General features: G+C 64.1%; 41 protein-coding genes, 1 other RNA gene and 5 pseudogenes (1 of these 47 cut by a window edge). 22 read left to right on the top strand and 25 right to left on the bottom strand.

Annotated features, from left to right (window positions below; genetic code table 11):
* The 3 genes and pseudogenes from BJD12_RS15565 to BJD12_RS15550 form a co-directional block, all read left to right on the top strand.
* Positions 1-282: the 3' portion of a hypothetical protein gene (locus tag BJD12_RS15565; protein ID WP_228995474.1), read on the top strand. The gene continues 51 nt to the left of window position 1, outside the view; only the last 282 of its 333 coding nucleotides appear in the window; the start codon falls outside the window, past its left edge; it ends in the stop codon at positions 280-282.
* Between the two features lie 3 nt (positions 283-285).
* A complete protein-coding gene (locus BJD12_RS23860) occupies positions 286-1,473 on the top strand; it encodes an XVIPCD domain-containing protein (protein ID WP_005997375.1) in 1,188 nt (395 codons plus the stop codon).
* A gap of 185 nt (positions 1,474-1,658) precedes the next feature.
* Positions 1,659-2,766: pseudogene (locus BJD12_RS15550) on the top strand (IS3 family transposase).
* Positions 2,767-2,783: 17 nt separating this feature from the next.
* Here BJD12_RS15550 and BJD12_RS24985 read toward each other — a convergent pair.
* The 8 genes and pseudogenes from BJD12_RS24985 to BJD12_RS15510 form a co-directional block, all read right to left on the bottom strand.
* Positions 2,784-2,936 (bottom strand): annotated as a pseudogene (locus BJD12_RS24985) (transposase); the annotation flags it as partial.
* A 139-nt stretch (positions 2,937-3,075) separates the two neighbouring features.
* Positions 3,076-4,056: an HNH endonuclease gene (locus tag BJD12_RS15540; RefSeq protein WP_080553133.1), complete on the bottom strand. Its 981-nt coding sequence runs from the start codon at positions 4,054-4,056 to the stop codon at positions 3,076-3,078.
* A 1-nt stretch (position 4,057) separates the two neighbouring features.
* Complete coding sequence (locus BJD12_RS15535) at positions 4,058-5,098, bottom strand: DNA cytosine methyltransferase (RefSeq protein ID WP_228860907.1); 1,041 nt, start codon at positions 5,096-5,098, stop codon at positions 4,058-4,060.
* Positions 5,099-5,154: 56 nt separating this feature from the next.
* Positions 5,155-6,264 (bottom strand): DNA cytosine methyltransferase, encoded by a 1,110-nt coding sequence (locus BJD12_RS15530; protein WP_042828671.1) that lies wholly within the window; start codon positions 6,262-6,264, stop codon positions 5,155-5,157.
* Between the two features lie 191 nt (positions 6,265-6,455).
* Complete coding sequence (gene aceE / locus BJD12_RS15525; RefSeq protein ID WP_005997366.1) at positions 6,456-9,143, bottom strand: pyruvate dehydrogenase (acetyl-transferring), homodimeric type; 2,688 nt, start codon at positions 9,141-9,143, stop codon at positions 6,456-6,458.
* Positions 9,144-9,476: 333 nt separating this feature from the next.
* Positions 9,477-10,475 (bottom strand): arabinogalactan endo-1,4-beta-galactosidase, encoded by a 999-nt coding sequence (locus BJD12_RS15520; protein WP_005997364.1) that lies wholly within the window; start codon positions 10,473-10,475, stop codon positions 9,477-9,479.
* A 462-nt stretch (positions 10,476-10,937) separates the two neighbouring features.
* On the bottom strand, positions 10,938-12,263 hold the full coding sequence (locus BJD12_RS15515) for an XVIPCD domain-containing protein (RefSeq protein WP_005997363.1): 1,326 nt from the start codon (positions 12,261-12,263) through the stop codon (positions 10,938-10,940).
* Positions 12,260-12,919, bottom strand: coding sequence for a hypothetical protein (locus BJD12_RS15510; protein WP_042828676.1), 660 nt, complete (start codon positions 12,917-12,919; stop codon positions 12,260-12,262). The genes BJD12_RS15515 and BJD12_RS15510 overlap by 4 nt, the downstream gene beginning before the upstream one ends.
* Positions 12,920-13,043: 124 nt before the next feature.
* Here BJD12_RS15510 and BJD12_RS15505 point away from each other — a divergent pair, with 124 nt between their 5' ends.
* The 5 genes from BJD12_RS15505 (at position 13,044) to BJD12_RS15485 (ending at position 17,459) form a co-directional block, all read left to right on the top strand.
* The gene (locus BJD12_RS15505) at positions 13,044-15,107 is read left to right on the top strand and encodes a SpoIIE family protein phosphatase (RefSeq protein WP_050812916.1); all 2,064 of its coding nucleotides are present in this window, start codon (positions 13,044-13,046) and stop codon (positions 15,105-15,107) included.
* A complete protein-coding gene (locus tag BJD12_RS15500) occupies positions 15,104-15,535 on the top strand; it encodes an ATP-binding protein (protein ID WP_005997357.1) in 432 nt (143 codons plus the stop codon). The genes BJD12_RS15505 and BJD12_RS15500 overlap by 4 nt, the downstream gene beginning before the upstream one ends.
* Entirely contained in the window at positions 15,532-15,951 is a 420-nt protein-coding gene (locus BJD12_RS15495) for an STAS domain-containing protein (RefSeq protein ID WP_005997355.1), read from the top strand. Before BJD12_RS15500 ends, BJD12_RS15495 begins: the two co-directional genes overlap by 4 nt.
* 93 nt (positions 15,952-16,044) lie before the next feature.
* Positions 16,045-16,668, top strand: a complete 624-nt coding sequence (locus BJD12_RS15490; RefSeq protein ID WP_005997353.1) for an HAD hydrolase-like protein — start codon at positions 16,045-16,047, stop codon at positions 16,666-16,668.
* 47 nt (positions 16,669-16,715) lie between these two features.
* Positions 16,716-17,459 (top strand): hypothetical protein, encoded by a 744-nt coding sequence (locus BJD12_RS15485; RefSeq protein WP_005997351.1) that lies wholly within the window; start codon positions 16,716-16,718, stop codon positions 17,457-17,459.
* 127 nt (positions 17,460-17,586) lie between these two features.
* On the opposite strand, the gene BJD12_RS15480 is transcribed toward BJD12_RS15485, so the two are convergent.
* From BJD12_RS15480 to mdcA, 9 genes are all read right to left on the bottom strand, one after another.
* The gene (locus BJD12_RS15480; RefSeq protein WP_005997349.1) at positions 17,587-18,306 is read right to left on the bottom strand and encodes a GntR family transcriptional regulator; all 720 of its coding nucleotides are present in this window, start codon (positions 18,304-18,306) and stop codon (positions 17,587-17,589) included.
* Between the two features lie 79 nt (positions 18,307-18,385).
* Positions 18,386-19,741 (bottom strand): SLC13 family permease, encoded by a 1,356-nt coding sequence (locus BJD12_RS15475; protein WP_005997347.1) that lies wholly within the window; start codon positions 19,739-19,741, stop codon positions 18,386-18,388.
* Positions 19,742-19,828: 87 nt separating this feature from the next.
* The gene (gene mdcH, locus BJD12_RS15470; protein WP_005997345.1) at positions 19,829-20,749 is read right to left on the bottom strand and encodes a malonate decarboxylase subunit epsilon; all 921 of its coding nucleotides are present in this window, start codon (positions 20,747-20,749) and stop codon (positions 19,829-19,831) included.
* A gap of 172 nt (positions 20,750-20,921) precedes the next feature.
* Positions 20,922-21,791 carry a triphosphoribosyl-dephospho-CoA synthase MdcB gene (gene mdcB / locus BJD12_RS15465; protein ID WP_005997344.1) on the bottom strand — a complete coding sequence of 290 codons (870 nt, stop codon included), beginning with the start codon at positions 21,789-21,791 and terminating at the stop codon, positions 20,922-20,924.
* A complete protein-coding gene (mdcG, locus tag BJD12_RS15460) occupies positions 21,788-22,429 on the bottom strand; it encodes a malonate decarboxylase holo-[acyl-carrier-protein] synthase (RefSeq protein WP_039424588.1) in 642 nt (213 codons plus the stop codon). The genes mdcB and mdcG overlap by 4 nt, the downstream gene beginning before the upstream one ends.
* A 2-nt stretch (positions 22,430-22,431) precedes the next feature.
* Positions 22,432-23,136, bottom strand: coding sequence for a biotin-independent malonate decarboxylase subunit gamma (gene mdcE / locus BJD12_RS15455; protein ID WP_005995346.1), 705 nt, complete (start codon positions 23,134-23,136; stop codon positions 22,432-22,434).
* A complete protein-coding gene (locus BJD12_RS15450; protein WP_172797272.1) occupies positions 23,127-24,029 on the bottom strand; it encodes a biotin-independent malonate decarboxylase subunit beta in 903 nt (300 codons plus the stop codon). The genes mdcE and BJD12_RS15450 overlap by 10 nt, the downstream gene beginning before the upstream one ends.
* Positions 24,030-24,168: 139 nt before the next feature.
* Entirely contained in the window at positions 24,169-24,486 is a 318-nt protein-coding gene (mdcC, locus tag BJD12_RS15445) for a malonate decarboxylase acyl carrier protein (protein WP_005995342.1), read from the bottom strand.
* Between the two features lie 9 nt (positions 24,487-24,495).
* The gene (gene mdcA / locus BJD12_RS15440) at positions 24,496-26,142 is read right to left on the bottom strand and encodes a malonate decarboxylase subunit alpha (RefSeq protein ID WP_005995338.1); all 1,647 of its coding nucleotides are present in this window, start codon (positions 26,140-26,142) and stop codon (positions 24,496-24,498) included.
* A 269-nt stretch (positions 26,143-26,411) separates the two neighbouring features.
* On the opposite strand from mdcA, the gene BJD12_RS15435 reads away from it, so the two are divergent.
* Positions 26,412-26,870: a PadR family transcriptional regulator gene (locus BJD12_RS15435; protein ID WP_228861180.1), complete on the top strand. Its 459-nt coding sequence runs from the start codon at positions 26,412-26,414 to the stop codon at positions 26,868-26,870.
* Positions 26,871-27,123: 253 nt separating this feature from the next.
* Positions 27,124-27,912, top strand: a complete 789-nt coding sequence (locus tag BJD12_RS15430) for a siderophore-interacting protein (RefSeq protein ID WP_005995334.1) — start codon at positions 27,124-27,126, stop codon at positions 27,910-27,912.
* A 262-nt stretch (positions 27,913-28,174) separates the two neighbouring features.
* Here the strand turns inward: BJD12_RS15430 and BJD12_RS15425 are convergent, their stop codons facing one another.
* On the bottom strand, positions 28,175-28,897 hold the full coding sequence (locus tag BJD12_RS15425) for a YceI family protein (RefSeq protein WP_005995332.1): 723 nt from the start codon (positions 28,895-28,897) through the stop codon (positions 28,175-28,177).
* A 359-nt stretch (positions 28,898-29,256) separates the two neighbouring features.
* Entirely contained in the window at positions 29,257-29,847 is a 591-nt protein-coding gene (locus tag BJD12_RS15420; RefSeq protein WP_005995330.1) for a malonic semialdehyde reductase, read from the bottom strand.
* Between the two features lie 133 nt (positions 29,848-29,980).
* Between BJD12_RS15420 and BJD12_RS15415 the strand changes: the two genes are divergently transcribed.
* The 7 genes from BJD12_RS15415 (at position 29,981) to BJD12_RS15380 (ending at position 35,730) form a co-directional block, all read left to right on the top strand.
* Positions 29,981-30,928 (top strand): mitochondrial fission ELM1 family protein, encoded by a 948-nt coding sequence (locus BJD12_RS15415; RefSeq protein WP_005995328.1) that lies wholly within the window; start codon positions 29,981-29,983, stop codon positions 30,926-30,928.
* A gap of 50 nt (positions 30,929-30,978) precedes the next feature.
* Positions 30,979-31,842 carry a DUF2145 domain-containing protein gene (locus BJD12_RS15410; protein ID WP_005995326.1) on the top strand — a complete coding sequence of 288 codons (864 nt, stop codon included), beginning with the start codon at positions 30,979-30,981 and terminating at the stop codon, positions 31,840-31,842.
* Positions 31,839-32,342, top strand: coding sequence for a hypothetical protein (locus BJD12_RS15405; RefSeq protein WP_005995325.1), 504 nt, complete (start codon positions 31,839-31,841; stop codon positions 32,340-32,342). Before BJD12_RS15410 ends, BJD12_RS15405 begins: the two co-directional genes overlap by 4 nt.
* Before the next feature lie 532 nt (positions 32,343-32,874).
* A complete protein-coding gene (locus tag BJD12_RS15395; protein ID WP_005995323.1) occupies positions 32,875-33,432 on the top strand; it encodes a VUT family protein in 558 nt (185 codons plus the stop codon).
* Between the two features lie 510 nt (positions 33,433-33,942).
* Positions 33,943-34,971 carry an alpha/beta hydrolase gene (locus BJD12_RS15390; protein ID WP_039426692.1) on the top strand — a complete coding sequence of 343 codons (1,029 nt, stop codon included), beginning with the start codon at positions 33,943-33,945 and terminating at the stop codon, positions 34,969-34,971.
* A gap of 18 nt (positions 34,972-34,989) precedes the next feature.
* Positions 34,990-35,490 (top strand): cyclophilin-like fold protein, encoded by a 501-nt coding sequence (locus BJD12_RS15385; protein WP_005995319.1) that lies wholly within the window; start codon positions 34,990-34,992, stop codon positions 35,488-35,490.
* Between the two features lie 164 nt (positions 35,491-35,654).
* A non-coding RNA gene (locus BJD12_RS15380) (sX9 sRNA) lies at positions 35,655-35,730 on the top strand.
* 97 nt (positions 35,731-35,827) lie between these two features.
* Here BJD12_RS15380 and glnE read toward each other — a convergent pair.
* Positions 35,828-38,653 carry a bifunctional [glutamate--ammonia ligase]-adenylyl-L-tyrosine phosphorylase/[glutamate--ammonia-ligase] adenylyltransferase gene (glnE, locus tag BJD12_RS15375; protein ID WP_005995316.1) on the bottom strand — a complete coding sequence of 942 codons (2,826 nt, stop codon included), beginning with the start codon at positions 38,651-38,653 and terminating at the stop codon, positions 35,828-35,830.
* A 472-nt stretch (positions 38,654-39,125) separates the two neighbouring features.
* Between glnE and BJD12_RS15370 the strand changes: the two genes are divergently transcribed.
* Positions 39,126-39,644, top strand: coding sequence for a cupin domain-containing protein (locus tag BJD12_RS15370; protein WP_005995314.1), 519 nt, complete (start codon positions 39,126-39,128; stop codon positions 39,642-39,644).
* Complete coding sequence (locus tag BJD12_RS15365; RefSeq protein ID WP_005995312.1) at positions 39,644-40,561, top strand: SMP-30/gluconolactonase/LRE family protein; 918 nt, start codon at positions 39,644-39,646, stop codon at positions 40,559-40,561. Before BJD12_RS15370 ends, BJD12_RS15365 begins: the two co-directional genes overlap by 1 nt.
* Positions 40,562-40,784: 223 nt before the next feature.
* Here BJD12_RS15365 and BJD12_RS15360 read toward each other — a convergent pair.
* The 3 genes and pseudogenes from BJD12_RS15360 to BJD12_RS15355 form a co-directional block, all read right to left on the bottom strand.
* Positions 40,785-42,575: pseudogene (locus BJD12_RS15360) on the bottom strand (hypothetical protein); the annotation flags it as partial.
* Positions 42,576-42,850: 275 nt separating this feature from the next.
* Positions 42,851-43,232: pseudogene (locus BJD12_RS25365) on the bottom strand (hypothetical protein); the annotation flags it as partial.
* 165 nt (positions 43,233-43,397) lie between these two features.
* On the bottom strand, positions 43,398-45,575 hold the full coding sequence (locus tag BJD12_RS15355) for a translocation/assembly module TamB domain-containing protein (RefSeq protein WP_042828349.1): 2,178 nt from the start codon (positions 45,573-45,575) through the stop codon (positions 43,398-43,400).
* A 297-nt stretch (positions 45,576-45,872) separates the two neighbouring features.
* Here BJD12_RS15355 and scpC point away from each other — a divergent pair, with 297 nt between their 5' ends.
* Entirely contained in the window at positions 45,873-47,387 is a 1,515-nt protein-coding gene (scpC, locus tag BJD12_RS15350) for a succinyl-CoA:acetate CoA-transferase ScpC (protein ID WP_005995307.1), read from the top strand.
* Between the two features lie 548 nt (positions 47,388-47,935).
* Here scpC and BJD12_RS15345 read toward each other — a convergent pair.
* Together BJD12_RS15345 and BJD12_RS15340 are read right to left on the bottom strand one after the other, a co-directional pair.
* Positions 47,936-49,009, bottom strand: a complete 1,074-nt coding sequence (locus BJD12_RS15345; RefSeq protein ID WP_005995305.1) for a 3-deoxy-7-phosphoheptulonate synthase — start codon at positions 49,007-49,009, stop codon at positions 47,936-47,938.
* A 930-nt stretch (positions 49,010-49,939) separates the two neighbouring features.
* The gene (locus tag BJD12_RS15340) at positions 49,940-52,753 is read right to left on the bottom strand and encodes a TonB-dependent receptor plug domain-containing protein (RefSeq protein WP_042828352.1); all 2,814 of its coding nucleotides are present in this window, start codon (positions 52,751-52,753) and stop codon (positions 49,940-49,942) included.
* A 506-nt stretch (positions 52,754-53,259) separates the two neighbouring features.
* Here BJD12_RS15340 and xopX (BJD12_RS15335) point away from each other — a divergent pair.
* Both xopX (BJD12_RS15335) and xopX (BJD12_RS15330) read left to right on the top strand, forming a co-directional pair.
* Positions 53,260-55,285, top strand: a pseudogene (gene xopX, locus BJD12_RS15335) (XopX family type III secretion system effector).
* A 235-nt stretch (positions 55,286-55,520) separates the two neighbouring features.
* Positions 55,521-57,641, top strand: coding sequence for a XopX family type III secretion system effector (gene xopX, locus BJD12_RS15330; RefSeq protein ID WP_080763079.1), 2,121 nt, complete (start codon positions 55,521-55,523; stop codon positions 57,639-57,641).
* Positions 57,642-57,671 lie beyond the last annotated feature (30 nt).

Here is a 57,671-nt window from a genome sequence, read left to right as displayed (position 1 = left end):
GCAAGGCAGCAGCTTCAAGCCGCTAACCCGGTCGGCTTGCCCATTACGGCCGCGCAGAAAAAACTTGAGGATCTAGGATTTCACTGCCAAGCGTTGAGCTCTCCCGGCGCAGGTTACAAAGCATCGATGGTGTGCACGCTTTCCCCTGTCGTGAAAGAGGCGCAACCATCGGTGACAGCGCCAGCTGTACCGGTTACCTGGATGGTGGGCTTTCATTCTGCTGACGGAATCTACTTGAGCAAGTTGGTAGTGAATCGGGCTCCGCAGGATATTGGAGAATAAGTCATGGATGAGCAGAAGAAGGCAACAATTTGGGTGGGGGCAAGCGAGGTTGCTGGTGACCGCCGCCATCTTTACCTGCTTTTTCAGAAGTTCGATGGCAGCCAGACCGTAGTACGCGGGGGACCAGACACCAGGGCCGAAGGGAATGACCTGGCGAACTTTGCCGAGAGCACGGTTCTTGGCTCGGAGAAGTTTGGGCACATCATTGTCCAAGCGGCGCCTTACGTTGCGCCTTATGAAGTTGGGTACCGACTAAAGCAGGACGGGAACTACGAGCGAGTTCCCTTGAATCAGCTGGATCCTTCCGACCCTGGCATTGCACGGGACGTAAGAGGCGACGTCGTGAAAGAGACGATCACCGCTCCAGACTGGCCAGCACCGGGCGAGCGTCACGAGCGTATCGTTGCCTGGAGTGGCTCTGACCAGGAACTAGCCGCAAAGCTCGAGTCCGCCGTCAAGGCTGGCGAGCAGATCAATCACGCGCAACTGGAATATTCTCCGCTGTACAACAACAGCAACGGTGTTGTCAGCAACTTGCTCAAAGCCAGCGGTGTTCAACCCGTTTTACCAAAGAACGCACAAGGTGAGACAGTCAATGCCCCGGACTTCGGGGAGGACCTTTACCAAGACGTCGGCGCGGCATCGGTACGCAGCGGCTACAGGTTTGACGGCAAGCAGTGGTTCGATGCAGACGATCGCAGGATCGCGCCTCCTACGAGTGGGCAGCCGTTGGTACCTCAGGACCCGGCCGCACCTTCGCGTGGATCCTCGGAGGGTTTCAAGCTCAGCGCACAGGCTCCATCGTCTAGCGATCCCATGTTTGCTCAAATCCAAGATGGCGTACATCGGATCGATCATTCTCTGAATCGTGCTCCGGATGCCGCAAGTGATCGCATGACCTGGAGCCTGTATGCACTCGCCAAAGAGCAGGGCATGGAATGTGTGGACAACGTAGTGCTTGGCCGAGCAGGCACCAGCGCAGCAGCTGGCGAATATGTCTTCCTGGTCCAGAGAGATCCCACCACCTCCGTGTACCACCGTGAACAAATGCGCACAGCAGATGCGGTGGAAAGTTCAGTTGAACAGAGCCAGGCCCGCGTGCAATCTGCCGAACAGACGCGTGCACTCGCGATGAGCGTTGAAGCTCAGGAGCAGAGTAAGAAGCCGGATGCACCAGGGCTGCAAGTCTGATCACCGTGTCCTCAGCAGCCTCTCGACCCACCTACGAACGGCGACACGTTAGCGTCCAGACACGCTTGCTTCCGTCGCTTGAGCTTGGCTTTTGGCTTGCCGAGTTGGTAGTGTCGACTCCCCGTAAAATTGATCCATCCATAGTTAGAGGTCTCCGGGCACACTAGCCACCGAGGAGACCATTGATGCGCAAGAGCAAGTTCACCGAAAGCCAGATTGTCGCCACGCTGAAGCAGGTTGAGGGCGGCCGCCAGGTCAAGGATGTGTGCCGTGAGCTGGGTATTTCCGACGCGACGTACTACGTCTGGAAGTCCAAGTACGGTGACATGGAGGCAGCTGATGTGCAGCGCCTTCGAGACCTGGAGACCGAGCACAGCAAACTTAAGCGCATGTATGCCGAGCTCGCGATGGAAAACCATGCATTGAAGGATGTCATCGCAAAAAAGCTGTAGGCCCGGCGCATAAGCGCCCGCTTCTTGCCTGGCTCGTCGAGCAGCATGGCTGGAGCGAGCGCCGGGCCTGTGCGGTCGTTGGCGTGGCGCGCTCGACAGCGCGCTATCGGCGTCGTCCCGATCGCGACGAGGAGGTCATTGCGCTGTTGTCCGAATTGGCCGAGCGTTTTCCCGAGCGTGGTTTTGGAAAGCTCTTTCAGATCATCCGCCGTCGTGGACAGGTGTGGAATCACAAGAGGGTCTGGCGCGTGTATTGCCTGATGAAGCTCAACCAGCGTCGTCGCAGCAGGCGCCGGGTCCCGACGCGTCATCCACAACCGCTGACATGCGGAGCACGCCCCAATGCCGGATGGTCGATCGACTTCATGTCCGATGCGCTGTGGGATGGTCGACGCTTCCGCACGTTCAATGTCGTCGACGATTTCAGTCGGGAAGCCTTGGCCATCGAAGTAGACTTGAATCTTCCGGCCGCCCGCGTCATCCGCACGTTGGAACGCATCGCGGCTTGGCGCGGCTATCCGAACAAGCTGCGTCTGGACAACGGACCGGAATTTGTCGCGTTGGCCTTGGCCGAGTGGGCTGAGCGCAAGGGTATCGCCTTGGACTTCATCGAGCCGGGGCGTCCGATGCAAAACGGTTTTATCGAACGCTTCAACGGCAGCTACCGCGCGGCGTGCTGGACATGCACATCTTCCGCACGCTGAGCGAGGTTCGCGAACAGACCGAACACTGGCTGGCCGACTACAACCAGCAGATCCCGCACGACAGCCTGGGCGGGCTAACGCCCGCCGAGTTCCGTGATCAACATCAACCGCAGACCTCTAGTTTTAGCTGGCATTGAATTACGGGGAGTCGACACACCTGCACAGCAAAGCGCTCGCAGGCCACGCGTAGTAGAAGGCAATAGTGATGCAGATCCTCACCTTCCAAGAAGATCGCGCACCGATTCACGCCTCTCTGAACGACATGCATCGGAACGCCGGGCAGTTCCAAACGCGGCTGTCGCGGCATGGACGGGCCTCCTGCTCAAGAAGAAGACCTCAGCCAGACGGCAGTTACACAGCCCCGCTATCAAACATCGCCGCGCAGGCCTGTACGACCGGTTCGCTTAATTACCCCGTCCCCTTTTGCCCTCCTTTTTAGGAGGCCATCAGCGCCATCCTCTTACACGCCTCGACAGCACAAGATTCTCCCTTGAAGGAAAGTCACGCCTATCAGCCGGCAGCGAGATATGTTGCTGTAAATTATTTACAAAATTGTCAATTCCACCCGATAGATTAGCACTGCGCAAACCATCCAACTTTTCCATGCTTAACTGGACACTGTAATCTTCTGCCACAGAAAGCAAATTTGAGTCGTATGCCTTATGGTGAAGCGCGCATAGAGCGATTCCATTACACGTAAGATCCGTGCTTTCAGGCACGGCCACAGGCACAATGTGAGCCGCTTCAATGAGCCTTAATTGAATACCACAGACTGCACACCTTGAAGAATATGCCGCAAGAACTCTCTTACTGAAACTAACTTCCCGATAAGCCCTAATTATAGTAGATGAAACCATGCGCCGCGACCCTTGCCTAAAGGTTTGGCCAAAGTCGATATTAGATAGATTATTAAGTATATCTAAATCTTGAATTCTTCCGTTATGAATACTCTCAGCATTGGCTGCATATTCCGCAAAAAGCTCCGGCTTGAAGGCTGCGACTATCTCTCCATTACCTCTCTCGCCAACCGCAAACCCATCATTATAGGCTGCCCGTAAGACCTCCTCTCTAATCTGAGCAGAAGGAGAACCAGAATCCTGGCCTTGGTGCATCCCAATATTCCAAGCAGCGAAAACACCATAGCCATCATGCCACCCGAGCAGCAAAGTCGTCTCTTCAGGATAATACCTAGGTACTGTCTTAGTGAACTGAATTCTAAATTCATCAGCAGCACGAGCAGAACCACCACCATGCGTGCAGTTCCAAATAAAAACTCGAATATCTACACGTTCGCGCCCAGGCCGCTCCAGAAACAAACCGAATGGCTTTTGAGCATCATGAATATAATGACTCCACCCGGACGAATCTATTGAAGAGCGAACTACCTCAAGTAGCTCATTAGCTCGCAGAAGAGGAATAGGAGCCATATTAATCCCGCCCACTTTTTTTAGAAGAAATTAAATTTTCATCCTGGGCAACGCTCAGGCAATTAAATAATACTCTACCGAAATGCTCTGCAACCAAAGGAGGCACTGCATTACCAATTTGCCTCCACTGCCGCTCAATCGTCCCCTCCAAATCGAAAGAGTCAGGAAATGTCTGAAGCCTTTTGATCTCTTCGATGCGAAGGATTCTGCTACGCCAATGAAATGGCCCCATATTATTTGATCGCCTAGCCTGAATAGTCCACGAGGGAAGATCACGACTAAGCTTTAGCAGGAATGACCAATAACGCGACCTCCATTTAAATCTTGGTCTGTGATGTCCTTTTTCCTCAGTAAAGAATAGGTAATTCTCCCCAGGTGGAACTTCACACAAAAGATCGTGATGCTTACCTCCCGCAAAATGCCCTTCAAATGACGCCATTTCCTCGGTATCCAAGTCACAGAGCACCTGCCCCGCCGTAACCCAAGGGAGGAGGGAGTCTGAAGGAGACTTACCATGAGTAGGAGCAGGAGTCATCGGCGCATCGCCTTTGAAGCCCATCACTAGGCATCGCTCGCGAATTTGAGGCACACCATAATCTGCAGCATTTATAATGTTCACAGATGTTTTGTAGCCTAGCTTTTTCGCCGATTCCAAGATGTAATCAAGTGCTTCTTTGTGCACACCGTATGCCAGCCCTTTAACGTTCTCCAAAAGAAACGCTCGAGGCTTTACCTCCTTAAGAACACGAAGGTATCCACCAACCGTCTCCTTCGCCACAGGATCATCTAGTGCACGAGGCTTTTCTGTTCGGTAAAACCTGCTTTTTGAGAATGCTGGGCAAGGCGGACCGCCGATTAATAGGTCGACCTCACCTATTTTTAAACCAGCCGTTTCTAGCAGTTCAGAGGTACTTAGCTCACCTATTTTTCGCACAATGAATGGTACGCCGGGGAAATTTTTTTCGTATGTTTTTCCACAGAGCGGCTCTGCATCCGTCGCGACGCGCACTTTGAACCCTGCCGCTTCGATACCTAAGTCCATGCCACCACAACCCGAGAATAGGCTAATACAGTTCCTCAGCTGCGTTGCCTTAGCCATTACGATTTCTCCAAGGAAGCAATTACACTGGCGACCACGGCTTTAGCTACAGGCACAGGCACAGCATTCCCCATTTGCTTCACTCTATCTCTTCGTCCACCGGCAATAACATAACCATCAGGAAAGCCCTGCAGTGCAGCCAACTCAACTGTGCGAAGCCTACGCGAACTCCAGTGGAAAGGTCCTGTCCAAGGCCCTGGACTTGCTGCAATTGTCCAGGATGGCCGATCTTCAGAGAGCTTCAAAAGAAAGTTCCAAAATCTTGTTTCAGTTACAAAAGTAGGCGAAGGGTGCCCAGCCCAAGCAGTATGGGCTTTATAATTCCAGCCCGGAGGAACTTCTTTCAAATGCTTTTCCCATCGGCCGCTCACAACCTCTTCAGGTTCAAAGAATTCTGGTCCAGCAAAGCGGCTCAACGCTTCTCCAGCCGTAACTATTGGCAAAAGACCGGAACTCGGGTCTGCAGAGTGAGTAACCATTGGAACGTCCGGGGACCTCACCTTTGAGCCAAGTATAACTACTCGCTCTCGAGCTTGGGCCACTCCGTGCTCAACAGCCCTGACAACTAGCTCAGTAATGAAATAGCCATCCCTCTTCGCGGAGCTAACTAGCGCGTCATAGACCGGCTTATTTCTTGGGTGCTTAATACTTGGAACATTCTCAAAAACGAAGCCGTCTGCATTAATTTCCCTCACGACCCGCCAGTACTCTTCAACTAAATCTCGACGTGCATCCTCTTTTGCTATCAAGTTAGAGAGTGGCTTTTCTGCAGCTAGACCATTAGCTCGCGCGCGTCGATAAGCCGCATCCGCCCCATCATCCGTCCAATATGCTGCCTTTGAAAAAGGCTGACATGGAGGCCCACCCACCACTATCACTAGGTCTTGCTCCCCAATCCTCGCCAGCTTCTTTAAATTCGCCGCAGATAGAGTGGATACATCTGCCTCCACGACCTGACCATGAAATAAGGAGTTTGCCCGCAGCGTTTTACAAGCGACAGAATCGAGCTCCACGCTAGCAGCCACTTTTGCGCCAGCTTGATGAGCACCGACGCCCAAGCCTCCTGCACCCGCAAATAAGTCAATGACCTTTATTTTTTTCTTTGGCATCACAGTAAATCTCAGGACACTTTAAATAATTCAGCGCGAAGATGCGCTTTGCGACACATCTAAATTCTCTTGCGTCGCAGATGCTGAGAATGACATCTCTAAACATACAACGCCCGCTTGGCATAGGCCAAGCGGGCGCTTTTACGAAAGACACAAGGGGCGAGCTACGAATCTAAAGTCAATGCAACCCATCAAACCCCAACAGGATTCGCCTTCTCCGGATCAATCTTGTACTGCTTAATCGCCCGAGCCACATCCTTGCCGGTCATCTTGCCATCCTTCGCCAGCGCGGCAATCGCCGCATGCGCGATGTAGTACCGATCGACCTCAAAGAACCGGCGCAGGTTCGCACGCGTATCCGAGCGACCGAACCCATCCGTGCCGAGTACGGTGTAGGTCATCGGGACGAAGGCGCGGATCTGGTCGGCGAAGGCGCGCACGTAGTCGGTTGCGGCGACGGCCGGGCCCTGGCGGCCTTCCAGCAGCTGGGTGACGTAGGGCTTGCGCTGTTCGGCCTCCGGGTGCAGGCGGTTCCAGCGTTCCACGGCATAGCCGTCGCGGCGCACTTCGTTGAGGCTGGGGCAGGACCAGATGTCGGCGGTGACGCCGAAGTCCTTGTCCAGCAGCTCGGCCGCGGCAATGGCCTCGCGCAGGATGGTGCCGCTGCCCAGCAGCTGCACGCGCAGCTCGCCCTTCTTGGGCTTGCCGGCGTCCTTGAGCAGGTACATGCCCTTGATGATGCCCTCGGCTGCGCCGTCCGGCATGCCGGGGTGGACGTAGTTCTCGTTCATCAGGGTGATGTAGTAGTACTCGTCGATCTGGTCTTCCATCATCGCCTTCATGCCGTGCTGCATGATGACGGTGACTTCGAAACCGAAGGTCGGGTCGTAGCTACGCACATTCGGGATGGAGCCGGCGATGACCTGGCTGAAGCCGTCTTCGTGCTGCAGGCCTTCGCCATTGAGCGTGGTGCGGCCGGCGGTGCCGCCGAGCAGGAAGCCACGCGTGCGCATGTCCGCTGCCTGCCAGGCGATGTCGCCCACGCGCTGGAAGCCGAACATGGAGTAGTAGATGTAGAACGGCAGCATCGGCACATCGGAGACCGAGTAGCTGGTGCCGGCGGCCATCCACGAGGCGATGGCGCCCGGCTCGCTGATGCCCTGCTGCAGCACCTGGCCAGTCTGGTCTTCGCGGTAGTACATCAGCTGGTCTGCATCGACCGGCTTGTACTTCTGGCCGAACGGGGCATAGATGCCGATCTGGCGGAACATGCCTTCCATGCCGAAGGTGCGCGCCTCATCGGCCACGATCGGCACGATGCGCGGGCCCAGTTCCTTGTCGCGCAGCGCGATGTTGAGGCTCTGCACGAACGACATGGTGGTGGAATAGCTGCGCTCGCCGCTGTCCTTGAGCAGGCGCTCGAACTTGTCGAGCGTGGGCGCGACGAACGACTTGCTGGCCTTGGGACGGCGCTGCGGCAGGAAGCCGCCCAGCACGTTGCGGCGTTCTTTGAGGTACTGCACTTCCGGGGAATCTTCGCCGGGGTGGTAGAAGGGCACCTGGCCGTCTTCCAGCTGGGCGTCGGTCACCGGGATGTTGAAACGGTCGCGGAAGTGCTTGACCGCCGCGTCGTCCAGCTTCTTGGTCTGGTGGGTGGGGTTGAGCGCCTCACCGGCCGAACCCATGCCGTAGCCCTTGACCGTCTTGGCCAGGATCACGGTGGGCATGCCCTTGGTGTTCACGGCCTGGTGGTAGGCGGCGTACACCTTGTGCGGGTCGTGGCCGCCACGGTTCAGGCGCCAGATGTCGTCGTCGGACAGGCCGGCGACCATGGCCGCGGTCTCCGGGTACTTGCCGAAGAAATTCTCGCGGGTATAGGCGCCGCCGAAGGCCTTGCAGTTCTGGTATTCGCCGTCGACGGTTTCCATCATCAGCTTGCGCAGCACACCGTCGGTGTCCTTGGCCAGCAGCGCGTCCCAGTAGCCGCCCCAGAGCAGCTTGATGACGTTCCAGCCGCCGCCACGGAACACGCCTTCCAGTTCCTGGATGATCTTGCCGTTGCCGCGCACCGGGCCGTCCAGGCGCTGCAGGTTGCAGTTGACCACGAAGATGAGGTTGTCCAGGCCTTCGCGGCCGGCCAGGGCGATGGCGCCGAGGGTTTCCGGCTCGTCGCTCTCGCCGTCGCCGATGAAGCACCACACCTTGCGGTCGGACTTCTCGATCAGGCCGCGGTTTTCCAGGTAGCGCATGAACTGCGCCTGGTAGATGGCGGCCAGCGGGCCCAGGCCCATCGACACGGTGGGGGTCTGCCAGAACTCGGGCATCAGCCACGGGTGCGGGTAGGAGGAGATGCCCTGGCCGTCCACTTCCATGCGGAAGTTGTCCAGCTGGGCCTGGCTGATGCGGCCTTCCAGGAAGGCGCGGGCGTAGATGCCCGGGGCGCTGTGGCCCTGGACAAACAGCAGGTCGCCCGGATGGCTATCCGAGGGCGCGCGCCAGAAGTGGTTGAAGCCCACGTCGTACAGCGTGGCGCTGGAGGCGAACGAGGCAATGTGGCCGCCCAGGTCGCCCGGCTTGCGGTTGGCGCGCACGACGGTGGCCATGGCGTTCCAGCGGATGATCGAGCGGATCTTCCACTCCAGCGCAGAATCGCCGGGGTTCTTGGCCTCGTTGGCCGGAGAGATGGTGTTGACGTACTCGGTGGTGGGCGAGAACGGCAGGTAAGCGCCGGCGCGGCGGGTCTGTTCGACCATGCCTTCCAGCAGCTGATGGGCGCGCTCAGGACCTTCTACATCGATGACGGCCTTGATCGATTCGAGCCACTCCTGCGTCTCGAGCGGGTTCGGATCGTTGTGCAGCACTTCGTTCAACCAGTTCATTAGCGCTCCCGGGGGGACACACCCCGCGGGTGTGTCGACATCGTGAATTCGTGAACCCCCAAGTGTACCGCACGCACCTGTTGCCATTCCTCGCTACGGGTGCGTATGGAATGGGACGGTGTCGTGCGATGGCTGGTGTATCGCTGCCGGCCGGAGCGAGGGTCCGGCGCAGCGGGCGCAGCCGGTGTACGACCAAAGGATAAGGGCCAGCGGTGGGGATGGCCGCTGGCCCGGCGCGGAACGGACCGATGTAGGAGCGCACCCGGGCGCGACGGGCTCTATCGGTCATGCCCGTCGCGCCCGGGTGCGCTCCTACGGGCGAGGACGGGTTGGTCAGAACGCCTGCAGCGCTTCGGTCAGCTGGCCGTTGGTGTTGACCGCGCCCATGGTGTAGCCCTGCCAGCCCGGGTAGGCGTTGGGCTCCCAGTAGAAGATGCCGAGCACGCGCGCGCCGATGGCGTTGCTGCGGTTGAGCAGGTTGGTGAGCATGGCGCGGGTGGTGGCGGCCTGCTGCCAGTCCATGCCGACCTCGGCGACCACCACGTCGCTGCCGTAGCGGGCAATCATGTCGCGCATGTTGGTGTCCAGGCGGCTGTTGTAGTCCTGCCAGCTGCCGACGGGAGGGTAATGCGACATGCCGATGACGTCCCACTTGCCGCCGGCCGAGCGCAGGTTGTCGAAGAACCAGCGGAAGTTGGCGTTGTCGTAGCCGTTGGCCAGATGCACGACGGCCTTGGCATTGGGATACACCGCCTTGGTGGCGTTGTAGCCGCTGTTGATGAACTGGCCCAGGGTGGCGAAGTTGGGCGTCTTGCCCTCGTTCCACAACATGCCCTGGTTGATCTCGTTGCCCACCTGCACCCAGGTGACGGTGATGCCGTTGTCCTTGAGATATTTGAGGATGCCCTGGGTGTGGTTGTAGACGTCGGTAGTGAGCTGGGCCACGTTATGGCCTGCCCAGGCCGCTGGTTTGTTCTGCTTGCCGGGGTCGGCCCAGCTGTCGCTGTAATGGAAGTCGATCATGATGCGCATGCCTTGGGCGGCGGCGCCCTTGGCCTTGTCCAGGGTGTCGCGGCCATCGTTCCAGCCACCCGACGGGTTGACCCATACGCGCAGGCGGATGGCGTTGCCGCCCACGTCCTTGAACAGCTTGATGAAGTCGGTGGTCTTGTTCGAGGCATCGCGAAAGACCTGCGGCGGATTGTTGGCAGCCTGCTGGTTGAGCCAGCTGACGTCGGCGCCCTTGGCGATGCCCTGCGCGCCCGCGCTCATGCAGACCAACGACAGCAGCAACAACAACAGGCGGCCGTAACGCGTACTCAACACACTCATGAACCCTCTCCCTTGATCGATGGATGTCGCGCCAGATGGCGCCTTGCCTAATCCCCCTGATTCGATCCGCTTGGTACGGCGTGACGCGTTGATTGCAGTCAAGGCCAGTGACGCTGCGAAACGTTGGCGATTCAAGCACCTGCTTTTCAATCGGTCGAGGTCGCTATAGCTCAGCGGTGATGACGGAATATCTCCGGGCGCAAAGTGCCTGAATTTACGAGTGCAGGCCGAACGCGATGCCGGTTTGTTGTGCGCTTGCAGCAGGAAAGAGGCGCCTGGTTGCGCAATACATAAAAAACGCCGGGCATGCCGGCGCTTATTTTGGAGCGGTGAGAACGTCGCAAGCGTTTGTCAGGTGGGTGTAGGCACCACACAACGACCGCAGTACGTGCGTGGCATATACGGCAGCGAGCACCGACTGCGCCCGCCTGGTGGTGGGCGCAGCCGGCTTGTGCGCTGCGCTCAGCTCATTACACGCGCGCCCTGCTGTTGTTGCTGGGTCTGCGCCTGCTGCTGTTCCAACGCCACCGACTGCCGCGCGGCGTTGTCGGCCACACGTTGGCTGCTCTGTTCGAGCGGCGTGTTCATGGCCGTCATGGTGTCGACGCTCACGCGCAGTTGCGCCGGGTCGTCCAAGCGGCCCTGCACCGCAAACGTGCGCGCGGCATCCGGGCTCATCGTCACCGCATCGATGCGCTGGCCACCGGCGGCATGCATTTCCGACGCGAGCGAGCCAGACAACTGCGCACTCTGATGATCGGGGCTGCGCCCCGCACGTGCGTCCTGTGCATGCACGCCGCGTTGCGCATCCTGGAACAAGGGGTTGCCCACGTGCCCAGGTTGATCGATACGCAACGAGGTGTGGTCGTTGCCATGCTCGCGCGCATCGCGCTTGGCGGGCTCGCCTGGAGCGAGCGGGCCGCGGATGGCGTCGATGGCGTCCTGACCCAGGCCCTTTGGACCCCGGCTCAATAGAGTGATTCCGCTGCGGATCTCGTCCAGATCAGATCGGTACTCGTTGATCATTCTCTTATTTTGATCTGCAAGTTGACGCGCTTGCGGGTCATTGAGCGGAGAACGCTCATCCAGAAAGTTCTTGATGGTGTGCGAACCCAACGAATTGACAGCAGAGGCCACAGGTGAATCGGGAATCAGGAAATTCACCTTGCTGTTGCTGTAGCCCATTGCGCTCAGCGTTGCAATCTCGTTGGGCCTGGCATAAACGCACACCTCTCCGAAATGCGGAGATGCTGCGCTCACAGGATCGGCGGCCATGACATGGTTGACCATACTGGTGCCACCCTCCGGGATGCGGTACGCCAAGCTTGCTGCTCCATAGGCGTTGAAGGTTTCACCTTTCAGATCGAAATGATGCGCGCTGACCTGCGCAAGCGCTCCGCCCAGCGAGTGACCAGTCACAGTAACCTCAGGAGCGTGCCCGGTACGCTGCTCCTGCTTGGCCGCATAGCCAAGTGCACTTTTTGTCAGGGCGATCGCATCATCGGCTTGTGGGTTGATGCGCTGAAACACCATGGAGCCATCTGCCTGCACCGCGTCACGAAGGATTTCCTCGGTGCCCCGGTGGGCGACGACGATGTCTCCGCCGCCAACACGTTGATAGATTGTTCCCTGGTAGCCTGTCTTTGGATTATTGACGTGTTCCAGAATCTCGTAGCTCTCGCCGCCAACATCCACCCGCTCACGGTCACCAGGGCCACGCTTACCGACCTTGTGATCGACGTAGCCCTCGTTAGAAAGAATGGCGTATTGCTGCGAGGTAGGCTTCATGGGGAAACCTCTTTGGCGACAAGGGTGACCGAGAACAATTGATCGCGCAGCTCAGGCTTGAATTCCGACGCCGTGGGCAAGCCGTTGTCGGCGTAGTCCTCGATATCCTCCTTGGGATAACCGCCCTTCCAGAAATACAGAGTGACGGGTTTTCCGGCGATGATATCTTTGGTCTCGATGAACGGTAGGAATGCGGTTTCCTCTTTTTTTCCGCTGGCCTTTAGAGAAACACGTGCGCCCGTCATTTCCCAATGACATTGCCCGCGCCCGTAGTAGTCCTCGTCCAGCATGAGATCAAGATGGATGACGCCTTGATATTTCTGCTCTGATATTTTTTTCAGCACAACCGGCTCACTACTCGTGATGCGCTGCCCGACGCCCGTTTCCGGATGAATCTGGCCGCATTCGCTGTCGTTGCTGACGTCGTACTGCGCATACCCATTCACTGCCGCAAACGGACCTGGCGCCTTATCCAAGGTAAGCGTCAGCGCGTAAGCCTTGCGCGGACTCGGATTCACCTTGGCAAGGCCGCGGCCGCCGGCCTCGACGTCGGCTTCTGCGGCGGCCTCGGTGGCGGGGGATTGGGTCTGGGTCATGCTGGTCTCCGGGGCGCTACAGGCCGTAAGCAATAGGGCCAGCAGGCTTGGGGTCAGAATCTGGCGCAAGGCCGGCCTCCGTGGCAGTTGGGCAGCCAATCTAGTCCGCCTGCATCCGGGGGGTCAATCGAGGCGAGGTGAGGATGAGGCCGCTGCGGCGATTGTGGATGGGCGCAAAACTGCGATGATCGAGCGCAGCCATCGCCCGGGAGTGTGCGCCATCGTGACCCGCCCACCAGCGCCTACGCCGCCCACACCGGCCGCCCCACGCGTGCGCTGGCGCAACAGCTTGCGTACGCGGGTGATGCTGGCTGCAACCGCGGTGCTGGTGGTGTTGCTGGCAGCGCTGGGGACGCTGTTCTACTTGGGCGCGCGTGCGGAACTGGTGCAAGCAGCGCGGACCGAGGTGGACGGGCTGACCGAGCAGACCGCACGCAGCCTGGCGGCGATGCTGGATTCGGTGCAGGTGAGCGGGCGCACGCTGGCGGCGAGCAGCGGCGCGGTGGGGTTGCAGCCATTCAACCTGCGCGCATTGTTGCTGGCCACGCTCAGTGGCGACCCGGATATCGGTGCGGCGCGGCTGATCATCGAACCCCGAACCCAAAAAGCCCACGACACCGGCTTTGTCTGGCACGTGCATCGCGATGGCACGCGCACCGTTGAAAAGTCGGTGATGGAGCTGGGCTACGACTATCGCGCGATGCCGTGGTACCTGCGCACGCAGCGCGAAGGCCGTGCGTGGTGGTCCGAGCCGTACCTCAACAGCGATGGTGGCAGCGCGCTGTACACCAGCTATAACCTGCCGCTGCGGCGGCCGGGCGATGCGCCCGATGCGGCGCCCGTCGGCATGGTGAGCGTGGATCTGCCGTTGCAGCATCTACGCGAGATCATCGACCAGTTACCGCGCGATCTCGGGATCCAGCCGATGCTGTTGTCGCCGGAAGGCATGCTGGTGTTCAGCCCGGACCCGGCACTCAACCTGCACCACTCGCTGGAGGCTTATGTGGCGCGCTCGCGACCGGATCTGCGGCCCTTGCAGCGCGCACTCGCCGCCGGCCAGCCGATTTCGTTTTCGCACACGGCGCCGGATGGCGAGCGCTTTCTGACCCATAGCGCGGCGGTTGGACGCAGTGGCTGGACGTTTGTGCTGTCTGCCTCGAAAGACTATGTATTGTCTGGTCTGAACTGGCTGGCGGCGTGGGTGGCCGCGGCCGCATTGCTGGGTGCGGGCGTGTGGTGGTGGTTGATGGCGCGGATTACGCGCAAGTTGACGCGGCCGATCGAGGAATTGACCGACACCGCCGAGCATTTCCGTCGTGGCGAATTCGAGTACCCGTTACGGCATATCGAGCGCGATGACGAGGTGGGCGTGATGGCGCGCGCGTTCGACAGCGCACGCGATGCGATCCGTCACCACATCGCCGAGATCGGCGAGATGACCGCCGCGCGCGAACGCATGCAGAGCGAGCTGCAGATTGCACGCGAGATCCAGCAGGCGATGCTGCCGTCCGGGCGCACCTTCGACCGTGCGAGTTCGCATCTGGAAACCTGCGCCTGGCTGGAGCCTGCCAAGGCGGTGGGCGGCGATTTCTACCACTTCGTCGAAACCGAACCGGGGCTGTTGTGGTTTGTGGTGGGCGATGTGTCCGACAAGGGCGTGCCGGCGGCCTTGTTCATGGCGCGCGCGGTGAGCGTGCTGGAAATCGCCGCGCGCCGGCATACGCGCCCGGACGGCATCCTGATTGCCGCCTCCACGCGGTTGGCCGAGAACAACGACACCTGCATGTTCGCCACGGTGCTGTGTGGCCTGATCAATGTGGTGAGCGGCGACTACTGGCTGGCCAGTGCCGGGCACGAGCCACCGTTGTTGATCGACATCGACGGCAAGGCACATGCGCTGCCGCTGGACACTGGCCCGCCGCTGGGGATCGAACCGCAGGCCTCGTTCCCGGTGCTGCAGGGCAGGATGACTGCTGGCCAGACCCTGTTGGGGTACACCGACGGGGTGACCGAGGCGATGGACGAGCATGGCGCCAGCTATGGGCTGGAGCGGCTGATGGCCACGCTGCACCCGCGTCGCAGTGCCGCGGCGCAATGCAAGGCGGTGATCGCCGACATCGCGCGCTTCACCGGTAATGCCGACCCGTACGACGACATCACCCTGCTGGCGATCCGGCTGCGCCAGGAGCATGCTGGACGGGTCGCACAGACCGCCCGGGGCGTCCCCGGAAAGGCAACCCGCCCATGAAGTTCGATCTGGCCATTGCACCGTCGCTGGCCCAGCTGGCTGGCGCCAACGACGCGCTGGAAGACTCGCTCACCCGTGAGGGCCTGCATGCCGAGCGCATCGGCCAGATTCGGTTGATTGTGGAAGAGCTGGGCTGCAATGCGCTTACCCACGGGCAGTGCACCGAACAGCCGCTGCGGCTGCAGCTGCAACTGGACCCCCAGGCGCTGGTGCTGGAAATGCACGACCCCGGCACCGCGTTCGACCCGAGTGCTGCGCCAATGCCCGATCTGACAAGCGAGCTCGACGATCGCCAGATCGGCGGTCTAGGCCTGTTTCTGGTGCATCAGTTCGCCGATCACATCGACTACCGCCGCGATGGTGCATACAACGTTGTGCGCGTCACCCTGCTCCACCCGTACGCCCCTGTCCCCGAGGCTTTGTCATGACCACGCTCGCCATTCAGATCGACCCGCCGCAAGACACCCGCCAACGCGTCATCCTGACCGGGCGGCTGGACACTCATACCTACCAGGACCTGGACACGGCGCTATCGCCGTTGCTGGGCACCCGCATCACCACGCTGGTGCTGGACCTGTCTGCGCTGGAGTACATCTCCAGCGCAGGCATCCGCTGCATCTTCAAGGCCCGCAAGGCACTGGCAACGCGCCAGGGCAAGGTGCTGGTGGCCAACCCGCAGCCGCAGATCCGCAAGGTCTTCGACATGGTCAAGGCCGTGCCGCTGAGCGATGTGTTCGCCTCTACCGAAGAACTGGACGCCTACCTGGGCGCCATGCAGCGCAAGGTCATCGAACAAAGCGCGCACGGCGATGCGCCGATTGTGTCGCATTTCGCCGAAGCGTAAGCCGCATCGCCTGCGCGCACACGTGGGGACGTGTGTGCGTGCGGCATGTGCGCGGGCTTGGTTAGGCTATGCCGCCCCATGCGCTGCGTCCCGATGCCTGCACTGATCATTTTCGATTTCGACGGCACCCTGGCCGATTCGTTCGGCTTCTTCCTGAGCACCCAGCGCGCATTGGCTGCGCGACATGGCTTCCGCGCAGCGCAGACGCATGAGGTGGACGCGGCGCGCAAGCTGACCACGCGCGAGCTGCTCAAGCAGTCGGGATTACCTGCCTGGAAGGTACCGCTGGTGGCGGCCGACTTCATCCGCCTGATGCGCGGTGCGCCACCGGCTGCGCTATTTCCCGGCATTGCGCAAACCGTCAGCACGCTGCACGCCGGTGGCACGCGCCTGGCGGTGGTGTCGTCCAACGCGGTGGACAACGTGCAACGCGCCCTGGGCGAGGACCTGAGTGCGAAATTCGCCGTCATCGAAGGCGGCGCGCATCTGCTGGGCAAGCAACGTGCCCTGCGCCGCGTGCTGCGCGCGACCTCCCACACACCCGCGCAGGCGGTCTACGTGGGCGACCAGGTTGCCGACTGGGAAGCGGCCCAGGTGCTGGGCCTGCCATTCGCCGCGGTAGCCTGGGGCTATGCGCATCCGGAGGTGTTTGCCGGGTTGGCCGGAACGCAGTTGATCGAACACGTGCCTGACTTGCTCGCGCTGGGTGTGCAGTAACCCCTAAAGTCAGCTCTATCCCGCGACGCGACGATCTTGCGACCCCCATGACCGCGCCAACGCCCTACCTGATCACTCCCAAACTGCGGCGCGCCACCGACGCCGATGTGCGGGCGCTTGCCGACTGGCTGGGCCACTCCCCGCCTGCCGGCTACCCCGAGTACGTGACCCGGTGGGGGGCCGGCACCTACGACAACCGCCTGATCGTGCGCCTGCCCGCCGAGATCATGGCCGAGACCCGGGCCGAACAGGCCTTTGTGCAGGAGTACTTCGACGAGTTCTGGGGCGAGGACCCGACATTGACCCGCGACGAAGCGGCCCGGTGCGCGGCATTCGCCTACTCGATCGACGGCGACAAGATCTTCTACAGCTACGAACGCCGCGCGCTCTTCGTGCTACCGCGCCATGACGAATGCGTCTACTGGCTGCCGCAGGGCTTTGCCGACCTGCTGGAGTGGGGCCGAGGCCCTCCCTCGCGCCCGGCCTTGGTCACTTTCGATTCCGGCATCGACCGCGCCACCGTCGAACTGTTTACGGCCCACGCGCTGAGCGTGGACGCCGTGGCTGACGCCATCACGCGGTTCGCCCCGGCCGTCCATCGCGTGCATGGCCCCTGGGGCACCCTGCTCTACCTGCCGGACCTGCATGGCCGCGCCCAGCTCACCCAAGCCCAAGGCGACACGCGTGTTGGCGTGCGGCTCGACTGCGACACGGAACGTATGCCCCGGCTTTCCCCCATCATCGCGATGCTGGAGACCCTGGGCATGTTCGTCGCTCAACGCAGCCAATGACCTCCAGACCGCAGCGCTTAGCGTGAAGTGCAGTGACTGCGGATCGCATCCATGCGGCCTGGGACGAGCGTCCTGTGCGTCCGGCGCGGCGGTCGCGCAGCCCATCGCCCGCCGTTGACGCAAACGACTACACACCACCTACCCGCGGCAACGGCGCCGGGACGTTCAACATGCCGCCCGCCGCCACATACGCTGCCAGGGCCTGGCCCTGGCTGAGCAGATGCCCGTGCATGGTGCGCTCGGCGCCTTCTGCATCGCCGCGTCGCACGCAGTCCATCAGTTCGCGATGCTCTGCCAGCGATTGGGCCATGCGCCCGGGCGTCAGCAATTGACGTCCACGATGCATTTTCAAGATGCGGTGCAGATCGTGCGTCACCCGGATCAACCACGGATTGCCGGCGTACTGCTGCACGGTTTCGTGGATCAGATAATTGTTGCGGTAATACTCGGCCAGATCGCCCGCTGCCGATGCGGCTTCCATCGCCGCATGCAGTTCTTCCAGGCGCTGCACGCCGGCCGCATCCAGACGCTTGACCGCGTCGTGTGCGCAGCGGCCTTCCAGCATCGCCATCACCGGGAACAGGTGGTTGAGATCCTCCAGCGTCAGCCGCGTGACACGGCTGCCTCGGCCTGCGTCGAGTTGCACCAGGCCTTCGGCCGCGAGCAGCTTCAAACTTTCGCGCAACGGGGTGCGGCTGATGCCGAGTTCCTCGGCCAGCGCCGGCTCGTCGATCCACTCGCCCGGCGGCAGCACGTAGTCGTAGATCTTCTGGCGCAGGCGCTCGGCCACTTCCTCGTACAGCGGTACGCGCTTCTTGGCGTTGCGCGAATCAGGGGCGAGGGTCATGGCGGGCAGGTCGTCGGCAGTGGAGCGGGGGCGCCCATTCTACGGGCGCGCCGGCTGGTCCTGCCCACCAGCAACATCCTCACAGCCAACCCGGCACCACGAACAGCAGCCACGCCGCCAGCGGCCCCAGCGCCACCACCAGCCCGCTATAGACCAGGAACCGGCGGAACAGCCCATCGCGCTCTTCCTTGGCCGCAGAGGCCACCACCAGCGCGCCATTGGTGGAAAACGGGCTGACATCCACGATGGTGGACGACACCGCCAGCGCGCAGATCACTCCCGCCGCGCCCAGCTGGCCCTGCATCAGGAACGGCACCGCCAGCGGAATGGTGGCGCCCAACACCGCCGCCGACGAGGCGAACGCGGACACGATGCCGCCGACATAACAGACCAGCAGCGCACCCAACAACGGCATGCCGATGTGCGAGACGCCGGTGCCGATGTAGTCCACCGCGCCGGCCTTTTCCAGCACCGCCACATAGGTGACCACGCCGCTGATCAGCAGCACCGTGGACCAGCTGATGCCATCCACCGCGCCTTTTTGCGCATTGGGCGAGATCAATGCCAGGGCCACGGCGACGGTGATCGACACCAGGCCGACATTGAGGTTGTAGACCAGCGCGGCAACGCCCAGCCCCAGCAGGCCGATCAGCGTAATCACCCGGTCGCGGGTAATGGACACGGCCTCCAGCGCCAGCGGGTCGGTGGACAAGGTGCCGCCGCCGGGCGCCACCAACGCGCCATGGCCCTCGATGGCAAAGCGCCGCTGCGATGCCTGATCGGCACTGACCGGCACGTACTGCGCATCGGCCAGCGACACCTCCTGGCGGCGCATCAGCTTGAGCCCGCCGAAGGCGCAGAAGCAGATGATCGCCATCATCAGGTTGAAGCCCAGGCTGGTGAGAAACACCGCCATCTCGGTAACGTCCAGCCCGGCTTTTTCGACCACTTTGTTGGTGATGCCGCCATACACGCTGATCGGCGAAAACCCGCCGCCTTGCGCGCCATGGATCACCAGCAAGCCCATCATCAACGGATTGATGCGGTATTGCTTGGCAAAGCGCAACGCCACCGGGCCGATGATGGCCACTGCCGCCGGCCCCAGCGCACCGAAGGCGGTGAGCAGGCCGGTGATGACGAACATCACCCACGGGATGGCCACGATGTGCCCGCGTACTGCGCGGACTGCCCAATGCACCAATAGATCGATGGTGCCGTTTTTCTGCGCGATGGCGAACAGATAGGTGATGCCGACCAGGGTCAGGAACAGGTCGCCGGGAAAGCCGGCCAACACTTCCTTGCCGTCCAGCCCCACCCACATGCCGCCAACGATGAACGCCAGCGCGAAGGCCACCGCACCCATGTTGATGGGCAATGCGGTTGCCACGATGAACATGATCACCAAGCCAAGAATCGTTGCAATTTGCGGGGTCATGCGCCCTCCCAGGCACCTGATACGCGTACAGCACGGATGGCCACCCGCCACCCAAGGGTCACGCCATGTACAACACCTGCCTGGTGGTCATGCCGCGCGCTCGCATGCGGCATTGACCCACTCCACAACGCCTTGGGTGCTGTGGAAATCGTCGACCGACCGCGCTTCGCAGCCGGGTAGGATCGCGCGCGCCATGCGCGCCAAAGCGCTGCCGGGGCCGAGTTCGAGAAACACACGCGCGCCGCGTTCGGCGGCCTGCACCAGCACGTCGTGCCAGCGCACGGTCTGCGCGATCTGTGCAGCCAGGCTGTCGATCACCTGCGGCGGCGTGGCGACGGCGCGTGCGTCGATGCCGGCAAGCACGCGCAGCGTGGGCGCGCGGATCGCAGACTTGTTCAATTCGGTGGCGAAGGCATCGGCGGCCGCGCGCAGCCACGGCGTATGCGCAGGCACGCTGACCGGCAGCAGGGTGACCCGGGCGCCGCGTCCCTGAGCGTCGTCGCCCAGCGCCTGCAATGCCGTGCGCGGGCCGCCCAGCACGGCGTGGTCATCGCCGTTGATGATGGCCACTGCGGCGCCATGCGTGGTGCATAGCGATTCGAGCGTGGGTAGTGTCAGGCCGATCACCGCCATCAGCCCGGCATCCTCTGGGCTGGCCGCATCCATCGCACGCGCACGGGTGGCCGCAAGCTGCAGGCACATCTGGATGTCGATGCTGCCGGCCACCGCGTGCGCGGCCAGCTCGCCGACGCTGTAACCCAGCACTAGCAAAGGTGTCGGCAGATGCTCGCGCAGCACCTGCCACTGCGCCAATGTGCCTGCGCACACCAGTGGCTGGGCGACGGCATTGGCGTAGCGGCCAGGATCTGCGGCAAGGGTCTGCGGAGCGACGCCAAGCACCTGGCCGGCAGCAGCGAGCACCGCAGATGCCGCGGGCGCATCAGTAGTGCGTGCGAACATGTCTGCATGCTGGCCGCCCTGCCCTGGGCAGAGGATGGCAAGGCTCATGATGTGCGCCACTTGTCTGCTGTCACGCGGCGGCAGCCATACACGCTGAGGCTGCGGGCGGCGTTGCTCTGCACGTGGTGCGAGGGAGCGGCTGTGTTTGTGCGATCCGACGCACGGGCGCGCTGCGTGCACGGGCACAGCGCTTCGGCGACAGCGGCAGGCAGGCGCCGGCTCATACCGTCTCCTGTCGATGCAGGAACCACGCACACGCTAGTAAGTCCGCGCTGCCGCCGGGACTGAGCCGACGCGCCACGAATTGGGTGCCGATCGACGACAGCTGATCGCGCCAGCCCGGCTGCGCGACACCGCCGGCATCCAGAAAGCTGCGTGCCTGCGCCTTGGCGTACGCAAGGCCCTCTGCGCCGCCACGATGCAGCAGGTTGAGGTCGTCGACCTGCGCAACCAGCTGCATCAAGGTCTGCGCAAGCGCAGCGTCCTGCGTGGCGCCACTGTCCAGTGCGGCGCGCAGACTCGGCAGCGCAATCTCGCGCAGTAGCGGGTAGCCCGCTGCGGCCTGCTCGCGAACGCCGCCGACCTTGTGCTGCGCACGCACGCGCTGGCCATTGCTGCGCGGGTCCAGCGGCGCGGCGTGCAACGCCGTGCGCCACATCTGCACGCCGTCGCACACCGCCTCGGCAGATGGCCGGTGGCCATGTGCGACCCGGAGACGTGCGGCCTGTGCGGTGAGCAGGCCAAGGCTGAAGATGGCGCCCCGGTGGGTATTGATGCCGCCGGTGGCGCGCAACATCGCCGCCTCGGCCGCGATGCCCAGATCGCGCAACCGTGCGAAGGGCGCATTGTCGCTGCCCGCCTGCGCGATGGCGACAAAATAGCCACGCAATGCAAACAGGCTGCGCAAGAACGTGGAGGCATCCATATCCGCGTGACTGCCGCTGTCGAACGGCGTCACCAGCCCGGGCTTTGGCGCGCAGGCCAGCTCCGCATGCAGCGCGCCGACGGCAAGCCGGCCGAGCCGATGCGTAACGTCGCGTGGCACAGCCGGCACGTCGACATGACGCAGGTGGTGTGGCTGTGCGCTCATGCCGCGCTCCTCATCTGAAACAAGGCAGCCCGCGACAACAAGCCGCAGCCGTTGCCGGATTTCACCAACACCTGCTGCGCATTGCCGGCGTACTCGCGCCAGTTCACGGCGATATCGCCGGCAAGCAGCAACTCGCCATCGGCACGCAGGCCGTGGCGTTGCTCCCAGCGCTGCAACAACGCAACCACTGTTTGCGCCTGCTCGGGGGTAGCGATGGACCACAGCAGATCCAGATCCGATTGCGCGTGCACATACGTCAAGCCCGTCAACGCCTGCCATGCAAAACTGCCAAAGACGCGCGGATCTAGTGCCTCAGCCCGCGCGTGTGCGTGCAATGCCTGCAACGCGGGCTGTCGCGCGCCGGGCGCGTGCGCGATCACCGCCTCCAATGACAACGGTGCGCTGCAGCGTACGATCTCCACCATGCTGGCCTGCAACGCCAGACGTTGCTTGCCTTCGGCGGGCGGCAACGGCACACCCAGACGCACGCTGCCCGGCGCTTGACTGCCGTCGCCACGTGCCACCACGGCCGGCAGGCCGGCGGCAAACCACTGCTGCAAACGCGGCCGCGCACCAGGTGTGTGCGCCTGCCACTGCGCTTCATCGCGCAACCACACCAGGGCGTGGCGGGCCGCCATGCTCAGGCCTCGCCCGCTGCCACGGCGGCGGCGACATCGCGCGCCAGGGTGCGGCCGCCGCGCTGCGCGCCCAGCGCGCGGCGCTGGTCGCCATCGACCGGGGCGGCCAATGCATCCAGCAGCGCCTGCGCCAGATCGCCGTCCCACAGCGATTGCACCGCGCCCATGCGCACGTAGTTCTCCACGCCCGGCGCGAACACCGGCGAGCTTTTGCTCAGCGCCTGCAACGTGTCCACCGATTGCTTGGTGACACGCGACATGGCGCGCAGGTCCATCACGCGGATCTGTGCATCCGGCAGCGCGTGGATGTGGTCGGCCATCAAGCCGAACGACAGGAATCCACCGCTGACCGATTCGCCATAGACCAGCGTGACCAACCGCGCGCCGCGCCTGCGCGCCAGATCCAGCGTGCGCGCCAGGTGCGCGAAATAGCCGTTGATGCCAAGCAATTCATCGCGACGCGCCAGGCGTTGCCCGGCGGTATCGGCCAGCATCACGATCGGCCGCTGCGGATGCGCGCGGGTGCTGGCCAACACGGTGGCGGCCAGGGCCAGCGCGTGGTCCACGCCCACTTCCAGCTTGTTGGCGGTGCCGATCACCGTGACCTCGCCTACGGCGGTGGTGGCACTGCCGGTGAGCACATCGTCATGACGCGCGATGGCGTGACCGAGCGGAAACAGCTGGTCGAGCAGTGGGCTCAGTTCCATGGTGCGCTCCGATCTGCAGTGGCCGCGAGGAAGGCGTCTGTGTCCAGCAGCGGCAACCGCTGCGGATCGGCGATGCCTTGGCGCGCCCAGATGTCCAGGCCGTCGCGGCAATCGCCATACGCCTCGATGCGCGCAGACAGGTGCTGATGTGCGCGCTCCAGTGCCTGCAGCGCGGCATCGCCGTCGGGTTCGGCAAGTGCGTCCAGCGTGCTGACCGCTGCCTCGGCAAACGCGGCGATGCGGTCGGCCACAAACGTCTGCGCCTCGCCGAGCAGATAGCGGTGCTTGCCACCGGTTACGCGCCAGACCAGGGCGCGGTCGCGGGCGTCGAACTCTTCCACGCCGCGCACGGTTTCGATCACGTCCGGGCCGGACAACGACAGGCGGCCTTCTTCGGACATGATCACCGCGCTGCAGCAGCGCGCCACGATGCCCATGCCGCCGAATGCACCATTGCCGCTACCGATCAATGCCAGCACCGGCACGCCGGCCGCACGCGCACCCAGCGTGGCGCGCATGACTTCGGAGATGGCGACCAGGCCGGCATTGGCTTCGTGCAGGCGCACGCCGCCGGTATCGAGCAACAACAGCACGGCAGCAGGGTGCGTAACTGCCGCGCGTTCGAGCAAGCCGGTCAGCTTGGCGCCGTGCACTTCACCGACGCCGCCGCCCATGAAGGCGCCTTGCTGGGCAGCGATCAACACGGTGCGGCCGCGCAACGTGCCCTCGCCCACCACGATGCCGTCGTCGAAGGCGCCCGGCACGTCGAGCTGCGCCAGATGCGGGCTGACCAGGCGTCGGCGCGGGCCGACGAATTCGCGGAAGCTGCCGGCGTCCAGCAGCCCGTCGAGACGTTCGCGGGCATCGGCTTCGTAATAGCTGCGCTCGGCCATGGGAATGGTGGTGCTCATGCAAGTCTCCCGATCGCTTGCGTAGGAGCGCACCTGGGCGCGACTGAGGCGTTACCGGGAACGCCCATCGCGCCCGGGTGCGCGCCGACGGCGGTGCCTTTGTCTCTGCGGTGCATGAGGCTCATGCGGCGTCTCCTTGCAGCACATCGATCGCCTGCTCCAGGCGCAGACTCACCACCGCCGGCGTGGCGCCGACATCGTTGATGCTGATGCGCACATCGCGCAGCGGGTGACGCGCGGCGAAGTCGCCCAGCACCGCCTGCCAGATCGCGCCGAAGCCACGTGCGGCAGTCAGGATGTCGATCTCCATCGCGCCGTCGAGCGGCACGCGCTCGACCAGCACTTCCAGGTTGCCGGAGGCGACCACGCCAACCAGCACATGCTCCAGACCGGTGCGTGCACCGTGCTGTCCGTCAAAGCGATATCGCAGGGTTTCCATACTGAGCCCTTACCAATTGCGGAAACGTTTCGGCGGGTCGTACAACCCACCGGACCAGCGCACCAGATCCTTGACCGTGCGCGCGGCCAGCAGATCGCGTGTGGCATCGCGGGGCCGGATGCCCAGGTCTTCCGGCCGCTTGATGACGCCGCGATCGCGCAGGTTCTCGACCATGCGTTTGTCGCGCCCCAGGCCGACGGCGGTATAGCCGGACACCCCGCGAATCGCCTGTTCGCGTTCTTCGGGCGTGCGGCACAGCAACAGGTTGGCGATGCCTTCTTCGGTCAGCACATGGCTGACATCGTCGCCGTAGATCATCACCGGCGGCAGCGGCATGTTGGCGCGTTCGGCCAGCTCCCAGGCATCGAGCGTGTCGACGAAGGCCGGCGCCATGTGCTCGCGGAAGGTTTCCACCATCTGCACCACCAGCTTGCGCCCGCGCGGCATTTCGCCCGGGCGTGCGGCTTCGCGTCCGGCCTTGAGCCAGGCATCGCTGCCATGGCGGCGACCGCGCGCATCCGAACCCATGTTGGGCGCGCCGCCGAAACCGGCAATGCGGTCGCGCGTGGCGGTGGAGCTGTTGCCCTGCAGATCGATCTGCAAGGTGGAGCCGATGAACATGTCGCAGGCATATAGACCGGCGGTCTGCGATAACGCGCGGTTGGAACGCATGCTGCCGTCGGCGCCGGTAAAGAACACGTCCGGGCGCGCGGCAATGTAGTTCTCCATGCCCAGCTCGGAGCCAAACGAATGCACCGACTCGACGAAGCCCGATTCGATTGCCGGAATCAGTGCCGGATGCGGATTCAGTGCCCAATGCTGGCAGATCTTGCCTTTCAGCCCCAGCGATTCGGCATAGGTGGGCAACAGCAATTCAATCGCCGCAGTATCGAAACCGATGCCGTGATTGAGCCGGTTGACACCGTATTCGGCGTAGATGCCCTTGATCGCCATCATCGCCATTAGCACCTGGATCTCGGAGATCAGCGCCGGGTCGCGGGTAAACAAGGGTTCGATGTGGTTTGGCTTGGGCGCTTGCGTCACGAAGTCCACCCAATCGGCCGGGATATCCACGCGCGGCAAGGTGTCGAGGATTTCGTTGACCTGGGCGATCACGATGCCGCCCTTGAACGCGGTCGCTTCCACGATCACCGGTGTGTCTTCAGTGTTTGGGCCGGTGTAGAGATTGCCGTGGCGATCAGCCGCCTGTGCAGTAATCAGCGCGATGCGCGGGGTAAGGTCGATGAAGTAGCGGCCGAACAATTCCAGATAGGTGTGGATGGCGCCGATCTCGATGCGGCCTTCGCTGACTAGGCCGGCCAACCGTGCGGCCTGCGGGCCGGAGAACGAAAAATCCAGCCGCTTGGCGATGCCGCGCTCGAACACATCCAGGTGTGAGGCCAGCGACAGCACCGACTGCACCATGTGCAGGTCGTGCACGCGCGCAGGGTCCACCTCGGTGAGGCAGCGCGCCAGGAAATCGGCCTGCTTCTGGTTGTTGCCCTCCAGACACACGCGGTCGCCGGGCTCGATCACCGCCTCCAGCAGCGCCACCACATCGTCGGCGGCCACCACGCGGCCCTGCGGCGCCAGCGCGGCGGCGCGCTGCAAGCGCTTGCGCCGGCCTTCGGCCTGGGTGTCCCACTGTCGACTCATCGCGTTGCCTCACCGGGCTCAGCCCGTAATGTCGAAGTAATTACATCGTAATTATGAAGATGTGTGATGTCTAGACGCGTTGCAGCATCAGCCGCTGACGTGACCGTGGCCGCTCAGCAATGCGACAGTTAGGTGCTTGTGCCGACCAACACTTCGATATATCGTTTCCGCATGATTCGATATATCGAATGAAACCCACCACCCACCATCATGAGGTCTTGGCCGACCTGGATGCCGCCAACGGCAATGTCGCCGGGCGCGGTGCGCGCATGCGGCCGCTGGGGCATGGCGATCTGCGCCTGCTGCTGCTGGCCTTGATCGAGCAGCAACCAAGGCACGGCTATGAGCTGATGCGCCAGATCACGGCGCTGTTCAAAGGCCTGTACACGCCCAGCGCCGGCGCGATCTACCCGGCGCTGGCGCAGCTGGAAGCCGACGGCTGGGTGCAGACCGATCTGGAGCAGGGTCGCAAGCAGTATCGGATTACCGACGCCGGCCGCAGTTACGCCACCGATCAGCGCGACGCGCTGGACGCCGCACTGGCGCGCACCCATCAGCGCGCGCGCGCGCTGATCAAGGCGCAGACGCCCCCGCCCATCCGCGAAGCGATCCACCGCATCAAACACGGCCTGTTTGCACGCCACGGCCAATGGAGCGACGCAGACATCGCACGGATTGCCGCACTCCTCAACGCCGCCGCCGACGGCATGGAGCAGGACGAGCACTGAGTTGTGCTGAAGCATCGACGCCAGCCGATGGCCTTTGGGTACGGTGGTGCAACACAACGCATCAGCTGGGCATGGACAGCGCAATCAGCAACGGAGCCTATGCGTTGAGCCGGCCGCACCCATCACCTGCGGTGCCTGCCTGCCGACTCGCAGTCCGTTTGTTCTCCACTCTTCGCGCTTCGTCGTATCACCGCCGTCTCCACTTCCGCCCCCACCGCGCCTGCGTGCGCGACATCATCAGGAATCGCACCACATGGCTGCACACACCAACACCCAAATCCGCCGCGACCCGCGCCTGCGCTCCGTGGAAGTGGTCCGTTGCGAGTCGATCACTCCGCAGATGCGCCGCATTGTCTTTGGCGGCAGCGAGCTGGCCGGCTTTCAAAGCGACGCGCCGGACGATCACGTCAAACTCTTCTTCCCCAATGCCGATGGCGCCTTCGTGCTGCCGACCATGACCGCGGACGGACCGCGTTACGCCGAAGGCGCCCTGCCCTCGCCCGGCCGCGACTACACCCCGCGTGTGTTCGATCCGCAAAGTGGCGAGCTGAGCATCGATTTCGTGCTGCATGGCGATGGCGTGGCATCCACTTGGGCCGCACAGGCGCAGCCCGGCGATCCGCTGAAGATCGGCGGTCCGCGCGGCTCCTTTCTGGTGGCCGACGACTTCGACCACTACGTGCTGATCGGCGATGAAACCGCGCTACCCGCGATTGGCCGCTGGCTGGAGTCGATGCCGGCCGACATGCATGCCGAGGTCTTTATCGAAGTAGCCGACGCACAAGAACGCCAGGAGCTGATCAGCGCCGCCGATGTCGATGTGTACTGGCTGGAGCGCAACGGCTTCGATGCCGCCAGCAGTACCTTGCTGGAAGACAGCCTGCGCGATTACGAGCCACACGACGGCGACACGTTCTACTGGATCGGCACCGAATCCATGCGCGCGCGTGCCATGCGCAAGTTTGTGGAAGAGCACATGGGCGTGGACAAGGAATGGATCCGCGCAAAGGGGTATTGGAAGGCGGATCCGGCTGGGGAGTGAGGCGCGTCCTGGGCACGACTAGGCAGCGATTGCGAACAGGGATCGCCCACATGGGAATGCGCTGGTGCGACGACTCTTGCACGGATTGATTGCGGTGTCGCCCGCAGGGTCTCGCTGATGCGTTCGCGGCCCTGGCCGCTCTTACACGTGCAGCTTGGACCATGACCTCTCAGGTAAAAAAAGCCCGCCGATTGGCGGGCTTTTGCATTCCACGGATCGGTGCGATTACCCGCACCGATCGGTGTTCGCTGCGTTGCGCGAATTACTTCGCAGCAGCGTCGCCGGCCTTGGCCTGCAGGGCTTCGGTGGTGATGCGGATCTTCACTTCGTCGCTGACGTTCGGGGCGTACTGGCCCACGCCGAAGTCGCTACGCTTGATCGTGGTGGTGGCGTCGAAACCGGCCGCCGGCACCTTCTTCATCGGGTGTTCGCCGGCACCGTTGAGGGTGACGTCCAGCACCACCGGCTTGGTCTGATCCTTGATGGTCAGGTCGCCGGTGACGGTCAGCTTGTTGGCGCCGGCCGATTCGACCTTGGTGCTCTTGAAGGTGGCGGTCGGGAACTTGGCCGCATCGAAGAAGTCACCGCTCTTCAGGTGCTCGTCGAACTTGGCGGTGAAGCTATTCAAGCCGGACAGCGGCAGGGTGACCTGCACGGTGGACTTGGTCACGTCGGCCGCGTCATACACCAGGGTGCCGTCGACATTGCCGAAATGCGCGCTTGGGTTGGAGAAGCCGAAGTGGCTCCACTGCGCCAGCACGTCGGTATGGCTCGGGTCCAGGGTGTAGGTGCCCGAGGCCACTTCCACGGCCGGCGCGGACGAAGCGGCAGCAGCCGGTGCCGGCGTGGTGGCAGCGGCATCGGCCGGGGCGGTGGCAGCCGGAGTATCGGCGGCCGGCGTGGCGGCGTTATCGGCCGGCTTGGAGCAGGCGGCGATGGCCAGGGTCAGAGCGAGCGGCAGCAACAGCTTGTGGGTGGTCTTCATTGGAACTCCATGTGATGAGAGACGCGTTGGATCAACGCGGATGGGACGAAACGCAGACGGACGAGGACTGCAGGAAACTGGAAACGACAAACCTATCTTGCACCGCAGTGCTCAGACGGCGAAGGACGGCGGGCTCAGAACACGCAGTGGACAGGTGACATCCACCGCTTACGGGCATCCGCCGCGCTCACTTATGGGGAGCGCAATGGCGTGATCGACGACAGACAGCACTACAGCAAAACACCTAGTGAGCGGCACTGGCGGCGCCCGTGACCACGCGCCATGCGCGCCGGGCAGACACGCTGCTGCTCCGATATCAACTTCGATGAATCGCCCGCGGCGCTGCTCACTACCGACCGTCACTCAAAGCGCGCAGCTTCATCGAAGCTCAGGCGCGGCGAGCGCGGGAACACCCCGGCCGGGTCGCCGTAGCCAAGATTGATCAGGAAGTTGGACTTGATCGGCGTGCCGGCAAAAAACGCCGCGTCCACCTTGGCGTTGTCGAAGCCGGACATGGGGCCGGCGTCCAGACCCAGCGCGCGCGCAGCCAGGATCAGATAGGCGCCCTGCAGCGAGCCGTTGCGGAACGCCGATTCGGTGCGGCCTTCGCGCGGGCCGTCGAACCAGCTCTTGGCATCGGCATGCGGGAACAGGTACGGCAGCTTTTCGTGGAAGTCTTCGTCGTGCGCCACGATCACCGTGACCGGTGCAGCCAGGGTCTTGGCGGCGTTGCCTTCGGACAGCGCCGGCTTGAGCTTGGCCTTGCCCTCGGCGCTGGTCACGAACACAAAGCGCGCCGGCGAGCTGTTGGCGGCGGTGGGGCCCCACTTGACCAGCTCATAGAGCTCGCGCAGCACGTCCTGGCTGACCGGCGTGTCGGCAAACGCGTTTTGCGTGCGGGCGGTACGGAACAGCTGATCCAGTGCGGCGGCGTTGAGCGAGTCGGACATGAGCACTCCAGAGAAGGGATGGCGCGACGGTAGGCTGCGGCGTCGGCACCAGTGTGAAGACCCGCAGTGTAGAGTGGCGCGATTGCCGCCACACGCGTTCAATCTGAAACAAATCTATGTCGGATCTGAAACGATGGCGGTGACCTGGGCGCTGAGCGACGGCCGCGCCGGCAATGCGCGCCAGGCCGAGGCGCTGGCGCGGGCACTGCAATCCGAGGCCTTCCAGCCAATCCACCTGCATGCGCAGCCGCCCTGGTGCTGGACAGCGCCGCGCCTGCTGCCCGGCACACACGCGGCCTTTGGTGCTGCGTTTGCCCGGCAATTGCAGCAGCCCCCGGCCCTGGCTATCGGGTGTGGCCGACAGGCAGCACTGGCCACCCGACTGCTGCGTGCCCGCGGCAGCCGCAGCGTCCAGATCCTGGACCCACGCCTGAATGCCCGCCACTGGGACCTGCTGATCGTGCCCGAGCACGACGCGTTGCGTGGCGCCAACGTGCTCACCCTGCTCGGCAGCCTGCACCCGGTGGACGATGCCTGGCTGGCGGACGGGCGCGGCGCGTTCCCTGCGCTGGGCCGCCTGCCCGGCCCGCGTATGGCGCTGCTGGTTGGCGGACCCACCGCGCAGGTGCCATGGACAACGCAGGAGCTGACCGCACTGTGCACGCCGCTGCGCGAGCAACTGCGCACGCTCGGCGGCAGCCTGCTGGTCACCGTGTCGCGACGCACGCCGCCGGCGGCGCTCGCCCCGCTGCGTGCGGCCTGCAATGGTCTGCCGCATCTGCTGTGGTGCGACGACCGCGACGGCCCCAATCCCTACGCCGGTCTGCTTGGCTGGGCCGATGCGATCATGGCCAGTGCCGACTCGGTCAACCTGCTCTCCGAAGCCTGCGCTACGCGGGTACCGGTGGCGGCGGCATTTGCCGAACGGGCGCAAGGCCGGGTTGCCACGTATGTGCGGGCACTGCAGTCGCATGGCCGTTTAGGCGATGCAGCGGATGTCTTGGTAACGCCGTCGCACCTTCCACCCGTGCGCGAAACCCAGCGCATCGCCGCACTGGTGCGCCAGCGTCTGCACGTATGATGGTGTCACTGTGGGATGCCGCGGGTGGAGCACAAGGACGATCGACCCCCATGCAATTTGAACGCAAACGGCAGAACTGGATTGCAACAGCGTTGCTGCTCGTCGCCTCGACGTGCGCGCTGCCGGTTATGGCCGCGCCGGTCTGCACCCCACACTATCCAACCCCCGCCACGCTGGCGGCGATGTTCGACATGGCCAAATCCACCCAGCAGACGCTGGACGCCGTGGACGGTGCGCAGGTGGTGCTGCTGGCACGCGGCGGCCAGGATCTGAGCCGCTATGGGTTGAAGCACAGCCATCTGGCCTTCGCACTGCGCGAGGACGACGGTACATGGCGGGTGAAGCACCTGCTCAATCACTGCAAGTCGGACAACTCCGCGCTGTATCACGAAGGTCTGAGCAACTTCATCGGCGAAAGTGCCCTCACTGCAGATCTGCGCGTCGGCGTGCTGACACCGGCACTGCAGCGGCAGCTACGCGCCCTGCTGCAGGATCCGGCCACGCTGGCGCATGCGCTGCACGAGCCGCGCTACAGCATGATTGCCTACCCGTTCTCCACCGATTACCAGAACTCCAACCAGTGGGTGCTCGAAGTGCTGGCGGCGGCATTGGCAGCAACCAAGGCTGCAGATGCGACACCTGGGCCGGTGAGCGATCGACGCAGCGCGCAAGCCTGGCTCAAACACAACGGTTATCAACCCTCCCGCTTGCATCTTGATCTGAGCAAGCGCATTGGCGCACGTTTTTTTTTCGCCAATGCAGCGGTGACCGACCATCCTGCCAGCGAACGCATCTCCGGCAATTATTCGGTGATCACGGTCGAGTCGGTGTTCGATTTCCTGCAGCAAAGACAGGTGCTGCAGCAGGACCAGTCCATTCCACATCGCGTCGCCTCACACGGAGCGTCTCCATGAACCTCCCTCTTCGATCCGCCTTACTCGGGCTGTTGCTGGGCATCTCGTACGGTCAGCCGATGCCGGCCAACGCCGGCTTGACCACCATCACCCGCGGCGATGCCTCTGCGATGTCGGCGATCCTGGTGATCTCCGCGCCGTACTTCGTGTCGCTGGCGCTGGGCCATAGTGCGATGGCAGGGTCGGAAGCACTCGGCGACGCATCGCACAAGGCCTCCGCCGGACCGTTGCCGCCGATGCGGGTCAAGTCGGTGGAGAAAACCACTGATGGCGGCTGCGAAGTGCAGTTGCAGGATCCAGAAAAGGCCGACAACACCGCCCTGCTGCGCTGGCCGGCGCGCGAAGACGACCCGGCTGCGGGCTTCCGTGTTGGCGAGACGGTGACCTTTCAACCGAGCCCGGCCGGGGCCGGCTGGACAGTGCAGTCGCCACAAGGCCAGGCGCTGGCGTTCGTGCCGACCGCAGAATCCGCCGCACAGAACAGCAGCACGACTTGGTGATGCCAGCAAGCTGCCTGCAGACGCTGGCGTCGGCCAGGACGGCGCGTTACCGACACCTCACGTCTACGGATAAGGCGCGGCGCGCAGCCGCATCTTCCAGCGCCTGCCGAACTGCGTGCGCGAGGGTATTGATCGTCACCGATGCGCACGGCGCGCGCAGTGGCAGCCCATGGCGCACGATGCCTGGCACGTACGCAGTTGCCAGCGCGCCAATCGCGCCACACATGGCAACGGTACGTGCACGGATGGGCGATGGTTCGATGCGTGTGCATGCGGGCGTTACTGACACTGATGGCGCGCCGCACGCGCTCAAACGACAGCGTGACGGCACGGTGGATCGATAAGGCATCGCCGTCGTAAAAACGCACGCGACCCATGACGCGCCATTCCAGCGCGCTGGCGGCCACCCTCTCATCACCAATCCGTTTCCAACCTCCTAGACACGCCGGAGCTCCCACGCGCGGCTCCGCGCACTGGCCGGCATGCGTCAACGCGCGGATAATCCGCATTGCCCTGCCGCTGCCGCACCGCCATGTCCAGTACCTCGCCGTCGCCGTTTGCCCCACTCACCGCCCGTGCCCTGAGCTGGGCGGTGTTGGCAATGGGCGCGGTGGTGCTGCTTTCCAACATCCTGGTGCAGTACCCGATCAACGACTGGCTTACCTGGGGCGCCTTCTCGTACCCATTGGCGTTTTTGGTCAGCAATCTGATCAATCGCCGTTTTGGCCCGCGTGCGGCGCGCACGGTGGCCTGGTGCGGGTTCGCACTGGCGGTGGTGTTGTCACTCTGGCTGGCGACCCCCCGCATTGCGGCGGCCTCGTGCACGGCCTTCATCGCGGCGCAGTTGCTGGATATCACCGTGTTCGACCGGCTGCGCAGCGGCAGCTGGTGGCGCGCGCCCATCGTGGCCACCACCTGCAGCGCCACGCTGGATACCGCACTCTTCTGGAGCATCGCCTTTGCCGGTGCAGCGCTGCCATGGGTGAGTTGGGCCGCCGGCGATCTGGCGGTGAAACTGGGCATGGGCGTGTTCTTGCTCGGACCGTTCCGCGCGTTGCTCTGGCGCAGCGCGCCCAGGGCGGCCCGCTGAATCACGTTGCGCAGCGCAGCTTGCGCACGCGCGTCTGCGCTGTAGACGATTAACCGCCACCAAAGACGCGTAGTCTGCGCATGCATCAGCACAGGCTGATTACACGGCGGCCGAGGCGACCCGCGTCGTCACCGTGCGCACATCACAGCACTCATGAAACGGCCACATGAAGGCATGCACGTAGCGGTAATGCTCCGGCGCACCGCGTGACCTACATTAGGCCACCGCAAGACGCACCGAAGCGGTAGCGACGCCCAGCGGCTGCAGCCGGTAGGCCAGCAAAAAGCGTAGTCACCACACCGGTGGCGTGGCGCCCCACCCATTGCGGCGCCGATCGCCCACGGTGATGCAATGCGGTCATCGGCGATATCGCAAAGGCAGCGCTGCAGCCATGCCAATGGCCGCACGGCGTTGCCCATTGGCCGCAGACGTCATCTCTTCATCCACCGCCAAACGCAACCGCGGCGACACGCAGCTGCCGGCGGCATGCACCTTCATGAGAGCCACACCATGCAACTGCGCATCCTCCTTCTGGTGCTCTTCCTCGTTTCATTCACTACGTTAGGAGCAGACATGTCCCACGGTGCCGATAATTTCTACACCAGCGAGACGGTGACCATGCAAAAGGTCACGTTCAAGAATCAATACCAGATGACCGTCGCCGGCAACCTGTTCGTCCCCAAGGGCCTGGACACCGGCAAGCGGCACCCGGCCATTGTGGTCGGGCATCCCATGGGCGCGGTCAAGGAACAAAGCGCCAATCTCTACGCCACCAAACTTGCCGAGCAAGGCTTTGTGACGCTGTCGCTGGACCTGTCGTTCTGGGGCGAAAGCGAGGGGCAGCCGCGCAATGCGGTGTCGCCGGACATCTATGCCGAAGACTTCAGTGCGGCGGTGGATTTCCTGGAAACGCAGACGTTTGTCGATCGCGAGCAGATCGGTGCGCTGGGTATCTGCGGCAGCGGCAGCTTCGTGATCAGCGCGGCCAAGATCGACCCACGCATGCGCGCGATCGCCACGGTGAGCATGTACGACATGGGCGCGGCCAACCGCAACGGCCTGCGTCACGGGCTCAGCCTGGCGCAGCGCAAACAGATCATCGCCGCGGCCGCCAAGCAACGTTCGGCCGAATTCGGCGGCGGTCCCGTGGAATACACCGGCGGTACGGTGCTGGCACTGACGCCGGAGTCCAACCCCATCGAACGCGAGTTCTACGATTTCTACCGGACCCCGCGCGGACAGTACACGCCCAAGGGTCAGTCGCCCGAGCACACCACCCGGCCGACGCTGACCAGCAACGTCAAGTTCATGAACTTCTACCCGTTCAACGACATCGAGACCATCTCGCCGCGGCCGATGCTGTTCATTACAGGCGAGAAGGCGCATTCGCGCGAGTTCAGCGAAGAGGCGTACCGTCTGGCCGGCCAGCCCAAGCAATTGGTGATCGTGCCGAATGCAGGACACGTGGACTTGTACGATCGCGTGGAGCTGATTCCGTTCGACACGCTCACCGCGTTCTTCCACAAGCACCTGCAGTAAACCGCCAGGACCGCGCCGATGCCGATCCTTCGCTCCAGCGCCTGCCTGCGTGCCCTGGTACTGGGGTGCGCCTTCCTGGTCACCGCCTGCTCGGCTGCAACGCCACCGACGGCGGCCACCCCACACATACCGGAGCGCACGATGCGCATCACCCTCACCATCGGCAACGAAGTCGTCGAAGCGGAGCTGGTCGATCACTCAGCCACGCGCGACCTGCTGGCGCGGCTACCGATGACCGTGGCTTTCGAAGACTTCCATGCGAGCGAGAAGATCAGCTACCTGCCGACCAAACTCGACCTGAGCGCGGTTGGCCCGGCCGGCCCGGCGCAAGTAGGCGACCTGATGTATTACGTGCCCTGGGGCAACCTGGCGGTGTTCTATCGCGGCTACACGCCCTCGCGCGATCTGGTGCGGCTGGGGCGGATCGTGTCCAACGCGCAGGCGCTGACACGCTCGGCCAGCTTCACCGCGACCATCGCACGGGCGGAGCCTGCGACCACGGCACCGCCGCTGCGCTGAGGCAGCAGCCGATCACGCGGGCAATCCACTACGCCGTAGATGGCGCAGTGGATTGCCGCTGGCCCTGCCGGATCTGCCCACACGACCGACGGCGACAGCCTTGGAACAGCTAACAAAACGACTGTGCCTACCGCCAGGAGGACGCGGCCGGTGCCGGGTGCGGCATGTGCCCCTCTTACACTCCGGCTCCGAGTGCGCTGTTCGCAACTACACGACGGCTGCTCGCTGCATGTTTTGCGCTTAATGTCCTGCAGGACCGCGCGCGTGTGTGAGCTCCTGCGCCAGCGGCAACCCGCTGGCAGTACTACGCATCACCCGCACGGCAGCGCGCAATGCCTCACGCACGCGGTGCGTCCCTGCCGCGCGGGAATGCCAGGCCTTGTGCCTGCGCAATCGCAAAGATGCTGCCGGTGGCCTCCTGGATGGCGGCGGTCGGCGTGATCAGGCGCGGGCGCCGGTCCAGCGTGCAGGCCAATCCGGCATCCACCAGCGTGGCATGTGCATCGTGCAGCGCTTGTGCGGCCGTGCCGGGCAGCCACTGTGCCTGCACCAGCGCATCGATCAATGCGGGCGTGTCGCAGACCTGCAGCAACGGCGGATGCTGCGCCGCCTGCCCCAGTACACCGGCCTGCAGTAGAAACTCCAGATCGACCAGTCCACCAGCGCCCTGCTTGAGATCCAGCCGGCCGGCATCGCTGCGATCGAGTTCGGCGCGCATGCGTGCGCGCATCTTGCGCACGTCTTCATGCAGCAGCGCAGTGTCGCGCACGCGCGCCAACGTCTCGCAGCGTACCTTTGCAAAGGCCTCGCAGAGTGCGGCGTCGCCCGCGACCGCACGTGCGCGCACCAACGCCTGATGTTCCCAGGTCCACGCGCGTTCGCGCTGGTACTCGCGGTAGCTGGCCAGCGACGACACCAACGCGCCCTTGCCGCCGTCCGGACGCAGCCGCACATCGATGTCGTACAAACGGCCGGCGCCGGTTTCGGCAGCGAGCAATGCCATCACCTTCTGCGCAAACCGTGCGAACCAGCGCCCGGCTTCCAGCGGCCGCTTGCCGTCGGAGCTTTCCACCGCGCGCGGATGATCGTAGAGAAACACCAGATCCAGATCCGAGCCAAATCCCAGTTCCAGCCCGCCCAGGCTGCCGTAGCCGACGATGGCGAACGTGCCGCCGGGCACCTGCCCATGCGCGGCGATCAGTTCGACCCGCGCCAACTGCAGGACGGTCTGCACCACCGCCTCGGCAAGCCACGCCAGTTGTCGGGTGCTGTCCACCGCAAGTTGCCGGCCATCGAGCGTGGCCAGCGCGATGCGGAAGCTCAGTGCCAGCCGGCGCTCGTTGAGTTCGCGCAGGGCTGCTTCGGTATCGTCGATCTGCAGCGTGTCGGCGCACGCCGCATGCAACGCCGAACGATCCGGCAATGGCCCGCTGATGCGGGTGTCGAGCAACTCGTCCAGCAGCAGCGGGTACGCGGCCAGACGCTCGGCCAGCAGCGCACTGCGCGACAGCACATCGACCAGGCGTGCGAGCGCGCTGGGCTGTTCGTCCAGCAGCGCCAGATAGCTGGTGCGGCGCAAGGTCGCCTGCAACAAGCCCAGCATGCGCCGCACCGCCGCATCGGGCTGGCTGGCGCGGGTGGCTGCGTGCAGCAGCGCCGGCATGACCCGATCGAGCCGCGCACGCGCGGTGTCGGACAGTGCACGCACGCCGGAGGACTGCGCAAAATCGCTCAACACCTGGTGCGCGTTGCCCGGGTCTTGCAAGCCGATGCCCAGCAACGGCGCTGCATCGCCCTCGGGCAATGCACGCCAATAATCGGCCAGCGCATCCGGTGCGGTGGCACGTACGCGTGGCGCCAGGAGCTCGGCGAATTCGGCCGCAACACGCGTGCGGTGCGGGGCTAGCGCATCCAGCAGTGCCGACCAATCCGCGTAACCCAAGCCAAGCGCAATCCGCTCGCGCTCCAGCGGCGCCTGCGGCAAGGCATGGGTCTGCGCATCGCGCAGCATCTGCAGGCGGTTTTCCAGACGCCGCAAAAAACGGTACGCCTCGGTCAAGGCCGCACCGTTGTCCGCTTCGATCTGGCCGGCGGCAACCAGCGCCTGCAAGGCGGGCAACAGGCGCCGCTCGCGCAGCGCGGGCTCGCGTCCGGCGCGGATCAGCTGCAGCGATTGCGCAAGAAATTCGATCTCGCGAATACCGCCGGGCCCGCGCTTGATGTCGTCCAGCCGGTCGTGCCGCGCCACTTCGGCGGTGATGGCGGCCTTCATTTCGCGCAGGCCGTCCAGTGCGGTGAAATCCAGATAGCGCCGATAGACGAACGGGCGCAGTGTTTCCAGCCAGGCTTCGCCGGCGGCGATGTCGCCTGCCACCGCGCGCGCCTTGAGCCAGGCATAGCGCTCCCAATCGCGGCCTTCGCGCTGGAAATACTGGTCCATGCCGGTGAACGACAATGCCACGCGGCCGGCGGTGCCGAACGGGCGCAGGCGCAGATCCACGCGGTGACTGAATCCGTCGGCGGTGGTTTCGTCGAGCAACTTGGCCAGTTGCTGGCCCAATCGCGCGAAGTATTCCTCGGCCGCCAACGGACGTGCGCCGTCGGACTGCCCGCCCTGTGGGTAGGCGTAGACCAGGTCCACATCCGAGGAAAAATTCAGCTCGCCGCCGCCGAGTTTGCCCAACCCGAACACCACCAGCCGCTGCACGCTGCCATCGTCGGCCATCACCTGCCCGTGGCGGCTGTCGAACTGCTGCTCCAGCGCCTGCAGCGCGCATTGCAGGCAGGCTTCCGCCAATCGGGTTGCGCCGGCAAGCGTGGCCTCCACGCTGTCCAGCCCCACCACGTCGCGCCACACCAGGCGGGTGGATTCGGCCGCGCGGTAGCGCCGCAACTGCGCCGCCCAGGCGTGGGGCTGCGCCGGGTCCAGCGTTGGCACCGGCAGCGGCGGAGGGTCGGCCTGCGCCAGGTGCTGCAGCAATGCGGGCTGACGCGCCAGGGTGTCCAGCGCGAAGTCGCTAGCCAGCGCAACCTGTTCAAGCGCAGGCGCAAGATCGCCCCCGGGCCAGGGTTGCTCGGCGGGGACGGCCTGACGGACACGTGCCACAGCCCGCTCGATCAGAGCGGTAAGCGCAGGAAAAGCAGAGGAGATGGGCGGCGACATGCACCGATTCTGGCATCGCGCCGCGACAGTGGCATGTAAACGCGCTCCATCACCCAGCGCCGGCATGCTGCGGCACTCACCGATGCAATGCGCAACGCACGCCAAACGTCGCGAGAGCGCTGCGCTTCATGCTGTCGATCAAGCCGCGCCAGGGCTGCGAAGTGCCTGAGCACCGGATACACAGGTCCCAGCGCGGGCGTAGCCTAGATTCAACCTTGAACGCAGCACATTGATGTTGGCGATGAACCCGACATGCTCGGGCAAGCGCCGGACCAAGCGTTAATACGGTCAGCGCGCGGGCTGCAGGCTGCAGCGCGTCAGCGGACTTTCACTGCATCGCAAGCAGGCGAATAGACCGGCAACGTGCTGGGCGCTCTTGCGGCGGCCGTGCGATTTCCAAGCAGTGAACATCCCGCTGACGAAGCCCTGACGACAGCCATGCTGGACTGCGGTTTTCGCACGAGGCCCCGCCATGTCCCGCACCTTATTGCCCGCCGCGCTGCTTCCCTCCCAGATTCCGTTGAACAACGACGGCACCGATCTGGCAGTGCCGCCCAGCCTGCCGTTCTTGCACCTGTGGACCGGGCCGGAGGGCGCCAGTCGGCTCACACGTTCGCAATTGCCGGGTTTCGGCAGCAAGAGCGTTGGGGGTGGCGCCGCGCCGCAGTGGCTGCGGCCGTTTCCCGGTGAAGTACTCGGCATCCAGTTTGCGGTGTTGCCGGTGGGTTGGGTCGGCGACTGGCACGAGAGCCCGCATCCGCAGTGGGTGATTCCGCTGCGCGGCCGCTGGTTCATCGAAACCGGCGACGGCACGCGGGTGGAAATGGGTCCTGGCGATATCCACTTCGGCCAGGACCAGGGCACCACCGATGCGCGTGGTCACCGGTCCGGCCAGCTCGGCGATGCGCCGTGTTTTCAGATGCTGGTGCAGTTTGCGCAATCGCCCTGCGCGTCGGTGGCGCACCCCTTCGGCCACGAGGCGTCGCGTTGATGGACAGCCATTGCCGCGTACGACCGGCCGGCCCACCACAGCCAACCGAATGCGCACCGCCAAGCGCGCAACATCCCGCCCTGGCCGCACGGCTGGGCAACGCGCACCTGCACACGCTGTACGACCAGGCGACCTGGAGCGAGGGCCCGGTGTGGTGGGAGGCGCAGCGCACGCTGGTGTGGAGCGATCTGGTGGGCCGCCGCGTGCTCGGGTGGCGCGAGGACGGCGCGGTGGACGTGCTACTGGACGCTACCGCCTTCACCAACGGCAATGCAGTAGATGCGCAACAGCGGCTGGTGCATTGCGAGCATGGCCGCCGCGCAATCACCCGCAGCGATGCGGCAGGACAGGCGCATTTGCTGGTCGGGCGCTTCGAGGGGAAACGGCTGAATTCGCCGAACGATCTGATCGTGGCGCGCGATGGGGCGATCTGGTTCACCGACCCACCGTTCGGCCTGCTCAAGCCCAGCCAGGGCTGCCCGGGTCCGCAGGAACTGGGTCATCACGGCGTCTACCGGCTGCCGCCCGACGGAGACGCGTTGCAATGCATGGCCAGGTTGGATCACCCCAACGGGTTGGCCTTTTCGCCCGACGAACGGGTGCTCTACGTGTCCCAGACCCCGGAAACCGGCCCGGGCGCGCCGGAGATCACCGCCTTCGACTGGCGCGATGGTGCGCTGCACGATCCACGCCGCTTTGCCGTGGTGCCACAGGGGCTGGCCGACGGCTTTTGCGTGGACCAGCAGGGCTGGATATGGAGCAGCTCCGGCGCCGGCGTGTGCATCTTCGATCCGCAGGGACAGCTGCTGGGGCTGGTGCCCACCCCGCACACCGCGTCCAACTGCAGTTTCGATCAGGCGCACAAGCGGCTGTTCATCACCGGCGGCAACGCGCTATGGATGCTGCAATTGCCTTAAATCCAGGGCTTTTGCGCGTTACGCATGCTTGACACGCCAAACCCCAGGCAATAAAAAAGCCCGCTTGCAGCGAACTGCCAGCGGGCTTTGCTCCCTCCCCCACGTCGGGATGCAGGATCATAGTGCGCGCCCCGAATCCGACTTGCACGCTGCACTGCAAAACAACACTAGACGGTACAGAACTGGCCCAGTTGCGTTTCGGCCGCACGGGCACGGAAGGCGGTCAACGTATGAGATCCGGCTGTGCCTGATACCACTCCGGTGCGCGGCGCAGATGCCAGTCGGGGGTGTCGTTATGCAGGCCGATGGCCGCACTCAGTACGCCCCAACGCGCCAGCAGGCTGCCGCTGCGCTGGGTGCCTTGCAGGCGCAAGCGCGCATCGACCTGGAAACGATCGTTGCGTGCCTGCAGTCGATCGACGATGACGGTGTTGCCCTGCCATCGCACACGGCCGGTCACCTGCGCCTGCCCTGCATCCACCAAGCGCAGCATCCAGTCGGGAATGGAGCGGTCGCGCGCGTACAGCGCCATCAAGAACGCCAGGTCGTGCATCTGGATGCGCACGCGTCCATCCACGCCGATCGGCTGCCGCCACTGCATGCGCGTATCGTCCAGCACGATGCGCGCCCACCAGCCATCGCGGCGGCGTCCGTCCGGACCGGTGAAGCCGACATTGCGCAGCTGCACCGTACTCGCATCCAGGCGAAAGTTTTCGGCACGCAGATCGCCACGTTGCAGGCGCAGATCGGCATCCACGTCGCCACGCAAGGCGAGCCCGGCAAACTGCAGGCGCGCTGCGCGTGCACCCAGACGCAAACCGCCTTTACCGATACGTCCGCCAGGCTCGATCTGCAAATCGCCGCTGAGCACACCGTTGCCGCCATCGAAGCGTAGCTGCTGTTGCGGCAGATAACGGTTATACGCACGCAGATCCGGCACGCGCGCATTGGCAAAGGTCAGATGCGCACGCGTGGCATCGCGCAAGGTAGCCAAATTGCGTGCGTCGGCGCGTGTTTGCAGATCCAGACGCAGATCGTGGCCTTGTACGAACGGGCGGGTGGGTGCGTCGCCATGCGCGATCGAGAACTGCTGCATCTGCAGTGCGAGCGCGGGCAACAACTGACTGTTGGCATCGGCATCCACGCGCAGATCCGCGCTGGCCTGCCCATCGATCGCATGCCCCATCACGCCGACATGTGCGCGCACATGCGGCACCTGTAGCCGGCTGCCTGCACCAAGCTGCCCGCGGGCGATGCGCAAGTCTGCGTCGACCAGACCATCGCCCTCCAGCGTGAGCCAATCCACATCCGGAAACAGCGCGGGAATCCAGCTGAGCGATGCAAGTTGCCAATGCAGCCGTGCGTGCCCGGAGGTGCGCGGCAGCAGGTCGCGTATGGAGTGCAGCGGCAACTGACGGCCCTCCACGCGCAGGTCGGCATCCAGGGTCAGTCCCGCATCGGCAGGCTCGGGCATGCTGACGGTCAGGCGCATGGCATCGTCCACCTGCAACTGCGCCGCCAGTTCGCCCAACAACGCAGCAGGTGTGCGCGTGCTGTCGTGCAAAGGCGCACGCCAGTGCAACTGGCTACCCGCTTGCAACGCACCGCGTGTCCAGCGCAACTCGCCATCCGCGCGCCCCTTGCCTGGCCGCGCGACCACCGTGTGGCGGCCCTGCGCGGTGCGGGTGACATCCAGCGCCGCAGTGTCGCCGTGCACCGCCACCAGCGCGTCGGTCAGCTGTAGCAAGGCCAGGCCGCGTGCTTGAGCGGGCGCGTGTCGCGCAATGCTCGCTTCCAGGCGTAGCTGCCCGTTGCGCAGCAGTTCGCTCTTGCCCCAGTGCACGCGCGCGTTGTCGAACACCGCACGCGACGGGAACAGCTCCATCGGCCCGCCGCGCAACTGCTTGAACAGCCCGAGCTGCAGTCGGCCGTCGCCCTCGATCCGCAGCTGACGCAGCGACAGCGTGTGGACCTGCGCGGCATCGATGCGGTCGAACTGCAGTGTCCAGGCAGGTGCGGCAGGGTGTGGGTTTGCAGGAGCGTTGGCGGCTGGCCGATTGCGTGCCTGATCTGATGGAGATGTTGCTGTCGGCTTGGCACGCTCTGCGGCTGCGGCTGTGGCTGCCGATGTCTCTGCTGTTGCTGTCGCAGGCGTGGCCGCCGCGCGCGCGGCATTCGCTGCGGTTTCTTCGGGCGCATTGGACTCGGCTGCATCCGATGATGCATCCAGCGTCGTTGCTGCCGGCTGCGTCTGCACCACGGCAGCAACGGGAGGTGCACCCACGGCATCCGGCGTGGACGTGGCCGACTGCAGGCCGGCACGCACACCGTGCACATGCAGTTCCGGCACCAGCAATTGCCGATGCAGCAAAGGCAGCATTTGGATCTGCCCGCTCATGCGCTGCGCACTGACGCTCCAGCGGTTGCCGGTGGAGCGGCCTTGTAGATGGACATCCCACAACATCACGCGTCCCGGCCACCAGGTCAGGCCAGGGCCCCAGTGCATGGCGAAGCTGTCCGGTTTGCGATTGAGCCCTGCCGGCCCAAGCGGCGTGTTGAGCAGCAGGTTGCCCAGCAGCAGGTAGCCGGCATACAGCGCGATCACGACCACTAACGGCCAACGCAGCGCGCGGGGCAATGCGCGCCAGCGGGCGCGTACGGGCATCGTCATGACGGCAGCCTCCTTCAGGACCGCGCAGGCGGCGCCGCGCAGTGTGCCAAGCGGGCCGTGAGTGCGGTGCGTCCCGGCCATGTGGCTACACAGGCGCACGGCCAGTAACGCTATGGCATCGCACAAGCGCATGCCGCGCCCGTCATCATGCAACGCCGCCAGGCGTTACTTACGCTTGGACACCGGCGGCAGCAGACCCGGCTGCTTGTCGTACCACTCGCGTGCGCCGGCCAGATGCCACTGACGCTGCTCGCCATCCAGTTCGATGCCGGCGCCGAGCACGCCCCAGCGCAGGTACAGATTGCCGCGGCGCGTGTCGTCGTCCAGGGCCAGGCGCGCACGCAACGACAGGCGCGCATTTTCCGCATGCAGGTCGTCGACCGTCAGTTGTTGCTTGCGCCAGCGCACGCGTCCGGTGGCATCGAGCTCGCCCGAATCCAGCAAGCCCACCACCCAGCGCGGATAGTCAGCGCGTTGCGCGAACACCGACAACAGCGGCGCCGCATCGCGCATGCGGAGTGCCGCTTCGGCATCCAGCTGGAATGGGGCACTGGCCTGGATGGTGCCGGCCCCGACCTGCAACTCGCCCCACCAATTGGCATCGGCAGCGTCCTCGCCCACACGCATGTTGCGCAGCCGCACGCGCGTGCCGCTCAGGTCGAAAAATTTATTCTTGAAGTCGGCACGTTGCAGCTGCGCCTGCAGTTCGGCATCGCCACGCATGTGCACCCCGGCCAGCGCCAAATGCGCGCCCTGCCCCCGCAGATGCGCATGGCCGCTGCCGACATCGCCGGAGGCGTTGAGTGCGACATCGCCGGTCAGGCTGCCGCTGCCGCCGAGCAGGCGCACGGCTTTACCGGACAGATAGCGGTTGTAGACCGTCAGGTCGGGTACCTTCGCATCGTTGAAACGCAGCTGCGCCTTGAGCGTGTCGCGCAGGCGCGCCAGTTCCGCGTCGCCATGCATGGCCAGCTGCAGATCACGGCCATCCAGCAGGATCTGTCTGGGCGCATCGCGCGGCGCGGCGCGGAACGTGGGAATGCTCACATCCAGATGCGCCTGCGGGGTGGCGGCATCGTCGATGCGGCCGCGCGCACTGGCAATACCGGTCAGGCGCGTGTCGAACACCTGCGCCACCGCCTCGACACGCGGAATCTCCAGGCTGCTGCCGCTGGTCAGCCGGCCTTGCGCCAGGCGCAGGTTGGCCTCCACCAGGCCACCGCCGTCCAGCTCAAACCACGGCTTGCGAACGAACAGCTCGGCGATCCAGTTCAAGGATTCGAACTTCCAGCGCCCCTGCACCTGGCCCGACAGCCGCGGCAGGATCTGTGCCGGCTCCTGAAAGGGAATGCTGCGGCCGGCAACGCGCAGATCCGCGTGCAGTTCGCTGCCGGTGTCTGCATCGCGCGGCAACCGCGCCTGCACGCGGATGTCCTGCGCCACGTCCAGCTGCAGCGCCAGCATGCCGCGGTCGGTGGCACCGACGCCGGCCATCAATGGCAGCCGCCACGTCGCGTGGCTCCCTGGTTGCAGCGCGCCACGGTCCAGCGTGATGTCTGCCTCCACACGCGCCGCCGATGGCCCGCTGCGGATGTCTACGTGCGGCGCGCCGGTATCGATCTTCAATGCCACCGTACTGGCGTGCAACTGCAGGCGGGCATGGGTGATGCCAAGCTTGCGCAGACCGGGCGCCTCATCGCGGTAGTGACGCGGAAACTGAAACTGCGCATCCAGCTGCGCGCCATTGAACACCTGCACGCCATCGAAGCTGACCACCGCATCGGTAAAGCCCGCCTCGGACGGGAACAGTTCCGACGGCCCGCCCTTGAGCTGTTTCAAGAAGCCGACCGTGCCGTGACCGTTGCCGGCGATCAGCAATTTGCCCAGCCGCGCACTGCGGATGCTGTTGCTGCTGATCGCATCGAAGCGCAGCGTCCAGCCCTGGTCGCCACGCGGCGGTGGCGGAATGGGCGTGTCGGACGTTTCCACTTCCGCGCTCAGGCCGGTGGCATGCAGCCACGGCAGACGGACCTCACGCCGGAACAGTGCCAGCAACGCGATGCGCGCATGCGCACGATCGGCGTGGAAGACGTACACGGTGCGATTGGCTTGCCCGCGCATGCGCACATTCCAGGCCATTACCTCGCCCGGGAACAGCGTCAGCGCCGGGCCGGTTTGCATGGTGAACTTATGCGGCTGCCGGTTGGTGGTGGCATCGAACAACGGCGTGTTGAGGAACACATTGCCGGCGACCAGATACAGCGCGTACAGCGCCAACAGCACAAGCACTGCGAGCCGCCACGGCCGTGGCCAGCGCTGAAAGCGTTCGCGAAGAGAGGGCATGGGCGCAGGCAAAGAAGAGTCTGCCACCACTATCGCGGGTGCGCCGACGGTGAGGCGTGAACGCTGAGCGCGCACAACACCGGGAAGCCGCTCTCAGGCGAGCGCTAAAACCCGCGTAGCAGCCTGCGCGCGTCACACACCGGTGGGTCGCAGCCGCGTCCGGCTCGCGACGAGCGCAGCGGTTCCAGTCGTGTGGTCAATGGATGCAGGCATCATTGGCCATTGCACCAAGGTCGCACGCGGCCAGAGGCCTGCAGCGGCGATAATGGGCTTCCCCCCGTTGCCGCTGTGCCCACCATGTCCGACGAACGCATCCTGTACGCGCCGCTGCGCGACCGCCTGGTCTCTGCCGACGCAGCCGCTGCGCTGATCCAACCGGGCGAGACTGTGGCGATGAGCGGTTTCACCGGCTCCGGCTACCCCAAGGCGGTGCCGATGGCGCTGGCGCAGCGCATCGAAGCGGCGCACCTGCTGGGCGACGCCTTTCAGATCAAGCTGATGACCGGCGCTTCCACCGCGCCGGAACTCGATGGCGCGCTGGCCAAGGCCGATGGCATCGCCATGCGTATGCCGTTCCAGTCCGACCCCGATGCGCGCGAGCGCATCAACGCCGGCACGCTGGATTACATCGACATCCATCTCAGCCACGTGGCGCAACACGTGTGGTTCGGCTTCTACGGGCAAATCGATACCGCGGTGGTGGAGGTGTCGGGTATCCGCGCCGATGGCAGCCTGGTGCCGTCGACATCGGTTGGCAACAACAAGACCTGGCTGGACCTGGCCGCGAAGGTCATCATCGAGGTCAACGACTGGCAGCCGGCCGGCCTGGACGGCATGCACGATATCTACTACGGCACCGCATTGCCGCCGCAGCGCAAGCCGATCCCCTTGCTGCATGGCGACGACCGCATCGGCGAGACCAGCCTGCGTTGCGACCCGGACAAGATCGTGGCGGTGGTGCGAACGCACGGGCCGGACCGCAACAGTCCGTTTGCCGCTGCCGACGCCAACAGTGAGCGCATCGCCGAACATCTGATCGACTTCCTGCGTCACGAAGTGCGCAAGGGACGGCTACCGACCAATCTGCTGCCGCTGCAATCGGGCGTGGGCAATATCCCCAATGCGGTACTTGCGGGTCTTGCGCGCAGCGGCTTCCGCGAGCTGGAAGCGTTCACCGAAGTGATCCAGGACGGCCTGCTGGCGTTGTTGCGCGATGGCGTGCTGCGTTACGCCTCGTGTACCGGATTTGCGCTGAGCCCGGAGGGCAACGAGGAATTCAAGCGCAACATCGATTTCTACCGGCAGCGCATCGTGATGCGCACGCAGGAGATCTCCAACCATCCGGAACTGGTGCGCCGGCTCGGGTGCATCGGCATGAATGGCATGATCGAAGCGGACCTGTACGGCAACGTCAATTCCACCCACGTCATGGGCAGCCGCATCATGAACGGCATTGGCGGCTCGGGCGATTTTGCGCGCAACGGCTTTCTGTCGATTTTTTTGAGCCCCAGCATCGCCAAGGCCGGCAGCATCTCGTCAATCGTGCCGATGGTCAGCCACGTCGACCACACCGAACACGACGTCTCGGTGATCGTCACCGAGCAAGGCCTGGCCGATCTGCGCGGGCTAACGCCCAAGCAGCGCGCGCGCCAGTTGCTCGATCATTGCGTGCATCCGCGTTATCGCGACGCATTGGAAGACTACGTGGCGCGCGCCAATCGTGACAGCTATGGCAAGCACACCCCGCACCTGTTGAGCGAGTCATTGGCCTGGCATCAGCGTTGGCTCGACACCGGCGACATGCTGGGCTGAAGTGGCGCGCCTGCGTAGCTGTTGGGCTGCGCAGTCAAGGCTGCACCGATGTACGCAAGTGAAGCACCGCTGCGACACCGATTAACTCTTTCGAAACTTCATGTCTGCCTGTGCCATGCAGCGACATGCGCAGGCCATACGCGCGAGGGATAACGTTTCTGCCCGTACGCTGGCGGCGCAAAACGGCTCCCCCCTAGCCGCCGCAGCGACGGGTCACCAGTGGGTGGTGTTGTTCAAAGCGCCGGACCGGCCCCGCGCCGGTCCGGCGCTTTTTTGGCCAAGGCTGATGGTTGCGACGACGGATGAGGTTCTCTGCCGCGCCGTCGCCGCGACCCTTTCGCGCAGGCACGGTGGTTTTCTTTTCCTCGAAACAAGGCCCTTTCGTCGCGGCGATGCACGCCGCTTTCCTCCTGTCAGAAGAGGCAGCGGCGCTGGCCTTCTCCCATCGGGAGAAGATGGCGCGTAGCGCCAGGACCAGGCCTGGCACTGTCTCCGCCAGCTAACCAACACGGCGCCTTGCCATCAGCCCGCGACTGGGCTGTCCAGGCTCACGCAGCCTCGGCAATCCGCCGCGCGCGACGGGCGCGGACTGCAGTGGCCAATCGCTCAAGCACCTGTACCGATGTGTCCCAGTCCAGGCAGCCGTCGGTGATGCTCTGGCCGTAGGTCAGTTCGCAGCCTGAAACGAGTTCCTGCCGGCCGCCGACCAGATGGCTCTCGACCATGACGCCAACGATGCGCGTCTCGCCGCCTTCCAGCTGCAGCGCGATGTCATCGATCACCTTGGGCTGGTTGTCGGGATTCTTGCCGCTATTGGCGTGGCTGGCGTCGATCATCAGCCGCGCCGGCAGGCCGGATTTGTTCAGCACCTGGCTGGCCAATTCCACACTGGCCGCATCGAAGTTGGGCACCTTGCCGCCGCGCAGGATTACATGGCAATCCGGGTTGCCCGCCGTGGCTGCCACTGCGGTTTGGCCGTCCTTGGTCACGGCCAGGAAATGATGCGGATGCGAGGCCGCACCCACGGCATCCACCGCAATCTTGACGTCGCCGCCGGTGCCGTTCTTGAATCCCACCGGGCACGACAGGCCCGAGGCCATTTCGCGATGCACCTGGCTTTCGGTGGTGCGTGCGCCGATTGCGCCCCAGGCCACGAGGTCGGCGATGTATTGCGGCGAAATGATGTCGAGAAATTCCACACCCGCCGGCAAACCGAGGTTGTTGATGTCGCGCAGCAGGCCGCGCGCCACGCGCAAGCCCTTGTTGATCTGGAAGCTGCCGTCCAGGTCCGGATCGTTGATCAGTCCCTTCCAGCCGATGGTGGTGCGCGGCTTCTCGAAGTACACCCGCATCACGATCTCCAGCGCGTCGCCGAACTGCTCGCGCAATGGGCGCAACCGGTGCGCGTAGTCCATTGCCGCAACCGGGTCGTGGATCGAGCAGGGCCCGATCACCACCGCCAGGCGGTCGTCGCGGCCGTGCAGGATCTCGTGCAGCGCGGCGCGCGAGTTGGTGACGGTGTCGGAGGCGCGCTCGTCGCAGGGCAGCAGCGACAGCAGTTGCGAAGGCGGTGCAAGGGCTTCGATCTTGCGGATACGCAGGTCATCGGTCACAGGCGGCATAACAGTGTCTCGGGTCGGCGGTTACATCGGGGAGCCAGGCGAGGCGGCAACAAAAAAGCCGCCAGTGTGCGCTGGCGGCTTTTCGGGAATGCTGCTGAAGGGTTCTTCAGGGTGAGCGCAATCCGTCCTCCGCCAGCGGCATCGGAAAACCGTAGTACCAAAAATAAAACTGGCTGTGGGGTGCGTTCATGGGATGCATTGATACCACGCGTTTTTGCACGTTGCCACTGTTTCATCGGCAACGGACCATGCGCGCCGACGCAATCGACGGGGGCGCGACGGACAGGCAGGCGCATGGCAGCAACGATTGGTCAGCGCGACGGGACGCAATCCGATCGATTGCTGACGTGCCGACTTCCTTACCTGCAGCGGCAGTGTCACGGCGTGTTGCCGCGCGTGCCTGGCGCAGTGCGCTCAAGGCGATGGCGTGGAGATTCACCTGCGTGAAAGCGGATGCACTGGCGCAGGACGCGCCCTCACCCCGGCACACCAAGCGGCGTTTCAGACCCGCTCTTCGCGGTAAACGGATGCGCACACCGCGTCCGGAAGTTGTGACATGAACGGTGCCGCACTGCGACGCTTGTGGTTTCTTACGTATCGCCGGACCGTCCAGCTGTGTGCAAGGTGGTGCTCCGGACAGTGTTCCAGCTCGATACACCGAAAATCTCGTTTCACCCACAAATACTTGATGTATCTCTAGATTCCGAAACCCCCTAAAAATTAATTACTTACTACCCGGCCGAGCCTGATATATCGCTTCATCAGATGCGCGATATCGCCACGCGCGCCTTGGCAAGCTTGCGCCGAACCGCATCGCGTGTTGCCTGATATGGCGTCTTGCGGGTCATTAAGGCGCGCCTGAGTGCACCACCGCAACGCCTCGCTGCACGCCACGGCGATGAGGCCATGGCGTGCAGCGGGATGACTCACTCAGAACGTAAATACATACTCGGCCGCCACTTCGCGGCCGATCGGGTTGAACAGCGTGGTGTTGTAGAAGCCGTAGCCGTAGAAGCGCTCCTTGTTCTCATAGCCCACTTCGTTGAACACGTTGTTGACGTAGAGATTGACCTTGGCATGGTCGGTGATCTTGTAGCCGGTGCTCAGGTTCCAGTAGATCGCCGGGCCCACGCGGCCGAAATAGCGCTTGCTGGTCTGGCCCAGATTCACGTTGCCGGTATCGGTGACCAGGCACTCGTCGGAGGCGCTGGGCTGATAGCCATCGTCGAAGCGTGCGCAGGTGCCCCAGTTGACCGCACGCATCGAGCCGAGCCGGCGGAAGTACACCGTCCAGTCCCAGGCGCCGCCATTGTCCCAATGCACGCTGCCACGTACGCGGCTGCGTACGCGTTCGTCGCGGCGATTTTCATCGCTGTCGGTGCGGTAGATCTGTTCGCGGTAGGCGATCAGGTTGTTGTAGTCCAGCGACAGCTGGAAGTTGCCCCAACCGGCGGTGGCAAGGCGATATTTCAGCGATGCGTCGATACCGGAGGTTTCCATCTGCGCCAGGTTGATCGGGCCGCGTTCGATGCTGGCGATGGTGCCGTCGGCATTGCGCGTCACGCGCGAGGTGATGGTGTCGCAGTAGCCGGCGCCGCCGGGGTTGTTCCAGGCGCCGCCGCTGATGGTGGTGCCGGTGCGGCAGCCGGCTTCGGCCGACAGGATCTCGTCGCGGTCCAGGTCCTTGATCATTTCCTCCAGCTGGATGCGGTAGTAGTCCACGCTCAACGACAATCCCTGCGCGATGTCCCACACCACCCCACCAGTGAACGAGCGGCCGGTTTCCGAACGCAGGTCCGGGGTGCCGCGCCGGTTCACGTCCACGGTGTAGAAGATGTTGCTGTTTTCGTCGTTGCAGCCGCCGGTCTGGTACGCGCCGGAGGTGATGCAGCGGTACTGGTCGATGACCGTCTGGTTGGTGGAGCTGGGCTCGCCCAGCACGTAGTGCATGTCCGGTGCGCGGAAGCTGGTGGCCAGCGTGCTGCGCAGCAGCAGGCTTTCCACCGGCCGCCATTCCAGGCCCGCGCTCCAGGTGGTGTCGCTCTGTTCGCCCACTTCGGTCTGGATCGCCGCGGACGAGCGGTAGTTGCTGTAACGGTCGTAGCGGCCGGCGATATTGGCACTGAGCGTGGACAGCAGCGGGATCTGGAATTCCAGCCCGGCCGAACTGCGCAGGCGCTCGCCACCACCACTGTCGACCACATCCACCGGGTAGCACTCGTTGGCGCACGGGTCCGGCGAGAGTTGATAGCCCTGCTTGGCAACTTCGGCCACGGTGGCGAAGCGGATCGGCCCGGCCCAGCCCTGCACCACGTCGCCGCTGAGGCTGAAGCTGGCTTGGTTGACCCACGAGTACGCCGAGTTATGCGACTTGGCGACCAGGTCGTCGTACTCGTTACCGGACAACGGCGTGTACCAGCGCGCTTCGTTGACCGCGTAGATCGGGTTGCCATCGGCACCGGTGCCGAGCGGGCTGCCGAGAAAATAATCGGTGGCGCGCGCGGTATCCACGGTGCGGATGTATTCGTCCACGGTGTAGCGCGAACGGCCTACGCTCAGTTCCCAGTCGAAGCGGTCGGCCCATACGCCGCGCAGGCCAGCGCCCAGGTCCCAGGACTGCTCCTTGTTGTAGTTGGCCAGCCGATCCCAGCCGCCGGCCTCGCGGCGGGTGAGCTGGCGGATGGCATTCAACGAACGCCCGGTGCGCGCATCCTGAAACGGCCCGAGCAACACATAGGGCGGGTCGTAGGTCCAGCGCCCGATGCTGCGGTTGGCCGACAGCGTGGCCCAAGCCTCGGTCGCGTCGCCGAATTTCCAGGTGCCGTAGAGGTAGGCTGAATAATCCTCGCTGCCGGTGACCAGGCCCCAGTCGCCGTAATCGCTGGCCATGCCGCAGTAGTCGCCGGCGTTGGTGAGCGCGCCAGTGTTCTGGTCATAGCTCAGGCGCTGGCCGTCGATGAATTCGCCACCAAAGCGCGCACAGGTGCCGGCCGGCGGCGCGAGGCGCTCGTTGGTGTTGACGTCGACCAGGCTCAGGCCGGTAAACGGGTTGAAGCCGTAGCGGCGGTTCTGCCCGGTCCAGTTGGAATACGACATGTCGTCCGAATCGTCCATTTCGGGGCGATCGCGCCCGCTCAGCGGATCGCGGCGGGTGGCCTGCAGCGCATAGGTCAGGCTCCAGTTCTCCCCGGTGCGCCCGCCGGCCCACGAGACATCGAAGCTGTCGCGCCCCCCCTCGGTGGCGGTGCCGCCACGCAGGCGCACCTGGTCGCCCTGGTAGTCGCGCCGAAGGATCACGTTGACCACACCAGCAACCGCGTCGGAGCCGTAGATGGCCGACGCGCCGCCGGTGAGAATCTCGATGCGCTCCACTGCGGCCGAGGGAATGTTGCTGTAGTTGGAGAAATTGCTTTCGCCGCCATAGGGCAGCGGGTAATCGGCCACGCGGCGGCCGTTGACCAGCATCAGCGTGCGGCCAGGCCCCAGGTCACGCAGGTTGATGGGCGAGGCATTGGGCGTGTGCGAGCCCCATTGGGTGTCGGCTTCCACCGAGCCCTGCTGGTTCATGCTGTTGAGCACGTCGTAGACGGTGGCGAAGCCTTCCTGCTGGATCTGTTGCGCGGAAATGGTGACCACCGGCTGCGCGCCTTCGACCTGCGCCCGCTTGATGCGCGAGCCGGTGACGCTGACCGCGTCCAGGGTGGAGGTGGCACGCGGTTGCTCCGGCTCGGTTTGCTGGGCCATGACCGGCGGCACGGCGGCGGCCGTCAGCGCAAGGGATACGGAAATCGACAAGGCAAGACGATGACTGCGGCAGTTCATAAGGTCCCCGGGAGAAGCCGGACGCGGCCGGCGTGGCAGTGCATTGCAACGACGTCTGCCAGCGATGCATGCACCGCCGCCCCTTGTCCGATGGCCCCCCGACCGCTCGGCGCAAACGCCTGCCGAGTGACGCTAAGGCTGCGATGACATCGGTGTCAACACGCAGTTAAAAACCGTGACGTTCATTGCAAATCCAGAGACTTGGCGCCGTCCCCGCGGCGGCTGACGCGGCCCGAGCGCACTCGACCATGCGCAAGTGGCGACCTGAAACATGCCACGCAGTCACAAGTTGCCGTTGTCTCGTGGCCGTCTGTTCTTCTCGCAGTGCAGCACTTCGCACCGCGCTGTACGGGCCGGGCACGCTTGTTCGGATGATCACGCGCGCCAGCTGTTTCGAGCTGGACATTCCCCCATCAAGGAAACCATCCATGGAGATCAAGACGCCGCAAGCCACAGGACCCTCTTCTCTCGCTTTATCACATGCGGACACCCCTCCCGTAGTGGACGTTGCCCCCCCCTACATCGCCGATGCGCACACCGGTCAACCCCAGCTTGTCGGCGCTCACTCCACGCAGCCGTTCGAACGCGTCAACTTCCAACTCCATGCACGGCTCCTCGCCAACGGCATCGCACGCCCCTGACATGCAGCGGCAGTCACCGGAACGCGCCTCCGGCCAGTCCACTGCCGCGACACTTGCCGCGCGCGCAAACGCTGCGTTGGCAAGCGGCGCCCAGCATGCTTACGGTGCGCTATCCAAAGGGGCATCCGATCTCTGGTCGCTGATGGACCTGCGCACCATGCTGCAGATCAATGCAGACGATCCCGCGTTTCTGGCAGTCCTAAAGGGCGACGATCCGGAACAACTGGCGCCACATACTTTGTCGTCCTGCCGCCAGCAGATGCAGGAACTAGGCCGGCTCATCGAAACTGCAGAGGGGCTTGCACCACATCAGCGCAACCAGCTACTGGGCGACGTCAAGGAGGTGCTGAAGGCCCTGCATCCGCTCGATCACACCACACCGGTCGCCTCACGCGCACTGAAATCGATTGGCAACCTCATCAATTTCTGGCCGATCGTGGTTCCCAGCCCGCTGATGGCCAATCAAGCCAAAACCTTCGCATTCACGATGTCCACCGCCACCAAGGGGGTGCTCGGTATGTCGGCCGCAGCGTTACGCCCCAGTGCTGACGGCTTGCCGTTTCCGCTCGCCGGAGGTCAGCTAGGCCGCGACGCGAACGAAATGCATCTCTACAACGTACTAATCAACACGCTGTTCCTCACTACCGAACTTCCGAAGAAATTCGGCGATCCGACGTTGCGCAAAAACGCTGAGGCGGTCAGCCAAAATATGGGCTATGCCGCAGGCATTTCGGTGAGCTTCACGGCCATCATGCTGACCCCATTCCTGTGGAACAGCCTCAGTAAGCTCGGCAATAGTCTGCTGGACAAAACCGCACGCCTGGGCGCGGCCGCAGCGCAGGCAACGGGCCTGAACAACCAGGCGCAGCAACTACGCGCCCGACTGACACCTGCTCAAATCAATGCAGAACTCCGCTTGCAGCTCCAGAACATCCGCGAACAGCTGGACGCCTCCTGCGAGACCTTTCAGCAGGCGCGCCGCAGCTTCGTCAATCAGGACGGAGGGCGGGAACTCACGAGAACGGTGAATGCGCAATGCACGCATTTGTTGGAAACGCTGGACAGGTGCAGCAAACGGCTTGCGAGCGTATTGCATCTGGATGGCGACCAGACGCCGAGTATTCCGCGCGGAATCCCCAACCAGGATGTCTCCTCCAAGGTGGCATTGATGGTACTGGCAACTGCGGTGACCGGCTCGACCATCTACCTTGTCCAACCGGATCGGTTGGGCACAATCAACCTGCTCAGCGACACCTGCATCGTGACAGCGGTGATGGCGCAGTCGGCATGGAACAAACAGGCCACGCGGCAAGACGCAATGGACCGCTTCAAGGCCATGTGCGGTGGCAGCATGGTCATTGCCCTTGCACTGGGCGCAGAGAAATTGTCCAAGACGCTCACCGACAAAAGCTTGATTGAGTCCTCGCCTAACGCGCAATTTTATGCAGGAGCCATCATGTCGCTGATGGCGGTAACGATGCCGGGCCCGATCGCACGCGGTGCGGAGCTGGCGATGAACTGGGGAGGACGCCAGCTTGGCCGCATGTTCACCGGACCGGATGGCACACCGCTGGCAACCAGTGTTCCCTCTTCTGCAGAAGAACTGCAGGAGAACTCGCGGACCACGTTGGCGTATCTGTTTAGCCTGACACCGGAACAGCGGGATAAGTATGAGCAGATCGCGGGAGAGTCCATCCTGCAAGCGATCCAGGAAGCGGGCGAAGCGGCGCAGGCCGGGTCCAGCAGCAGCGTCACGATCACCGAGGTCGAAGACAGCCAACCCGGCGCGCCCAGGCTCGGAGCGTACAAGTGACATGCTGGTTCCGAGCACCGACCGCGCCCGCCTGGTGGCCGAGCAGTCGTCTTGTTAGCCGCTCTAAGTCCACGGCCCCCGATGCCATGGCAGGCACGTCAGTCACCACAGCACTGAACCGCTGCGGATCGACACGCAACATTCCAAAGGCTCTGCTTAGCACCCTGGTTTATCGATGATGGTCCTTCGCTGACCGGACCGATCTACATCCCCCAATAGCGCCAAGGAATCTCCCATGCACGTCAAGCAAACGAATCAAGCGGCGGCTGCGTCTGACAGCCGGCTACGCGAGCAAATCCCACAGGAAACGGCCCCGGCGACATCGCCACCGACGTCCCACGATGCGGCACCCCAACTCCACGTCGATCCAAGATTTAGCGTGCTCCCCAAGCGCGCAAGCAGGCCCTCGTCGCCAGCCGCTCGCTCCGACATCGAGAGCGCCGAAGCAGACATACCCAGTGATGCGGCACAGCACCAAGACACCACGCTGCAGACCAGGTCGCCTACAGCGCATGCGCCCAGTTCTCTGTTTCGCAAAGCAGCCTCCGGTTTGACCGAGGGGGCGCTGCAACTCTCCGGGACGCTACGGAATGCGGCATCCAATCTCTGGTCGCTGACGGACCTGCGCACCATGCTGCAGATCCATGCGGACGATCCGGCATTTCTGCGCATGGTGCGCCACACCGACCCGGAGCAAAGCGCGCCACGCAGCCTTGCCGCGTGCCGGGAGCAGATCACCCGGCTGCGTACCGTCATCGAGGCTGCACCCGACCTAGAGGCGCGTTTCCGCAAGCAGCTGCTTGGCGACATCAAGGCGGTGGAAGACGCGCTGCAACCGCTGGAACAGGGGACACCGGCAACCGGGCGCGCGCTGAAGTCGCTGGTCAATCTGGTCAACCTCTGGCCGCTGGTGGTGCCCAGCCCGCTGCTGGCCAATCAGGCCAAGACCTTTGCCTACAGCATCGCTGCAGCAACCAGGGGCGTGATGACGCTCTCGGCATCGGCCCTGCGGCCGACCGCCGATGGGCTACCGTTCCCGATGATGGGCGGTCAGCTGGGGCGCGATGCCAACGAAATGCACTTCTACGCCATCCTGCTGAATGGGCTATTCCTCACCACCGAACTTCCCAAGAAGTTCGGCAACCCTTCCATGCGGCATCAGGCCGAAGCTGTAGAAAACAATCTGGGGTTCGCCGCGGCCGCCTCCACGGCCTGCGCCGCGATAGTGATTACCCCGTTCCTGTGGAACAGCATCAATGCACTCGGCAATCGGCTGCAGAGCCGGGTGTCGCATCTGGGGGCGGACATTGCGCAACGGGCAGGCTTCCACACGCAGGCGGAGCGATTGCGCACGCGCCTGACACCGGGGCAGATCAGCGCGCAGCTGCGCAATGAACTCAATGGTCTTTGCGCTGCGCTGCAGAATGGCCACGATGCGTTCCAACAGGCGCGTCGCCGCTTTACCGACCCGAGCGAAGGACACGAGCTCACCCGCACGCTCAACGCCCAATGCACCCATCTGCTGGAAATGCTCGACCAGTGCAGCAAACGACTGAATACCGCTCTTCAGGTCGATCAAGACCAGCCATCGGCAATTCCGCGCCAGGTGGCCAACCACGATGTCTACGCGAAACTGCCCATGGCCATGCTGGGTATCGGGGTCACCGCGCTGACCGTCTACCTGATCCAGCCAGATCGGATCGGCACGGTCGACCTGCTTGCCGACTCCGCCGTCGTGACGACGGTGATGCTGCAGTCGGTTTTCAACAAGCATGCGACCCGCCAGGACGCGATGGAGCGCTTCAAGGCCATGTGCTCGGGCAGCATGGTCATGGCGCTTGCGCTCGGTGTTGAAAAGCTGTCCAAATCCTTCGCCGACCAGAGTCTGATCGAAGCATCGTCCTCATCGCCCTACTACGCTGGCGTGGTCATGACGCTGATGTCGATGACGATGCCGGGCCCCCTGGCGCGCGGTGCGGAGCTGGCGATGAACTGGGGCGGGGGGCAGCTTGGCCGCATATTCACCGGACCGGATGGCACGCCGTTGGCAACCAGTGTTCCCTCCTCTGCAGAAGAGCTGCAGGAGAGGTCGCGGACCACGCTCGCGTATGTCACGAGCCTGACGCCGGAACAGTTGGATCAATATTTGCAGACGGCGGGAGAGTCCACCCTGCACGTGATCCGGGAAGCTGGCGAAACAGCACAGGCCGGACCCGGCAGCAGCGTCACCATCACCGAGATCGAAGAGGAGACCGAGCACGCCGTGGAGCGGGCTTCTCCGGGGACGAGCGACGGTACCGACGCAGGGTCGAGCAGCGACGACGCCATCACGCAGGCTCCATCGCCGCTTCGTTGATCGCATGCCCGGCAGCATGTGCGGCGTTGC

The sequence above is a fragment of the Xanthomonas vesicatoria ATCC 35937 genome, assembly GCF_001908725.1.
Lineage (GTDB): Bacteria > Pseudomonadota > Gammaproteobacteria > Xanthomonadales > Xanthomonadaceae > Xanthomonas > Xanthomonas vesicatoria.
This window is presented reverse-complemented; position numbering and strand designations above follow the sequence as displayed.

Bases quoted from the DNA above. Each gene is read 5' to 3' on its own strand.
- BJD12_RS15345 (WP_005995305.1), bottom strand. From the start codon at position 49,009: ATGCCGCCTGTGACCGATGACCTGCGTATCCGCAAGATCGAAGCCCTT.
- BJD12_RS15415 (WP_005995328.1), top strand. From the start codon at position 29,981: ATGGCGGTGACCTGGGCGCTGAGCGACGGCCGCGCCGGCAATGCGCGC.
- BJD12_RS15405 (WP_005995325.1), top strand. From the start codon at position 31,839: ATGAACCTCCCTCTTCGATCCGCCTTACTCGGGCTGTTGCTGGGCATC.
- BJD12_RS15450 (WP_172797272.1), bottom strand. From the start codon at position 24,029: ATGGCCGAGCGCAGCTATTACGAAGCCGATGCCCGCGAACGTCTCGAC.
- BJD12_RS15490 (WP_005997353.1), top strand. From the start codon at position 16,045: ATGCCTGCACTGATCATTTTCGATTTCGACGGCACCCTGGCCGATTCG.
- mdcA (WP_005995338.1), bottom strand. From the start codon at position 26,142: ATGAGTCGACAGTGGGACACCCAGGCCGAAGGCCGGCGCAAGCGCTTG.
- BJD12_RS15365 (WP_005995312.1), top strand. From the start codon at position 39,644: ATGGACAGCCATTGCCGCGTACGACCGGCCGGCCCACCACAGCCAACC.
- mdcB (WP_005997344.1), bottom strand. From the start codon at position 21,791: ATGAGCGCACAGCCACACCACCTGCGTCATGTCGACGTGCCGGCTGTG.
- BJD12_RS15480 (WP_005997349.1), bottom strand. From the start codon at position 18,306: ATGACCCTCGCCCCTGATTCGCGCAACGCCAAGAAGCGCGTACCGCTG.
- BJD12_RS15430 (WP_005995334.1), top strand. From the start codon at position 27,124: ATGGCTGCACACACCAACACCCAAATCCGCCGCGACCCGCGCCTGCGC.
- BJD12_RS15520 (WP_005997364.1), bottom strand. From the start codon at position 10,475: ATGAGTGTGTTGAGTACGCGTTACGGCCGCCTGTTGTTGTTGCTGCTG.
- mdcH (WP_005997345.1), bottom strand. From the start codon at position 20,749: ATGAGCCTTGCCATCCTCTGCCCAGGGCAGGGCGGCCAGCATGCAGAC.
- BJD12_RS15395 (WP_005995323.1), top strand. From the start codon at position 32,875: ATGTCCAGTACCTCGCCGTCGCCGTTTGCCCCACTCACCGCCCGTGCC.
- glnE (WP_005995316.1), bottom strand. From the start codon at position 38,653: ATGTCGCCGCCCATCTCCTCTGCTTTTCCTGCGCTTACCGCTCTGATC.
- BJD12_RS15475 (WP_005997347.1), bottom strand. From the start codon at position 19,741: ATGACCCCGCAAATTGCAACGATTCTTGGCTTGGTGATCATGTTCATC.
- BJD12_RS15485 (WP_005997351.1), top strand. From the start codon at position 16,716: ATGACCGCGCCAACGCCCTACCTGATCACTCCCAAACTGCGGCGCGCC.
- BJD12_RS15385 (WP_005995319.1), top strand. From the start codon at position 34,990: ATGCCGATCCTTCGCTCCAGCGCCTGCCTGCGTGCCCTGGTACTGGGG.
- BJD12_RS23860 (WP_005997375.1), top strand. From the start codon at position 286: ATGGATGAGCAGAAGAAGGCAACAATTTGGGTGGGGGCAAGCGAGGTT.
- BJD12_RS15495 (WP_005997355.1), top strand. From the start codon at position 15,532: ATGACCACGCTCGCCATTCAGATCGACCCGCCGCAAGACACCCGCCAA.
- mdcE (WP_005995346.1), bottom strand. From the start codon at position 23,136: ATGGAACTGAGCCCACTGCTCGACCAGCTGTTTCCGCTCGGTCACGCC.
- BJD12_RS15500 (WP_005997357.1), top strand. From the start codon at position 15,104: ATGAAGTTCGATCTGGCCATTGCACCGTCGCTGGCCCAGCTGGCTGGC.
- mdcC (WP_005995342.1), bottom strand. From the start codon at position 24,486: ATGGAAACCCTGCGATATCGCTTTGACGGACAGCACGGTGCACGCACC.
- BJD12_RS15505 (WP_050812916.1), top strand. From the start codon at position 13,044: ATGATCGAGCGCAGCCATCGCCCGGGAGTGTGCGCCATCGTGACCCGC.
- mdcG (WP_039424588.1), bottom strand. From the start codon at position 22,429: ATGGCGGCCCGCCACGCCCTGGTGTGGTTGCGCGATGAAGCGCAGTGG.
- BJD12_RS15370 (WP_005995314.1), top strand. From the start codon at position 39,126: ATGTCCCGCACCTTATTGCCCGCCGCGCTGCTTCCCTCCCAGATTCCG.
- BJD12_RS15535 (WP_228860907.1), bottom strand. From the start codon at position 5,098: ATGGACTTAGGTATCGAAGCGGCAGGGTTCAAAGTGCGCGTCGCGACG.
- BJD12_RS15540 (WP_080553133.1), bottom strand. From the start codon at position 4,056: ATGGCTCCTATTCCTCTTCTGCGAGCTAATGAGCTACTTGAGGTAGTT.
- BJD12_RS15355 (WP_042828349.1), bottom strand. From the start codon at position 45,575: ATGCCCTCTCTTCGCGAACGCTTTCAGCGCTGGCCACGGCCGTGGCGG.
- BJD12_RS15390 (WP_039426692.1), top strand. From the start codon at position 33,943: ATGCAACTGCGCATCCTCCTTCTGGTGCTCTTCCTCGTTTCATTCACT.
- BJD12_RS15515 (WP_005997363.1), bottom strand. From the start codon at position 12,263: ATGAAGCCTACCTCGCAGCAATACGCCATTCTTTCTAACGAGGGCTAC.
- BJD12_RS15435 (WP_228861180.1), top strand. From the start codon at position 26,412: ATGCGGCCGCTGGGGCATGGCGATCTGCGCCTGCTGCTGCTGGCCTTG.
- BJD12_RS15530 (WP_042828671.1), bottom strand. From the start codon at position 6,264: ATGCCAAAGAAAAAAATAAAGGTCATTGACTTATTTGCGGGTGCAGGA.
- BJD12_RS15425 (WP_005995332.1), bottom strand. From the start codon at position 28,897: ATGAAGACCACCCACAAGCTGTTGCTGCCGCTCGCTCTGACCCTGGCC.
- BJD12_RS15410 (WP_005995326.1), top strand. From the start codon at position 30,979: ATGCAATTTGAACGCAAACGGCAGAACTGGATTGCAACAGCGTTGCTG.
- xopX (WP_080763079.1), top strand. From the start codon at position 55,521: ATGCACGTCAAGCAAACGAATCAAGCGGCGGCTGCGTCTGACAGCCGG.
- BJD12_RS15340 (WP_042828352.1), bottom strand. From the start codon at position 52,753: ATGGCCCAGCAAACCGAGCCGGAGCAACCGCGTGCCACCTCCACCCTG.
- aceE (WP_005997366.1), bottom strand. From the start codon at position 9,143: ATGAACTGGTTGAACGAAGTGCTGCACAACGATCCGAACCCGCTCGAG.
- scpC (WP_005995307.1), top strand. From the start codon at position 45,873: ATGTCCGACGAACGCATCCTGTACGCGCCGCTGCGCGACCGCCTGGTC.
- BJD12_RS15420 (WP_005995330.1), bottom strand. From the start codon at position 29,847: ATGTCCGACTCGCTCAACGCCGCCGCACTGGATCAGCTGTTCCGTACC.